General features: G+C 72.2%; 49 protein-coding genes, 3 tRNA genes and 1 pseudogene (1 of these 53 running past the window's edge). 29 read left to right on the forward strand and 24 right to left on the reverse strand.

From position 1 onward, the window contains the following. Positions 1 to 411 precede the first annotated feature (411 nt). Both AB0D04_RS22675 and AB0D04_RS22680 read left to right on the forward strand, forming a co-directional pair. Entirely contained in the window at positions 412 to 1,830 is a 1,419-nt protein-coding gene (locus tag AB0D04_RS22675) for a ferric reductase-like transmembrane domain-containing protein (RefSeq protein ID WP_362706144.1), read from the forward strand. 77 nt (positions 1,831 to 1,907) lie between these two features. Then, positions 1,908 to 2,102 carry a hypothetical protein gene (locus AB0D04_RS22680; RefSeq protein ID WP_362706146.1) on the forward strand — a complete coding sequence of 65 codons (195 nt, stop codon included), beginning with the start codon at positions 1,908 to 1,910 and terminating at the stop codon, positions 2,100 to 2,102. A gap of 573 nt (positions 2,103 to 2,675) precedes the next feature. Here the strand turns inward: AB0D04_RS22680 and AB0D04_RS22685 are convergent. Further along, positions 2,676 to 3,536 (reverse strand): immunity 49 family protein, encoded by an 861-nt coding sequence (locus tag AB0D04_RS22685; protein ID WP_362706148.1) that lies wholly within the window; start codon positions 3,534 to 3,536, stop codon positions 2,676 to 2,678. A 381-nt stretch (positions 3,537 to 3,917) separates the two neighbouring features. Then, positions 3,918 to 4,232: a hypothetical protein gene (locus AB0D04_RS22690; protein ID WP_362706151.1), complete on the reverse strand. Its 315-nt coding sequence runs from the start codon at positions 4,230 to 4,232 to the stop codon at positions 3,918 to 3,920. A gap of 416 nt (positions 4,233 to 4,648) precedes the next feature. On the opposite strand from AB0D04_RS22690, the gene AB0D04_RS22695 reads away from it, so the two are divergent. Next, positions 4,649 to 5,437, forward strand: a complete 789-nt coding sequence (locus AB0D04_RS22695) for a TSUP family transporter (protein WP_362706154.1) — start codon at positions 4,649 to 4,651, stop codon at positions 5,435 to 5,437. 45 nt (positions 5,438 to 5,482) lie between these two features. Here AB0D04_RS22695 and AB0D04_RS22700 read toward each other — a convergent pair whose 3' ends face one another. Both AB0D04_RS22700 and AB0D04_RS22705 read right to left on the reverse strand, forming a co-directional pair. Continuing rightward, the gene (locus AB0D04_RS22700) at positions 5,483 to 6,313 is read right to left on the reverse strand and encodes a class I SAM-dependent methyltransferase (RefSeq protein ID WP_362706156.1); all 831 of its coding nucleotides are present in this window, start codon (positions 6,311 to 6,313) and stop codon (positions 5,483 to 5,485) included. Between the two features lie 96 nt (positions 6,314 to 6,409). Further along, positions 6,410 to 6,775: a cupin gene (locus AB0D04_RS22705; protein WP_362706158.1), complete on the reverse strand. Its 366-nt coding sequence runs from the start codon at positions 6,773 to 6,775 to the stop codon at positions 6,410 to 6,412. A 326-nt stretch (positions 6,776 to 7,101) separates the two neighbouring features. Between AB0D04_RS22705 and cutA the strand changes: the two genes are divergently transcribed. Continuing rightward, on the forward strand, positions 7,102 to 7,398 hold the full coding sequence (gene cutA / locus AB0D04_RS22710) for a divalent-cation tolerance protein CutA (protein ID WP_362706266.1): 297 nt from the start codon (positions 7,102 to 7,104) through the stop codon (positions 7,396 to 7,398). Then, a complete protein-coding gene (locus tag AB0D04_RS22715; protein WP_362706160.1) occupies positions 7,398 to 8,429 on the forward strand; it encodes a hypothetical protein in 1,032 nt (343 codons plus the stop codon). Before cutA ends, AB0D04_RS22715 begins: the two co-directional genes overlap by 1 nt. Before the next feature lie 15 nt (positions 8,430 to 8,444). On the opposite strand, the gene AB0D04_RS22720 is transcribed toward AB0D04_RS22715, so the two are convergent. Further along, positions 8,445 to 9,152 carry an ElyC/SanA/YdcF family protein gene (locus AB0D04_RS22720; RefSeq protein ID WP_362706163.1) on the reverse strand — a complete coding sequence of 236 codons (708 nt, stop codon included), beginning with the start codon at positions 9,150 to 9,152 and terminating at the stop codon, positions 8,445 to 8,447. Positions 9,153 to 9,326: 174 nt separating this feature from the next. Here AB0D04_RS22720 and AB0D04_RS22725 point away from each other — a divergent pair. From AB0D04_RS22725 to AB0D04_RS22735, 3 genes and pseudogenes are all read left to right on the forward strand, one after another. After that, positions 9,327 to 9,743, forward strand: a pseudogene (locus AB0D04_RS22725) (gamma-glutamylcyclotransferase family protein); the annotation flags it as partial. 128 nt (positions 9,744 to 9,871) lie between these two features. After that, the gene (locus AB0D04_RS22730; protein WP_362706166.1) at positions 9,872 to 10,891 is read left to right on the forward strand and encodes an adenosine deaminase; all 1,020 of its coding nucleotides are present in this window, start codon (positions 9,872 to 9,874) and stop codon (positions 10,889 to 10,891) included. Between the two features lie 91 nt (positions 10,892 to 10,982). After that, complete coding sequence (locus AB0D04_RS22735; RefSeq protein ID WP_362706169.1) at positions 10,983 to 12,263, forward strand: MFS transporter; 1,281 nt, start codon at positions 10,983 to 10,985, stop codon at positions 12,261 to 12,263. A 15-nt stretch (positions 12,264 to 12,278) separates the two neighbouring features. Here the strand turns inward: AB0D04_RS22735 and AB0D04_RS22740 are convergent, their stop codons facing one another. After that, entirely contained in the window at positions 12,279 to 12,656 is a 378-nt protein-coding gene (locus AB0D04_RS22740) for an isomerase (RefSeq protein ID WP_362706172.1), read from the reverse strand. 83 nt (positions 12,657 to 12,739) lie between these two features. Beyond that, positions 12,740 to 14,881: a molybdopterin oxidoreductase family protein gene (locus AB0D04_RS22745; RefSeq protein WP_362706174.1), complete on the reverse strand. Its 2,142-nt coding sequence runs from the start codon at positions 14,879 to 14,881 to the stop codon at positions 12,740 to 12,742. A gap of 161 nt (positions 14,882 to 15,042) precedes the next feature. Between AB0D04_RS22745 and AB0D04_RS22750 the strand changes: the two genes are divergently transcribed. The 6 genes from AB0D04_RS22750 (at position 15,043) to AB0D04_RS22775 (ending at position 23,239) form a co-directional block, all read left to right on the forward strand. Beyond that, positions 15,043 to 15,957, forward strand: a complete 915-nt coding sequence (locus AB0D04_RS22750; RefSeq protein ID WP_362706177.1) for a sirohydrochlorin chelatase — start codon at positions 15,043 to 15,045, stop codon at positions 15,955 to 15,957. Then, positions 15,954 to 17,285 (forward strand): deoxyguanosinetriphosphate triphosphohydrolase, encoded by a 1,332-nt coding sequence (locus AB0D04_RS22755; RefSeq protein WP_362706179.1) that lies wholly within the window; start codon positions 15,954 to 15,956, stop codon positions 17,283 to 17,285. Before AB0D04_RS22750 ends, AB0D04_RS22755 begins: the two co-directional genes overlap by 4 nt. Positions 17,286 to 17,495: 210 nt before the next feature. Next, a complete protein-coding gene (locus tag AB0D04_RS22760) occupies positions 17,496 to 18,758 on the forward strand; it encodes an FAD-dependent oxidoreductase (protein ID WP_362706182.1) in 1,263 nt (420 codons plus the stop codon). A gap of 9 nt (positions 18,759 to 18,767) precedes the next feature. Then, positions 18,768 to 19,784, forward strand: coding sequence for a pyridoxal-phosphate dependent enzyme (locus AB0D04_RS22765; RefSeq protein WP_362706184.1), 1,017 nt, complete (start codon positions 18,768 to 18,770; stop codon positions 19,782 to 19,784). A gap of 73 nt (positions 19,785 to 19,857) precedes the next feature. Next, on the forward strand, positions 19,858 to 21,768 hold the full coding sequence (gene dnaG / locus AB0D04_RS22770) for a DNA primase (protein ID WP_362706186.1): 1,911 nt from the start codon (positions 19,858 to 19,860) through the stop codon (positions 21,766 to 21,768). Positions 21,769 to 22,009: 241 nt separating this feature from the next. Then, positions 22,010 to 23,239 (forward strand): RNA polymerase sigma factor, encoded by a 1,230-nt coding sequence (locus tag AB0D04_RS22775; protein WP_362706188.1) that lies wholly within the window; start codon positions 22,010 to 22,012, stop codon positions 23,237 to 23,239. Positions 23,240 to 23,392: 153 nt separating this feature from the next. Here AB0D04_RS22775 and AB0D04_RS22780 read toward each other — a convergent pair whose 3' ends face one another. From AB0D04_RS22780 to AB0D04_RS22790, 3 genes are all read right to left on the reverse strand, one after another. Then, positions 23,393 to 24,016 (reverse strand): hypothetical protein, encoded by a 624-nt coding sequence (locus AB0D04_RS22780; RefSeq protein WP_362706190.1) that lies wholly within the window; start codon positions 24,014 to 24,016, stop codon positions 23,393 to 23,395. A 73-nt stretch (positions 24,017 to 24,089) separates the two neighbouring features. After that, positions 24,090 to 25,571 (reverse strand): FGGY family carbohydrate kinase, encoded by a 1,482-nt coding sequence (locus tag AB0D04_RS22785; protein WP_362706193.1) that lies wholly within the window; start codon positions 25,569 to 25,571, stop codon positions 24,090 to 24,092. 50 nt (positions 25,572 to 25,621) lie between these two features. Continuing rightward, on the reverse strand, positions 25,622 to 25,921 hold the full coding sequence (locus AB0D04_RS22790) for a YtxH domain-containing protein (protein ID WP_362706195.1): 300 nt from the start codon (positions 25,919 to 25,921) through the stop codon (positions 25,622 to 25,624). A gap of 263 nt (positions 25,922 to 26,184) precedes the next feature. Here AB0D04_RS22790 and AB0D04_RS22795 point away from each other — a divergent pair. From AB0D04_RS22795 to AB0D04_RS22805, 3 genes are all read left to right on the forward strand, one after another. Next, a tRNA-Asn gene (locus AB0D04_RS22795) sits at positions 26,185 to 26,257 on the forward strand. A 5-nt stretch (positions 26,258 to 26,262) separates the two neighbouring features. Beyond that, positions 26,263 to 26,335, forward strand: a tRNA-Asn gene (locus AB0D04_RS22800). 222 nt (positions 26,336 to 26,557) lie between these two features. Then, positions 26,558 to 26,634 (forward strand) — tRNA-Ile (locus AB0D04_RS22805). Positions 26,635 to 26,904: 270 nt separating this feature from the next. Here AB0D04_RS22805 and AB0D04_RS22810 read toward each other — a convergent pair. Continuing rightward, positions 26,905 to 27,393, reverse strand: coding sequence for a MarR family transcriptional regulator (locus AB0D04_RS22810; protein ID WP_362706197.1), 489 nt, complete (start codon positions 27,391 to 27,393; stop codon positions 26,905 to 26,907). Between the two features lie 279 nt (positions 27,394 to 27,672). On the opposite strand from AB0D04_RS22810, the gene AB0D04_RS22815 reads away from it, so the two are divergent. The 5 genes from AB0D04_RS22815 (at position 27,673) to AB0D04_RS22835 (ending at position 33,104) form a co-directional block, all read left to right on the forward strand. After that, positions 27,673 to 28,620 carry an SDR family oxidoreductase gene (locus tag AB0D04_RS22815; RefSeq protein ID WP_362706269.1) on the forward strand — a complete coding sequence of 316 codons (948 nt, stop codon included), beginning with the start codon at positions 27,673 to 27,675 and terminating at the stop codon, positions 28,618 to 28,620. A 5-nt stretch (positions 28,621 to 28,625) separates the two neighbouring features. Further along, positions 28,626 to 29,495 (forward strand): amidohydrolase family protein, encoded by an 870-nt coding sequence (locus AB0D04_RS22820; protein WP_362706271.1) that lies wholly within the window; start codon positions 28,626 to 28,628, stop codon positions 29,493 to 29,495. Positions 29,496 to 29,513: 18 nt separating this feature from the next. Continuing rightward, entirely contained in the window at positions 29,514 to 31,037 is a 1,524-nt protein-coding gene (locus tag AB0D04_RS22825) for a long-chain fatty acid--CoA ligase (RefSeq protein WP_362706200.1), read from the forward strand. Between the two features lie 110 nt (positions 31,038 to 31,147). Then, positions 31,148 to 31,621 (forward strand): MaoC family dehydratase, encoded by a 474-nt coding sequence (locus AB0D04_RS22830; RefSeq protein WP_362706202.1) that lies wholly within the window; start codon positions 31,148 to 31,150, stop codon positions 31,619 to 31,621. Positions 31,622 to 31,649: 28 nt separating this feature from the next. Then, positions 31,650 to 33,104, forward strand: a complete 1,455-nt coding sequence (locus AB0D04_RS22835; RefSeq protein WP_362706205.1) for a hypothetical protein — start codon at positions 31,650 to 31,652, stop codon at positions 33,102 to 33,104. Positions 33,105 to 33,188: 84 nt separating this feature from the next. Here AB0D04_RS22835 and AB0D04_RS22840 read toward each other — a convergent pair whose 3' ends face one another. Next, the gene (locus tag AB0D04_RS22840; protein WP_362706208.1) at positions 33,189 to 33,914 is read right to left on the reverse strand and encodes an MBL fold metallo-hydrolase; all 726 of its coding nucleotides are present in this window, start codon (positions 33,912 to 33,914) and stop codon (positions 33,189 to 33,191) included. A 355-nt stretch (positions 33,915 to 34,269) separates the two neighbouring features. Between AB0D04_RS22840 and AB0D04_RS22845 the strand changes: the two genes are divergently transcribed. From AB0D04_RS22845 to AB0D04_RS22860, 4 genes are all read left to right on the forward strand, one after another. After that, complete coding sequence (locus AB0D04_RS22845) at positions 34,270 to 34,632, forward strand: cupin domain-containing protein (RefSeq protein WP_362706211.1); 363 nt, start codon at positions 34,270 to 34,272, stop codon at positions 34,630 to 34,632. Positions 34,633 to 34,817: 185 nt separating this feature from the next. Continuing rightward, complete coding sequence (locus tag AB0D04_RS22850; RefSeq protein ID WP_362706214.1) at positions 34,818 to 35,606, forward strand: maleylpyruvate isomerase family mycothiol-dependent enzyme; 789 nt, start codon at positions 34,818 to 34,820, stop codon at positions 35,604 to 35,606. Positions 35,607 to 35,873: 267 nt separating this feature from the next. Continuing rightward, positions 35,874 to 36,278, forward strand: coding sequence for a thioredoxin (trxA, locus tag AB0D04_RS22855; protein WP_362706217.1), 405 nt, complete (start codon positions 35,874 to 35,876; stop codon positions 36,276 to 36,278). An 11-nt stretch (positions 36,279 to 36,289) separates the two neighbouring features. After that, positions 36,290 to 36,886 carry a histidine phosphatase family protein gene (locus tag AB0D04_RS22860; protein ID WP_362706219.1) on the forward strand — a complete coding sequence of 199 codons (597 nt, stop codon included), beginning with the start codon at positions 36,290 to 36,292 and terminating at the stop codon, positions 36,884 to 36,886. Positions 36,887 to 36,971: 85 nt separating this feature from the next. On the opposite strand, the gene AB0D04_RS22865 is transcribed toward AB0D04_RS22860, so the two are convergent. The 11 genes from AB0D04_RS22865 to AB0D04_RS22915 all read right to left on the reverse strand — a co-directional run bounded on the left by AB0D04_RS22865 (position 36,972) and on the right by AB0D04_RS22915 (position 51,518). Continuing rightward, the gene (locus AB0D04_RS22865) at positions 36,972 to 38,000 is read right to left on the reverse strand and encodes a rod shape-determining protein (protein ID WP_362706222.1); all 1,029 of its coding nucleotides are present in this window, start codon (positions 37,998 to 38,000) and stop codon (positions 36,972 to 36,974) included. 292 nt (positions 38,001 to 38,292) lie between these two features. Further along, complete coding sequence (locus AB0D04_RS22870) at positions 38,293 to 38,910, reverse strand: hypothetical protein (RefSeq protein WP_362706224.1); 618 nt, start codon at positions 38,908 to 38,910, stop codon at positions 38,293 to 38,295. Next, positions 38,894 to 39,736, reverse strand: a complete 843-nt coding sequence (locus tag AB0D04_RS22875) for an FkbM family methyltransferase (protein WP_362706227.1) — start codon at positions 39,734 to 39,736, stop codon at positions 38,894 to 38,896. The genes AB0D04_RS22870 and AB0D04_RS22875 overlap by 17 nt, the downstream gene beginning before the upstream one ends. After that, positions 39,733 to 39,999 (reverse strand): Trm112 family protein, encoded by a 267-nt coding sequence (locus AB0D04_RS22880; RefSeq protein ID WP_362706229.1) that lies wholly within the window; start codon positions 39,997 to 39,999, stop codon positions 39,733 to 39,735. Before AB0D04_RS22880 ends, AB0D04_RS22875 begins: the two co-directional genes overlap by 4 nt. Then, positions 39,996 to 41,051: a DMT family transporter gene (locus tag AB0D04_RS22885; protein WP_362706232.1), complete on the reverse strand. Its 1,056-nt coding sequence runs from the start codon at positions 41,049 to 41,051 to the stop codon at positions 39,996 to 39,998. The genes AB0D04_RS22880 and AB0D04_RS22885 overlap by 4 nt, the downstream gene beginning before the upstream one ends. A 197-nt stretch (positions 41,052 to 41,248) precedes the next feature. Further along, on the reverse strand, positions 41,249 to 42,034 hold the full coding sequence (locus AB0D04_RS22890) for a class I SAM-dependent methyltransferase (protein ID WP_362706235.1): 786 nt from the start codon (positions 42,032 to 42,034) through the stop codon (positions 41,249 to 41,251). Then, complete coding sequence (locus AB0D04_RS22895) at positions 42,031 to 43,512, reverse strand: condensation protein (protein ID WP_362706237.1); 1,482 nt, start codon at positions 43,510 to 43,512, stop codon at positions 42,031 to 42,033. Before AB0D04_RS22895 ends, AB0D04_RS22890 begins: the two co-directional genes overlap by 4 nt. After that, on the reverse strand, positions 43,509 to 48,221 hold the full coding sequence (locus AB0D04_RS22900) for an alpha-(1->3)-arabinofuranosyltransferase family protein (RefSeq protein ID WP_362706273.1): 4,713 nt from the start codon (positions 48,219 to 48,221) through the stop codon (positions 43,509 to 43,511). The genes AB0D04_RS22895 and AB0D04_RS22900 overlap by 4 nt, the downstream gene beginning before the upstream one ends. 119 nt (positions 48,222 to 48,340) lie before the next feature. Next, positions 48,341 to 49,066, reverse strand: coding sequence for a class I SAM-dependent methyltransferase (locus tag AB0D04_RS22905; protein ID WP_362706240.1), 726 nt, complete (start codon positions 49,064 to 49,066; stop codon positions 48,341 to 48,343). A 7-nt stretch (positions 49,067 to 49,073) separates the two neighbouring features. Then, a complete protein-coding gene (locus tag AB0D04_RS22910; RefSeq protein ID WP_362706243.1) occupies positions 49,074 to 50,291 on the reverse strand; it encodes a glycosyltransferase family 4 protein in 1,218 nt (405 codons plus the stop codon). 237 nt (positions 50,292 to 50,528) lie between these two features. After that, positions 50,529 to 51,518: a DUF3068 domain-containing protein gene (locus tag AB0D04_RS22915; RefSeq protein WP_362706245.1), complete on the reverse strand. Its 990-nt coding sequence runs from the start codon at positions 51,516 to 51,518 to the stop codon at positions 50,529 to 50,531. Positions 51,519 to 51,846: 328 nt separating this feature from the next. Between AB0D04_RS22915 and AB0D04_RS22920 the strand changes: the two genes are divergently transcribed. Next, complete coding sequence (locus tag AB0D04_RS22920; RefSeq protein WP_362706247.1) at positions 51,847 to 51,993, forward strand: hypothetical protein; 147 nt, start codon at positions 51,847 to 51,849, stop codon at positions 51,991 to 51,993. A 31-nt stretch (positions 51,994 to 52,024) separates the two neighbouring features. Then, positions 52,025 to 53,296 carry a helix-turn-helix domain-containing protein gene (locus tag AB0D04_RS22925; protein ID WP_362706250.1) on the forward strand — a complete coding sequence of 424 codons (1,272 nt, stop codon included), beginning with the start codon at positions 52,025 to 52,027 and terminating at the stop codon, positions 53,294 to 53,296. Between the two features lie 290 nt (positions 53,297 to 53,586). On the opposite strand, the gene AB0D04_RS22930 is transcribed toward AB0D04_RS22925, so the two are convergent. Continuing rightward, positions 53,587 to 54,549 (reverse strand): GntR family transcriptional regulator, encoded by a 963-nt coding sequence (locus AB0D04_RS22930; RefSeq protein ID WP_362706253.1) that lies wholly within the window; start codon positions 54,547 to 54,549, stop codon positions 53,587 to 53,589. A 170-nt stretch (positions 54,550 to 54,719) separates the two neighbouring features. Between AB0D04_RS22930 and AB0D04_RS22935 the strand changes: the two genes are divergently transcribed. Beyond that, positions 54,720 to 56,051, forward strand: partial view of an MFS transporter gene (locus AB0D04_RS22935; protein WP_362706256.1) — the 5' portion only. Its footprint extends 321 nt past the window's final position; only the first 1,332 of its 1,653 coding nucleotides appear in the window; the start codon lies at positions 54,720 to 54,722; its stop codon lies off the right edge, out of view.

Consider the following 56,051-nt stretch of genomic DNA (forward strand, 5'->3'; position numbering starts at 1 on the left):
GGAGCGGAAGTGGACGTCCGGCGAACTCCAGCTCCTGGCAGTTGAGTTGACCGAGGCGCTCACCGCAACGCACCGGGTCGCGGAGAGCCGGGGCGCACGGCTCTGCCCAGCCCCCGTACTCGACGACGACCGCGACCCCGAAGGCCCCGGGTCACTGAGCGCTCAGTGACCCGGCGCGGCGCCTCCCGACGGGAATCCGCGCGACCACGGCAGACGTGCCGTGCCTCCCGCCCCGTCCGCCCTCGTATGCAGGGTGCCGCTCCGGCGGTGAGAGGCGCCGCATCCCCCCTCGCTCTCCCGCGTCCCGCCGTTCTTAACTCGCGTTCAGCCGTTCCTCAAGGCCGCCTTAAGGATCGGGAATTAGGCCCTGACCTGCTGTTTCGGCGCCCCGCGCGGCCGTAGTTTCGGCGCGTGACCAGCCAGCCCGACCGTGCGCACCCGATCCCCGTCCACCCCCTCTACTCGCGGCTCACCCCGCAGGCCGTACCGCCCCGCCCCACCCGGGCGCCCCGGACCGCGCCGCCCCTGCGCACCTCGCCGCGCGCCCTGCGCACCGGGCTGGCCGCCGGCGCCGGGACGGTCGTCGCCCTCTGGCTGGCGCAGGCCGCGCCCTCCCTCCGCCTCGACGCGCTCTTCGCCACCTTCGCGCACCTCAGCGGCCTGCTCGCCGCGTACGGCATCCTCGTCATGCTGCTGCTGATGGCCCGCGTACCCGCCCTCGAGCACGGCATCGGTGCCGATCGGCTGGCCCGTTGGCATGCCCTGGGCGGCCGCTATGTCCTCACCCTGTGCCTGGCCCACGCCGCCCTCGCGCTCTGCGCCTACACCGCCGCCACCGGCATCGATCTGCTCACCGCCGCCCTTGGCCTGCTGGGTTACCCGGCCCTGGGGGCGGCCGCCGCCGGTACGGCCGTGCTGGCCGCCGTCGGCGTCGCCTCCGCCCGCGCCGTACGCCGCCGCCTCCGCCACGAGACCTGGCGCGCCCTCCACCTGCTGACCTACCTCGGCGCCGCCCTCGCCTTCGGCCACCAGCTCTCCGGCCCCGACCTGGCCGGCGGGCCGCTCGCCGCCTGGCTGTGGACGATGCTGCACACCACCGTCGGCGTCCTGCTGATCTGGTACCGGCTGATCGTCCCCGTACGCCAGGCGCTCCGCCACAGCCTGCGCATCATTGAGGTCCGCAGCGAGGGGCCCGACGTCGTCTCGGTCGTCCTGCAGGGGCTGGCCCTGGACGCGCTGCGTGCCGAGCCGGGGCAGTTCTTCCGCTGGCGCTTCCTGGACCGGCGCCTGTGGTGTACGGCGCTGCCCTTCTCGCTCTCCGCCCCGCCCCGGAACGACACCCTCCGTATCACCGTCAAGGCATGCGGCGACCACACCCGCCGCATCCGCCGACTGCGCCCCGGCGTACGGGTGCTGGCCACCGGCCCGTTCGGCGCCCTGACCGCCCACCGGCGCATCCGCCGCAAGGTCCTGCTGCTCGCCGGCGGCGTCGGCATCACCCCGCTGCGCGCCCTCTTCGAAACCCTCCCCGGCGGCCCCGGCGACCTCACCCTCCTCTACCGGGCGGGCAGCACCGCCCAGTTGGTCCTCCGCGACGAACTGGAGGCCATCGCCCAGGCGCGCGGCGCCGCCCTCCACTACCTCCTCGGCCCGTCCGGCGACCCCTTCGACCCGCTGGTCCCGCGCGCCCTGTGCAACCTCGTCCCCGACCTGCCCGACCACGATGTGTACCTGTGCGGCCCGCCCGGCATGACCAGGGCCGCAACCACCGCACTGCAACAGGCGGGCGTCCCGGCCTCCCGCATCCACGCGGAGCGCTTCACCTTCTGAACTCCCCCTGCCGAACTCCCCCCTTCGGAACTCCCCCTCCTGAACTCGCTCTTAGCTCCCAGGACTTGGTGACTTGCATGGCCCGACACCGCAAACCGCAGACCCTCCCGGCCGTCACCCTCCGGGCCCGCCGTCAGCTCGGCGCCTGCCTGGCGGGCGCGAGCGCGCTCACCGCCACCCTGCTCTCCTTGACGGTGGCCCCGGCCGCCCCGCCCGCCCCGGACCGGGCCCCGACGGGCCACATGTCCCCCGAGCCGCAGGCCGCGCCGTAGGCGATGACGTCGGCCGGCTGCGCTGAGCAGCGCCATGTCGTCCTCCGTGAGCGCGATCCAAGCTGCGTAGAGGTTCGCGTCCGGGTGGGTGAGCAAACCCGTACCAGGGTGGGCAGCAGGACGGGGCAGCGATCCAGCAGCCAGGCCAGGGCGATCTGTCCGGTGGTCGCCCCGTTGCCGGGCCGCGACCGCCGCCAGTCCCCGGTGCGGGCTCTCCGCCAGTCAGCCGCCGCAGGCTCGCCCTGGCAAGACGCGCAGTTGCTCCGGCCGCCCGGCGGACATGCATGAGGGTGGGGCGCCGTCGACCAGCTTGGGCAGGGCGTATCGGCTGCGAACGAGGGCAAGCGCTTACACGGAGGCGGCGGGCGCGGTGGGGCTGTTGGGCGCCGTGGAGTCGCTCTCGCTGCTTGGTGGTTGGTGAGCTGGATTGGGGGTCGATTCCATGCGCCGAAGCCGTCCTCGGAACCGACGGGTGTCCCTTTGCGCGGAGCCTCTGGTCGGTCGGCCCTCTCCGCAAGGTGACGTGTCAACCTGGTGTGCTCGACAACCAGCCACCGCTGATGCAGCGGTGACTCACGTGTCGAACTCGCCCAGCCAGCCACGGTTCAGCAGGCTCTTGGGGAGGTATTCGGATTCGACCTCGATGGGGAAGCCATTGTCGTAGGCGAGGCTGGCGATGGCCAGCGGTCCGAGCGCGACGAGGCCTTCGGTTTCGGTTGTGCGTTCCTCGTCATCGGTCCAGTATTCCTTGTGCCACTGCAGTGCCTTGGCCAGTTCGGTGTTGAAGCCTTCGTGGTCTTGGCGGAGAAACCAGTAGAACAGATTGATCGGCGGGTAAAGGATATTCAGCACCAGTTCGCTGCTGGCGACCTGCAGTGCCTCGGTCGCCGTGCCGTCCATCGCGGCGATCAGTTTGTCGCCCAAATCTGGGCCTTCCAGCCAGAAGGTTTGCAGGGTATCTACCCACGCGTACACATATTCGTCGTAGACCGCGCCGGAGGCGCGTAGCAGTGAGATGGGGACATTGCACAGCTGAGTCATGCGATCTTGTTCGCGGCAGATGAGGGCGAGCCAGAAGGCGGTGATCCAGTTGCCGGCGTCTGCGTAATGCTGTGGGCCGGTGGCCGGGATCGTCCTCATCTCATCCGCGATGCGGCAATGAACCGTGCCCTGGGTTGCGGTCGCTGAGGTGAAGAGCGCCGACGCGACCTGCATTGCCGAGACGAATGCTTCCCACGTCTCGAGCTCGTTTCCTCTGGGATTCAGGGCGAGTCGCGCCCGGGCCGTCATCAGAGCCGTTCCCAATGTGATGTTGAACGTGTGCGGCGACTCTTCCAGATTTTCCATCGATTCTCTCACGTCATCGCTGAGAGCCTCGATGCCGCGCGCGATACTCGCGGTGGGGAACGCGTGCCGGGAAACGGCAAGAGGCACCTTGAATTGCTCCTCTGGTCGATGCGAGAGCGCTTATTTGGGGTTGTCGATATCGAAGTCCTTCTTCGGGAGTTCGAATCGCTCTATAGTGTATCCGGCATATTCATCTCGAGTCTCATGAAAGCCCGGGCCTAAGAGACCCCGACGGGCCCGGTGGCGAAGAGTTGGAACTCGCAAGAGATCTCGCAAGAGCTCTGGGCGAAGGAAAGGTGGAATACGTAATGGTTAAAGCCAAGGAGCCGAAGACGCCGGCCTATTCACTGACTCAAGGGAGTGCGCTGATCTCGGGCAACGCCACATCGTCGGCGAAACACCCATGCATCGGGGGTTCCTACCAGTCCAAAGGGCTGGACCGATGCTTGCGGACGGAGTCGATGGAGCCTAGGGATGGGGCTGGTGGCGCTCGCGGTACAGCTCTATCGCTGACTCGGGAGGATAGTTGGGCACGTAGGAGAGAGCGCCGTCCGCTTTGGAGATGACCAGATGACTGCCGCCGAAGGAGGGAAGGTCGTCGGGGGCGGCGGGCGGAGGGAATACGGCGTAGATGAGGTAGCCGATATCGAATTCCTGGACGTAAAGGGGAGCGGGGGTGCCGTCGTCACAGAGGGCCTCAAAGCGGGCACGGCCTATTGCCAGCGCTTCTTCTGCGTTGGTGGGAACCGGGCGTTCCGACTCGGGCTGGTTGGGCTGCGGCATACGGACCTTTCGTCTTCAGGCGGCCTTGAGCCGGGACATCCTCTCGCCCCCCCTTTGCGCCGCCCCGTAGGTATTTCACGGGGGCATCATGCCGCATGGCTCTCGCCCCGTGTTCTCGACCGCTCCACAACGCAATCCTGTCGCCAACTCTCGTGGAATTTCTACCTGTCCCCGACCGGCTCCTGGAAGTGGCTGTCCATCTGGGGCGTGCGAAATCTGCCATGTCATGTGCTTGGACACGCCACTTCGCCGAGAAGCCGGTGAAGTTATTCCGCTCCCCGTTGCCTTGGGCGGGGCAGACGGCCTCGCGCCGACCTCCTGTCCCCGCATGCACGCACGCAGCGCCTGTTGTCCGTTGACATCAGACCGCCGGAGCGAGGGAAAGGGGCTGCGCCGCCTGTTCGTAGGATCAACCGGTGCCCCATGACATATCACTCCTTACCCTGACCCTCCTCTGCCTCACCGCCCTCGCCGCCGGCTGGATCGACGCCGTGGTGGGCGGCGGCGGGCTCCTGCTTCTGCCCGCCCTGCTGGTCGGGCTGCCGCATACGCCCGCCGCCTACGTCCTCGGCACCAACAAGTCCACGGCCATCGTCGGCACCACCGCGGCCGCCGTCACCTACGTCCGCAAGACGCCGCTCGATGTACGGATGGCGCTGCGTATCGGTCTTGCCGCGCTTGCCGGATCGCTCGGCGGGGCGTTCTTCGCGGCGGGTATCAACAGTGCGGTCCTGCGGCCGCTGATCATGGCCGTACTCCTTGCGGTGCTCGCCTTCATCCTCTTCCGGCCCGCCTTCGGCACCGCCCCCGCGCCCTCCGAACCGGTCACCCGCCAGCGGGTGTTGGCGGCTCTTCTCGTCGCGGGGCTGGGCATCGGCTTCTACGACGGGCTGATCGGGCCCGGCACCGGTGCCTTCCTGATCGTCGCGCTCGCCGCGATCCTGCACATGGATCTGGTCACCTCGTCCGCCATGTCCAAGGTCGTCAATGTCTGCACCAATATCGGCGCGCTGACGATGTTCGCGATCCAGGGCACCGTGCTGTGGCAACTCGGCGCGCTGCTGGCGCTGTTCAATCTCACGGGCGGTCTGATCGGGGCCCGGATGGCCCTCAAGCGCGGTGCCGGCTTCGTCCGTGGGGTGCTGGTGGTCGTGGTCATCGGGCTGCTTGGCAAGCTGGCCTTCGACCAGTGGCTGGCCGGCTGAGGCGGGGAAGCGGCCGCCCGCCCGGCTGCCGACGGTCGCCGGCGCTCAGAAGCGGCAGTGGTACATCCGGGCCATGTCCCGCACTCCGGGTATGTGCGACGTCACCCGCGCCGCCGCCCAGTGGGCCGCCGGCAGCTTCTCCATGCCGGGTATCTCCAGAGCGCTGATGTTCTCGACGATCTCCAGCTTCGGGTTCAGCGCCGCTATGCCCGCGGCATCCGTGCCCCAGTGGAGCGTCGCGCCGGCGTCCACGACGATGCGGTTGATCCGTTGCGTGCGGATGGCGAACCTGCTGAAGGCGTCGAAGGCCAGCTCACCGCTCGGCGCGTGGCCCATCAGCCGCCGCAGCAGGGCCGTGCCGTCCTCCTCGGTCAGATACATCAGCAGGCCCTCGGCGACGATGATCGTCGGCAGGTCGGAGGGCAGCTGCGCCGTCCAGGCGGGGTCGGTGACGGAGGACGCGAGGGTGGTGTAGCCCTCGCGCTCCGGATACAGCTTCCGGCGCAGTGCGATGACTTCGGGGTAGTCGATGTCGTACCAGTGCACCCCGGCGGCGGGGTCGAGGCGGTGAACGCGGGTGTCGAGGCCACAGCCCAGATGCACCACCACGGCCTCCTTGTGCGCGGCGAGGAAGCGCGCCGTCCAGACGTCCAACTGCCGTGCCCGCAGGGCGACTCCGGCCGCATCGCCGGGGCCCATGCGCAGTTTGGTGAAGTCGTAGTCGAGCCGCCGTACGGTCTCGGCGGCCATGGTGTCGCCGAGTATCGGCTGCTTCGCGCGACTGTCGACCGCGCGGCCGTAGAGAGTGGCGAGGAGTGTTTCCGTCTCCCCGGTCAGCTGCACCTTGGTGTCCGGCGTGCCCGGCTTCTGGCTCATGCTGTCGATGATACGGAACATTCAGAAAAATGTGAAGAGTGGGAAAGTTGGAGAAGGGGCAAGGGGCAAGGGGTGGGGGGAGCGGCGCGTGGGCGGTCAGCCGCGTGCCGCCACCAGTGGCGGCGGGCCCAGCGGCCGCGGTGCCACCGTCATCACTGCCGTCAGCAGCACCGCCGAGTCCTCCAGGGCCAGCAGTCCGTGCCGCTCGTGCGAGATCGCGGCGACCTGACCGGCCTTCAGTTCCTGGTTCCCGCGCGCCCGGGTCAGCCGGACCCGCCCCTTCAGTACCTGCAGGCTCGCCGCCGGCGGAGTGTTGTGCTCGTCCAGCGAGGCCCCGGCGATCAGGGCGATCACGGTCTGCCGCAGCGGGCCGTCGTGCAGAAAGAGATGGGCGCTGCGGCCGTGCGCGGAGGCTCTGGCGTCGTCGATCTGATCACGGACGAGGGTATTCAGGTCATTCATGGTGCGGGCCTTTCCGTGCGGACCGGCGGCGGGATTCCCCTTCCATCCTTGCCGCTGCACGGGGTGCCGCAACCTGGGCGTTCCGGTATAAGGCGGGGTGTCTGCGGAGGAAAGGGGGCGTCCGGGTGTATGCGCGCCTGGGGTGGCCCGTCACGGCCAGGATGATGATCACGGTGCGTACGATGCGAGGCGATCGCCCCGTATGCCGACGGAGATCCGCCCGTGTTCCCCACCGCGAAGGATGCGCACCCGTGGCCGACCCCGAGCCGTACCCAGCAGCCGAACTGTCCGATCCGGGCGGGCAGTCGGCGCAGTACCTGACCGTGATGACGACCACCGACAGCGAGGACAAGGCCGAGCGGCTGGCGCACGGCGCGATCGAGGGCAGGATCGCGGCCTGTGCGCAGGTCAGCGCGCCGGTGACCTCGGTGTTCCGGTGGGAGAACGCCGTCGAGACCAGCCAGGAGTGGCAGGTGCTGTTCAAGACGGCGGCCGCGCGGTACGAGGCGCTGGAGGCCTATCTCCGCGACGCGCACGACTACGAGACACCCGAGATCATCGCCACCCCCATCACCCGGGGCGGCGCCGACTACCTGGCCTGGGTCGCGAAGGAGACGAGCTGATGCGGCAGCGATGGGGGAGGGCGGCGGCGGTGGCGCTCGGCGTCACGCTGGGCCTGGCGACGGCACCGGTCGGCGGCGTGGCCATGGCCGTCGGGAGGGCCGACGGCGATCAGGGCGGGACCCTCGGGGTGCTCGACGGCGACCAGGGCGGGACCACCGGTGCGCCCGACGGCGATCGCGACGAGACCCCCCGTACGACCTGGACCAGCAAGGACGCCGCCGCCTACTGGACGCCGAAACGGATGGCCGCGGCGATAGCACACGCACCCGGCTCGGCCCGGCCCCGCACCACGCCCCTACCGCCCGCCGGGGCCACCACCCGGCCTTCGGTCACGTCCGGGCGCGCGCCCGCCGCACGCCACTTCGGCGGCATCCCGTCGGTCGGCGTGCTGTTCTCCGTCGACGGTGACGCGAAGACGCACCACTGCACCGCCAGCGTGGTGCACAGCCCGCAGGGCAATCTGATTCTCACCGCCGGGCACTGCAACCCCGGCACGCGCGCCGCCTTCGTCCCGCAGTACCGTTCCGGCGCGACCACCCAGCCGTACGGCGTCTGGGCGATCGGCGAGGCCTTCGCCTACGACGACCGCGGCACCACCGGGGCCGGCGCCGACCTCGACTTCGCCTTTGCCACCGTCGCACCGGACAGCGAGGGCCGCACGCTCGAATCGGTCACCGGCGGAAACACCCTTGCCGCCACACCCGGTTACACCAACCAGGTCACCGTCATCGGCTACCCCAGCGTCCGCAACGACCCGCAGGACCGGGCCGTACGCTGCGACACCCGCACCAAGCGGCTGACCGGAACCCGCCAACTGCGCATGGAATGCGGCGGGTTCTACGGCGGCACCTCCGGCAGCCCCTGGCTGACGGACTACAACGAGCGCACCCGGACGGGCCGCGTCATCGGCCTGATCGGCGGCCTCAACGGCGGCGGCCCGACCGGCCCGCACAGCGACCGGATCTCCTACAGCCCGTACTTCGACGACGCCGTCTTCGACCTGTACGCCCGCGCCACCCAGGAGAGCTGAGGACCGGCGGAGGCCCTACCGCAGGGCCTCCGCCACCCCCTTCTCGCGTGGCCCGAGGAAGCGCGGATCCGGCCGCAATGCCGCGTCCGCCGCCGCCTTCCCCGCCGCGAAGATCTCCCGTACGCCGCCATAGGCCCAGGTCACATCGTGCTTGGCGGCGACCCCCACCCCGTAGGAATCGATCCCGGCCGCCTCGCACAGCGCCAGCGCCCGCCGGATGTGGAAGCCCTGGCTGACCAGCACCGCCCGGTTCACGCCGAAGATGCGGTGCGCGCGGCTGCACGAGTCCCAGGTGTCGAAGCCCGCGTAATCGCTGACGATCTTCCGGGCCGGGACGCCGTGCCGCACCAGATAGGTGCGCATCGCGTCCGGCTCGTCGTAGTCATGGCTGCTGTTGTCGCCGGTCACCAGGATGGCGCGGACCGTGCCGCGGTCGTAGAGCTCGGCCGCCGCGTCCAGGCGGTGGGCGAGGTACGGGGACGGTGCGCCGTTCCACAGGCCCGCGCCGAAGACCACGGCAACCGGCGCGACGGGCGCCTCGGCGACCGTACGGATACGGGGGCCGGCCGTGGCGTTCATCCAGGTCGCAGGCGCGAGGGCGAGCACTGTCACGGCGACCACGACCTGATACGTGCGGCGCCATCCGCGGCGGGTCCGCGGCAGCCGTATACGGCGCGCACCGTCGCGTATGCGCCACGCAAGCCCCGGCCCCTGTCTTCGCATCCCTGCCCCCGTCCCCGGTGGTGACCGGCTTCCATTTCCGGCTGGTGATCGTCGTCGCAAGCTGCGACGCCCGGTGGCCGGTGATGGTTGCACCGGCCGCCTGGCAAGGTTGCACTGGGGGACAACATCACAGCTCAGAAGGCACCCGGCACCTCTGGAGAGGACTCACCGCCCATGACCACCCACCCCGAGCGGCTGCCGTTCTTCGTCTACGGAACGCTGCGCCCCGGCGAGGCCAACCACACCTGGACCCTGCGCGGCCGGACCGTCACCGAGGAACCCGCCCGGATCGGCGGCGCGCTGCTCTACGACGGCCCCGGATACCCGTACGCGATAGCCGGGCCCGCGGACTCCGTCGTCCACGGCACCCTCGTCCGGCCCCGCGACGCCGACTACGACGAGGTCCGCGCGGTGCTGGACCGGCTCGAGGGCTACGCCCCCGGCGACCCGGAGAACGTCTACGAGCGGGTGGCCACCGAGGCCGTCCGCCCCGACGGCAGCACCGTACGGGCCTGGGTCTACCTGGCGGCCGAGCCTCTCGCCGCCCGGCTGCGCGCCACCGGGACCCTCATCGAGGGCGGGTGCTGGCTGAGCGCCACGGCCATCGAGCGGGCCCGCAACCCGGTCGGCCCGGGAGCCTCGGGCCGGGCCCCGGCCGACGATCAAGACCCCGCTAACCTGGACGATCCCTCCCGTACCGCAGAACAGGTGTAACCCGCGTGCCTCCCTCCCCGTCCCCCTCCGCCGCATCCGCTGCCAGGCCCCCGCTGCCCAAGGCGGAGCTGCATCTCCACATCGAAGGCACCCTGGAACCGGAGCTGGCCTTCGCCCTCGCCGAGCGCAACGGCGTCACCCTCCCGTACGCCACCCAGGACGAGCTGCGCCGCGCCTACTCCTTCACCGACCTGCAGTCCTTCCTCAACCTCTACTACGCGCTGATGGCCGTGCTGCGCACTGAGGACGACTTCGCGGACCTCACGAACGCCTATCTGGCGCGCGCCAGGGAGCAGGGCGTACGGCACGCCGAGATCTTCTTCGACCCGCAGGCGCACACCGCGCGCGGCGTCCCGATCGGCACGGTCATCCGCGGGCTGTCCCGCGCGCTGGACGGCGCCCGGGAGACGTACGGCATCAGCACCCGCCTGATCATGTGCTTCCTGCGCGACGAGAGCGCCGAATCGGCCCTGGCGACCTTCGAGGCGGCCCGCCCGTACCTCGACCGGATCACCGCCGTCGGCCTGGATTCGGCCGAGGTCGGGCACCCGCCGTCGAAGTTCAAGGAGGTCTACGCGCTGGCGCGGGAGGCCGGGCTCAAGTGCGTGGCGCACGCGGGGGAGGAGGGGCCCCCTTCCTACGTGTGGGAGGCCCTGGACATCCTCGGCGTCGACCGGATCGACCACGGCGTGCGCTCCCTGGAGGACGAGCGGCTGGTCGCCCGCCTGGTGGCGGACCAGATCCCGCTCACCGTCTGCCCCCTGTCCAACGTCCGGCTCCGCGTCATCGACGACCTCGCCGACCACCCGCTCCCCGCCATGCTGGACGCCGGTCTGCTGGTCACCGTCAACTCCGACGACCCGGCTTACTTCGGCGGCTACGCACACGACAACTTCACTGCGGTACGCGACGCCCTCGGCCTCGACGACGAGACGCTGCGGACCCTTGCGCGTAATTCGTTCCAGGCGTCGTTCCTGGACGAGGGGACGCGGGCGGCCTATTTGAAGGAGCTTGCGGCGTACTAGGGCGCCGCGCCCCAGGGGCGGCCGGTACGGGCGTTCAGGAATCGTGAACGCGGGAGGCGCCGCCCGGCCCCCGGTGCCGAGACTGGCCGCCATGAGCACCACAGTGAAGCATCACGCGAGCACCGGGCCGGCCGCCGGTGTCCGTGCCACCGCCCCCTCCCCGCCGAACCGCCGCTACGGGCTGCGCGTTGCCTGGACGATGCTGGCCTCCGGCTGGAGCGCCAACCAGTTCTCCGCCCTGCTGGGCACCTACCGCACCGAGGCGGGTCTGTCGGAGTCCTCGGCGACCGGGCTGATAGCGGTGTACGTCGTCGGGCTGATCCCCGGGCTGCTGGCCGGCGGCCCGCTGGCCGACCGGCACGGCCGCCGCCCGGTGGCGCTCATCGCCCTGGGCGTCAGCCTGCTGTCGACCTGTCTGCTGATGGCGGGCTCGGCCGCCACCTGGTGGCTGCTTCCAGGACGCCTGCTGACCGGCGTCGGCGCGGGTGCGCTGCTGGCCGCCGGCAGCGCCTGGGTGAAGGAACTGTCCTCCCCTCCGTACGACCCGGACACCTCGCCGGGCGCGGCCGCCAAACGGTCGGGGATGTTCGTCTCGGCGGGCTTCGCCTCGGGCGGACTGGCCGCCTCCCTGATCGCCCAGTGGGCGCCGTACCCGACGCTGACCGCCTATCTGCCGCACCTCGTACTGGCGGCCGGTGCGGGAGCCGCCGCGTTCGGTGCGCCGGAGTCCCGGCCGACGAGGTCCCGGCCGGCGGGGGAGGGCTCCGCGGCGGCGGACCGGCCCTTCCCGCGGGCCCGCTTCTGGCGGGCGCTGCTGCCGGTCGCCCCCTGGGTGTTCGCGGCCCCCACGATCGGGTTCGTCACCCTTCCCGGCCTGGTCGACGGCGGCCTGGCCGGATGGCGGACCGTCTACGCCGGAGTTGCCACCGCCGTTGTCCCCGGCGCCGGGCTGGCCGTCCAGCCGCTGGCCCGTCGCCTCGCCACCCGGCACCGGCCGGCCACCGGAGTCGCCGGGCTCCTGGTGATCGCGGCCGGGTTCGCCCTCGCCGCACCCGCCGCCGCCCAGAGCCGGCCCTGGCTCGCACTCGCCGCCGCCGCGGTCCTCGGCGCCGGCTACGGGCTGACCCTGAGCTTCGGCCTCACCGAGGTCGCCGCCCTGGCCCCCCGGGCCCAACTCGCCCGGATGACCTCACTGTTCTGGACACTGGCCTACACCGGCATGTTCACCCCGTACGTCGTCGCGGCCCTCGCCACCACCTACGGCGTGCCGGCGCTGCTGCGGGCGGGTGCGCTGCTGGCGGTGCTGGCCTGCGGCGTCTTCGCGCTGCTCAACCCGGTCCGACGCGGGGGCACTCGACGATCCCGCGGATGAGGATCCCGGCCGTCTTCACCGCTGCCCGGTCGCCGGCGCCTCCCGCTTGGTGTACGACCCGTCGAGGTCGCGGACATCGACGGAGGCGTGGACCGTCACGCCCGACGCCGCCGCCGTGTGGCTGCTCACCAGGTCGAGGACCGCCCGGCTCAGTACGGACTTGGTCTCCGTCGTACGGCCCGGCAGGATCGCGAAGTCCACGTGGATCAGGGCGTGTTGGGGCTCGTCGTGCGCGATGACGACCTCATCGACGCAGCGGAAGCGGGTCTTGCAGCTCTCGACGGTGATGCCGTCGACCGTCTTCGCGGCCAGCGCATGCAGTTCGTGTGCGAAGCGGCGACGATCGAGGAACTCCTGCAGCGTCGCGTCGTAATCGACGAGTATGTGCGGCATGTTCGGTTCTCCTCCCGGGTGGCGGGCGGTGCAGGTGCACCGAACCGAAGCCTACGGAACCGAAAGCCAACGGAACGGAAAGCTCAGCCCGCCCGCTCCGCCCGCTCCGCCCGCTCCACCCGCTCCACCCGCACCGCGCACACCTTGAACTCCGGCATCCGCGACGTCGGATCGAGCGCCGGATTGGTCAGGGTGTTGGCCCGGCCCGGCCCCGGCCAGTGGAACGGCATGAAGACCGTATCGGGGCGGATCGCGCCGCTCACTCGCGCCGGGGCGACCGCCCGGCCGCGCCGGGAGACCACCGCGACCGGCTCGCCGTCCGCGATGCCGAGCCGCTCCGCCAGCCGCGGGTGGAGCTGGACGAACGGCCCCGGCTCGGCGGCGTTCAGCTCGGCCACCCGGCGGGTCTGTGCGCCCGACTGGTACTGCGCCAGCACCCGGCCGGTCGTCAGCACCACCGGGTACGCGTCGTCCGGCTCCTCGGCCGCCGGACGGTGGGTGACGGGGACGAACCGGGCCCGGCCGTCGGGCGTCGCGAAGCGGTCCAGGAAGAGACGGGGGGTACCGGGATGGTCGCCCTCCTCCGGACGCACCGGGCACGGCCAGAACACCCCGTCCTCCGCCGCGATCCGCCGGTAGGTGATGCCGGAGTAGTCCGCCGGCCCGCCCGCCGAGGCCCGCCGCAACTCGTCGAAGACCTCCTCCGGGTCGGTGGGGAAGCCCTTCTCCCGGCCCAGCCGCGCCGCCAGCCCGCCGATCACCTCCAGGTCCGTACGGACGCCGGGCGGCGGGTCCAGGGCGCGGCGGCGCAGCAGGACCCTGCCCTCCAGGTTGGTCGTGGTCCCGGTCTCCTCCGCCCACTGGGCGACCGGCAGCACCACGTCCGCCAGGGCCGCCGTCTCCGACAGCACCACATCGGCGACGGCCAGGAAGTCCAGCGACCGGATCCGCTCCTCGATATGGGCGGCCCGCGGCGCCGAGACCACCGGGTTGGAGCCCATCAGCAGCAGCGCGCGGATATCGCCGCCCAGCGCGTCCAGCAGCTCGTAGGCACTGCGGCCGGGACCCGGCAGCGAGTCGGGGTCGACGTCCCACACCTCTGCCACATGCCGGCGGGCCGCCGGGTCGTCGAGTTTGCGGTAGCCGGGCAGCTGATCGGCCTTCTGGCCGTGCTCGCGGCCCCCTTGGCCGTTGCCCTGGCCGGTCAGGCACCCGTAGCCGGACCGTTCCCGGCCCGCCCGCCCGGTGGCCAGGCACAGATTGATCCAGGCGCCCACGGTGTCGGTGCCCTTCGCCTGCTGCTCGGGCCCGCGCGCCGTCAGCACCATCGAGGAGTCGGCATCGCAGAACAGCCGGACGGCCTCGCGGAGCTGGGGCACCGCGATGCCCGTGATGCGCTCGACCATTTCCGGCCAGTGCGCCATCGCCGCCGCCCGCGCCTCCTCCCAGCCGCTGGTGCGCTCCGCGATGAACTCCTCGTCCGTACGGCCCTCGGCCACCACCAGGTGCAGCAGCCCCAGCGCCAGCGCGAGGTCCGTGCCGGGGCGGGGCGCGAGATGCAGATCGGCCTGTTCGGCGGTGCGGGTGCGGCGCGGGTCGACGACGATCAGCCGACCGCCGTTCTCCTTCAGCTCGGTGAGATAGCGCAGCGCGGGCGGCATGGTTTCGGCCAGGTTGGAGCCGACCAGGATGACGCAGCCGGTCTTGGCCACATCGGCCAGCGGGAACGGCAGCCCGCGGTCCAGGCCGAACGCCCTGCCGTGCGCCGCCGCCGCCGATGACATGCAGAAACGGCCGTTGTAGTCGATCTGCGAGGTGCCGAGCGCGACGCGCGCGAACTTCCCCAGGGCGTAGGCCTTCTCATTGGTCAGCCCGCCGCCGCCGAACACCCCGACCGCGTCCCGGCCGTGCTCCGCCCCTGCGCTCCGCAGCCCGTCCGCAACCCGGTCCAGGGCCGCGTCCCAGGTGGCGGGGACGAGCTCCCCGGTGGCGGCGTCGCGCACCAGCGGGCCGGTCAGCCGCACCCCCGGGGCCAGCAGCTCGGGCGCCGTACGGCCCTTGCCGCACAGCGCGCCCCGGTTGACCGGGAAGCCGGTCCGCTCGACGATCTCCAGGCGGGAGGCTGCGGCCACCCCCGTGGGCCGCAGCCCCATACCGCATTGGAGAGCGCAGTACGGGCAGTGCGTGTCGACCGTCGGGGCATCTGGGGCAACCGGGGCGTTCATACGCGCCAGCGTGGTACGCGGGTGTTACGGGCGCGGTTCACAAGTGTTTCGGGTGCGCGGCGGGCACCTCCCACGGGGAGGACACCGTGCGGAGGCCGCACGGCACACGGATTTCCCCGCGGGGAAACGGAACCGCAACGACCGGCTGCCAGGCTCCCGCCATGACGGAGTCGATATCGCCCCAGCCCGCCCCGGCCCCGGTCGACCTCACCCCCGCCACGCCCGGACTCGCCACCGAGATCACCGCCCAGCTGAGCAGCCAGCTCAGCCGCGTCCGGCTGCACGGCTTCCGGCGCCCGAGGCCAGCCCCCGGCGACGCCGCCCCCACTTTGGTCGCCGTCGCCCACGGCAGCCGCGACCCGCGCGCCCTGCACACCGTCCACGCTCTCCTCGACCGGGTCCGCGCCCTCCGCCCCGGCCTGGACATACGGCTCGGCCATATCGAGCTGAACCGGCCGCTGCTCGCCGACACCCTCCGGGAGCTGCGCGGCGAGGCCGTCCTCGTACCGCTCCTCTTCGGCCACGGCTACCACGTCACCCACGACCTGCCCGCCGCCCTGGCGGCCGCGCCGCACCTCTCGGGGCGGACCGCCGCGCCACTGGGCCCGCACCCCCTCCTGGCGGAGGCGCTGCACGACCGTCTCCTGGAGGCCGGCTTCCCCCAGGCGCCCGCCCGCCACCGCACGGCCGTCGTCCTGGCCTCGGCCGGCTCCCGTTCGGCCCGGTCCGCCGCCGACACCGCCCGCATCGGCCGCCTTCTCTCGGCCCGCCTCGGCGGCGTCCCCGTACTCCCCGCGTATGCGTCGGCGGCCACACCCGGCGTCCCCGAGGCCGTCCGACTCCTCACCGCCCGCGGCCACGACCGGATCGCCATCGCCTCCTGCTTCACCGCCCCCGGCCGCTTCGCCGCCCAGTGCGCCGCCCACGCCCCCGACCTCGCCGCCGCGCCCCTCGGCGACCACCCCGCCCTCGCCCGCCTCGTACTCCACCGCTACGACCAGGCGCACGACCAGGCACCCCTGACGCGTACCGGATCCGGCCCCAACGGCATCCAGGCGGCTACCGTCGCTGTATGACGGGCACACCATCGACAACCGGCCAGGCCTCCGGCACCCTGGGCTACACCGAGGCGGACGCCGAACGCTGGGTCGCCGAGCCCGACAAACGCCCCGGCCGCACCGCCTTCCAACGCGACCGGGCCCGCGTCCTGCACTCCGCCGCGCTGCGCCGCCTGGCCGGCAAGACCCAGGTCGTCACCCCCGGCTCCCTCACCCACGTCTGGGACGCCAGCCCGCGCACCCGGCTGACCCACTCCCTGGAGTGCGCCCAGGTGGGCCGCGAACTGGGCGCCGCCCTGGGCTGCGACCCGGACCTCGTCGAGGCCGCCTGCCTGGCGCACGACCTCGGCCACCCGCCCTTCGGGCACAACGGCGAACAGGCGCTCAACCAAGTGGCCGCACCCTGCGGCGGCTTCGAGGGCAACGCCCAGTCGCTGCGGCTGCTGGCCCGCCTCGAACCCAAGCGGTTCGTGCCCGCCCCGGACGGCACGGCCCTCAGCGTCGGCCTCAACCTCACCCGCGCCGCCCTGGACGCCGCCACCAAATACCCCTGGCCGCGCGGCGCGCACCCCACCGACCCCGCCTCCCCGAAGTTCGGTGTCTACGCCGACGACCTGCCGGTCTTCGACTGGTTCCGCCAAGGCGCGCCCGCCGCCGCGCGCAGCTTCGAGGCGCAGGTCATGGACTGGTCCGACGACGTGGCGTACTCGGTGCACGACGTCGAGGACGGGCTGCACGCCGGCCATCTCGACCCCAACCTCCTGCTCGCCGACGCCGAACGCGCCGAGATCTTCACGGTCGCCGCCGCGCGCTACGCCCCCGGCGCCGAGCCCGCGGAGCTGGCCGCCGCCCTGGACCGCCTCCTGGAGCAGGAGTGGTGGCCGCACGGCTACGACGGATCCGCGCTGGCCCAGGCCCGTCTCAAGGACGCCACCAGCCAGCTGATCGGCCGCTTCTGCCTGGCCGCAGAGGCCGCCACCAGGACCGCATGGGGCACCGGACGGCTCACCCGCTACGGCGCGCACCTGGTGGTTCCGGCCGAAACACGGCTGGAATGCGCCGTTTTGAAGGCCGTCGCCGACCGGTACGTCATGCAGCGTCCCGACCAGGAAGCGGTACGCGCCGACCAGCGTGTCGTCATCGCCGAACTGGCCGAGGCGCTGCTCGCCCGCGCCCCCGACGGCCTTGATCCGCAGTTCCGTTCGCTGTTCGACACCGCCGAGGACGACACCGCCCGGATGCGCGCCGTCATCGACCAGATCGCGGCCCTCACCGACGCCTCCGCACGCTCTCTTCACGCCCGCCTCACGCGTCGTCCTGGTAACACTCAGGGCAACCCAGGGTGACCCTGGGGAGGAACTCCCCCTTCCCCCATCACCCTCCGTGCGGGACGCTCGAACACGACCGTTTCGCACGGGGACACCGGACGGGGAACCCCGACGGGGAACCCTGACCACGCCGGACACATCCATGGGGGACACCGGAAATCGGGGGCAGCACCGGGGCGTTCACGGACGCGGACGCGGCCGTACGGCACCGCAACGAGGAGGAAGCAAGTGGTCGACGCACACCAGACGTTCGTCATCGTCGGGGGTGGCCTGGCCGGGGCGAAGGCCGCCGAGACGCTCCGCTCGGAGGGCTTCACCGGCCGGGTGATCCTCATCTGTGACGAGCGCGACCACCCCTACGAACGCCCCCCGCTCTCCAAGGGGTATCTGCTCGGCAGGGAGGAACGGGACAGTGTCTTCGTCCACGAACCCGCCTGGTACGCCCGGGCCCACATCGAACTGCACCTCGGCCAGCCCGCCGTCCACCTGGACGCCGCGGCCAGGACCGTACGCCTCGGCGACGGCACCCTGATCGTCTACGACAAGCTCCTCCTGGCCACCGGTGCCGAACCCCGCCGCCTCAACATCCCCGGCACCGGACTCGCCGGCGTGCACCACCTGCGCCGCCTCGCCCACGCCGAACGGCTGCGCGGCGTGCTGGCCTCCCTGGGCCGCGACAACGGCCACCTGGTCATCGCGGGCGCCGGCTGGATCGGCCTGGAGGTCGCCGCCGCGGCCCGCTCCTACGGCGCCGAGGTGACCGTCGTGGAGCCCGCACCGACACCGCTGCACGGCGTCCTCGGCCCCGAACTCGGCGACCTGTTCACCGACCTCCACCGCGAACACGGCGTCCGCTTCCACTTCGGCGCCCGCTTCACCGAGATCGTCGGCCAGGACGGCATGGTGCTCGCGGTGCGCACCGACGACGGCGAGGAACACCCCGCCCACGACGTGCTCGCCGCGATCGGCGCCGCCCCGCGCACCGCCCTCGCCGAACAGTCGGGCCTGGCCCTGGTCGACCGCTACGACGGCGGCGGCATCGCGGTGGATGCCTCGCTGCGCACCTCCGACCCGCACATCTACGCCGCCGGCGACGTCGCGGCCGCCGACCACCCCCTCCTGGACAGCCGGATCCGCGTCGAACACTGGGCCAACGCCCTGGGCGGCGGCCCGGCCGCCGCCCGCGCCATGCTCGGCCAGGACGTCAGCTACGACCGCATCCCGTACTTCTTCTCCGACCAGTACGACCTCGGCATGGAGTACTCCGGCTACGCCCCGCCCGGCAGCTACGACCAGGTGGTGTGCCGGGGCGACCTCGCCAAGCGGGAGTTCATCGCCTTGTGGCTCGCCGAGGGCCGCCTCCTGGCGGGCATGAACGTCAACACCTGGGACGTCACCGAAACCCTCCAGCAACTCATCCGCTCCGGGCACCGGTTGGACCCCGACACCCTGGCGGATCCGGAGGTACCGCTGGAGTCGCTGCTCCCGTAGCGTGCCCGTATGACAGCCCGGAAGACCAACAGCCCCACCGGTCGCGCCCGTACCACCGGCACCGGCGTCCCGGCCGTCACCCTCGACGACGTCCGGGACGCCGCCGGGCGGCTGGCGGGCGTCGCCCACCGCACGCCCGTGCTGCGCTCCCGCACCCTCGACGCACTGGTCGGCGCCGAGGTCTTCCTCAAGTGCGAGAACTTCCAGCGGGCCGGGGCGTTCAAGTTCCGCGGCGCCTACCACGCCCTCTCGCGGCTGTCCCCGGAGCAGCTCGCCCGCGGGGTCGCCGCGTACTCCTCCGGCAACCACGCCCAGGCCGTCGCGCTCGCCGCCCGCGAGCTCGGCAGCCACGCCGTCATCGTCATGCCCGAGGACACGCCGCAGTCCAAGCTCGACGCCACCGCGGGCTACGGCGCCGAGATCGTCACCTACGACCGCTACACCGGCGACCGCGTCGCGATCGGCGGGCGGCTGGCCGAGGAGCGCGGCCTGGCCCTGATCCCCCCGTACGAGCATCCGCACATCATCGCCGGGCAGGGCACCGCCGCCCTCGAGCTGATCGAGGAGACCGGCCCGCTGGACGCGCTGCTGACGCCGGTCGGCGGGGGCGGCCTGATGGCGGGCTCCGCCACCGCCGCCACGGCCCTGGTACCCGGCATCCGCATGATCGGCGTCGAGCCGGAGGCGGGCGACGACACCCTGCGCTCCCTGGCGGCCGGGCACCGGGTCGCCATCCCCGTCCCGCGCACCATCGCCGACGGCCAGGCCGCCGAGACCCCCGGCGAGCTGACCTTCGCCATCAACCAGAAGCTCCTCGAGGCGATCGTCCTGGTCTCCGACGACGACATCCGCGCCGCCATGAAGCTGGCCTTCGAACGACTCAAGATCGTCACCGAGCCCAGCGGCGCCACCGCGCTCGCCGCCCTCCTCGCCCGGCGCATCGCCCCGCTCCCACCGCGTATCGGCGTGATCATCTCGGGCGGCAACATCGGCCTGGACCGCTTCATCGGGCTGATGTCGCACTGACGCCGGACCGCTGCCGCGCCGCCCGGACGGCCGCGCGGCGGGGACTGTCCGACCCCCACCGTAGACTTCACGCGTGGCAGGCAGGATCAACGATGACGATGTGAAGGCGGTACGGGACGCGGTCCCGATCGACGCCGTCGTGTCCGAGTACCTCCAGCTCCGCAACGCCGGCGGCGGCAACCTCAAGGGCCTGTGCCCCTTCCACGACGAGAAGTCCCCGTCCTTCCACGTCAGCACCGCCAAGGGCCTCTACCACTGCTTCGGCTGCCAGGAGGGCGGCGACACCGTCGACTTCATCATGAAGATCGACCACCTCTCCTTCGCCGAGACCATCGAACGGCTCGCCTCCCAGGCCGGCATCACCCTGCGCTACGAGGAGGGCGGCTACACCCCCGGCCGCCAGCAGGGCGAACGCACCCGCCTGGTCGAGGCCCACAAGGCCGCCGCCCAGTTCTACGTCGAGCAGCTCGACAGCCCCGAGGCCGAGATCGCCCGGAAATTCCTCGCCGAGCGCGGCTTCGACCAGGCCGCCGCCCAGCACTTCGCCGTCGGCTACAGCCCGGCCGGCTGGGACCACCTCACCCGCTTCCTGCGCGGCCGCGGCTTCAGCGACCAGGAACTGGTCCTCGCCGGCCTCTCCCAGGAGGGCCGCCGCGGCCCCATCGACCGCTTCCGCGGCCGCCTGATGTGGCCGATCCGCGATATCGCCGGCGAGGTCGTCGGATTCGGCGCCCGCAAGCTCCGCGACGACGACAACGGCCCCAAATACCTCAACACCCCCGAGACCCCCCTCTACCGCAAGTCCCAGGTCCTTTACGGCATCGACCTCGCCAAGAAAGAGATCGCCAAGACCAACCGCGCGGTCGTCGTCGAGGGCTACACCGACGTCATGGCCTGCCACCTGGCGGGCGTGACGACGGCCATCGCCACCTGCGGCACCTCCTTCGGCGAGGGCCACATCAAGATCCTGCGCCGCCTCCTGATGGACAACGCCAACGCGGAGGTCATCTTCACCTTCGACGGCGACGCCGCCGGCCAGAAGGCCGCCCTGCGCGCCTTCGAGGACGACCAGAAGTTCGCCGCCGAGACCTCCATCGCCATCACCCCCGGCGGCATGGACCCATGCGACCTGCGCCTGGCCAAGGGCGACCCGGCCGTCGCCGACCTCGTCGAGACCCGCACCCCGCTCTTCGAGTTCGCCCTGCGCCACGTCGTCTCGCGCCACAACCTCGACACCACCGTCGGCCGCGCCGCCGCCCTCGACGAAGCCGCCCCGATCGTCGCCCACATCAAGAACAGCTCCATCCAGCACGAATCCGCCGTCCAGCTGGCCGGCATGCTCGGCATCCTGGACACCCAGTTCGTCGTCCGCCGGGTCGGCCAGCTCGCCCGCTGGGCCCGTGAGCGCGGCCGCGACGGCGGCGACCAGGGCCGCGGGCAGCGACGCGGCGGTCCCGCCGCCGCCCCCGAGCCGGAGCGCCCCGCACCCGGCCCCCGCGGCCCCGCCCTCAACCTCCGCAGCCCCGCCCACCGCGTCGAACGCGAACTCCTCAAGCTCGCCCTCCAGCGCCCCGACCTGGTCTCCCCGGCCTTCGACGCCTACGGGACCGACGAGTTCACCGCCCCGCCCTACGCCACGGTCCGCCAGTGCATCGAGGACGCGGGCGGCGCCACGGCCGCCGACCACGACTACCTCACCCGCGTCATCGACGCCGCCGCCGACGACACGGTCCGCGCCATGGTCAGAGAACTGGCCGTGGAGCCCCTGCACACCCGCCGCGACCCCGACGACGCCTACGCCGGCGTCCAGTTGGTCGCCGTCCGCCTCGCCGCCGTCACCCACCGCGTCACCGAAATCCGCGGCACCCTCCAGCGCCTGGGCCCCCGCGCCGACCCCGAACACCTCACCGCCGTCCAGAACGAACTCTGGGTCCTCCAGCAATACGGCCAGTCCCTCCGCGAACGCGGCTACGCCGCCCTGTAGGCACCCCGCAGCCCCTGGGAACACCACCCGGCGAACACGGGGAATGCCACTTCGGGAACACCACCCGGTCACCCTGCGTTGTGGCCCCACAGGGGGCGCCCGCATCCCCTAGGGGATCTGTTCCCCCCGCCCCTAGGGCCCCCGTGACACCCCGCGGTAGCCGTCCGGTCACGGACCGGACTCAAAAAGTGGACGCACGCCCCTCGTGGCAGGAGTGTGTCGTACTCCACACTGAGGAGCGGTGCCTGAGTCCTCGGAGCGCGGCGGGTCCGGCTGTCCTGATCCGGAATCCCCCGCACATCCGCTCGTGACGTACGGGGCGGACGGCGGCTCGGCCGCATCCGTACCCGGCCCTTCTGCCGCCCTCGCAGCGATCACCCTGGAGGTCGCCCCCGTGCAGACCCAGACCCTCGCCGACGCGCCGGCCCCCGCGGAACCGGCCACGGAGCCGGTCACCGTGCCGCAGCAGTCCGGGGCGCCCGCCACAGAGTCGCTCGCCGGGCAGAGCGCCCCGGAGCCCCGGGAGTCCCCAAACCCCGCGCCCCGCCCCGATACGGGCGGCCCGTCCTCCGACCTCTTCCGCCAGTACCTCCGCGAGATCGGCCGGATCCCCCTGCTGACCGCCGCCGAGGAGGTCGACCTTGCCCGCCGCGTCGAGGCCGGACTCTTCGCCGAGGAAAAGCTCATCACCGCCCCCGACCTGGACTCCCAACTCGCCCATGACCTCGACCGGTTGGTCGTCCTGGGCCGGATCGCCAAACGCCGCCTGATCGAGGCCAACCTCCGCCTGGTCGTCTCCGTCGCCAAGCGCTACGTGGGCCGCGGCCTGACCATGCTCGACCTCGTCCAGGAGGGCAACCTCGGTCTCATCCGCGCCGTCGAGAAATTCGACTACGCCCGCGGCTACAAGTTCTCCACCTACGCCACCTGGTGGATCCGCCAGGCCATGTCCCGCGCCCTCGCCGACCAGGCCCGCACGATCCGCGTCCCCGTCCATGTCGTCGAGCTGATCAACCGCGTGGTCCGCGTCCAGCGCCGGATGCTCCAGGAGCGAGGCTACGAACCCACCCCCCAAGAGGTCGCCGCCCACCTCGACCTCACCGAGGAACGCGTCAGCGAGGTCCTGCGCCTGGCCCAGGAACCCATCTCCCTGCACGCCCCCGTCGGCGAGGAGGACGACGTCGCCCTGGGCGACCTCATCGAGGACGGCGACGCCGCCTCCCCCGTCGAATCCGCCGCCTTCCTCCTGCTCCGCGAACACCTCGACGCCGTCCTGTCCACCCTCGGCGAACGCGAACGCAAGGTCGTCCAGCTCCGCTACGGCCTCGCCGACGGCCGCCCCCGCACCCTCGAGGAAATCGGCCGCATCTTCGGCGTCACCCGCGAACGCATACGCCAGATCGAATCCAAAACCCTCAACAAGCTGCGCGACCACGCCTTCGCCGACCAGCTACGCGGCTACCTCGACTAGGGGCGCGGTCACCTTCGCGCCCCGTAACGACCCGGGTGTGCTCGACCACGACGGCACGCTGCCGCCCGGACAGGACCTGGAGGCCTACGTCCGCGGTTCCGCCTGCGGCCGTACGACGGGACCGCGGACCCACTCGTCCGGACCCCGGCGCCATCACGCCGGTGACCTGCCGTTCCCATGGGCTCGCGGGACGCCGTACCCGTCCGGTCTCGCGATGGGCAGCTCGGTGATGCCGAGATCCTTCCGCATGGTCTGCCGGACCTCGTAGAGACCCTCCGAAGCGCGTTCCAGTCCGTCCCTGGCCTCCTCCAGGAGGGTTTCCCGGGCACCCTGCTCGCGCCTCAGCGGGTCGAGCATCCGCTGGATCCTGGACAGCAGATGGACCACACCGCCGCCGGTCTTCAGGACCTCGTCGGAAGCCACCATCTGCGCCTCGGCGTAGACGTCGCGCAGTGCCTGACGTGCGTCGTCCACCTCGGGGGGCGGCTGTCCGCAGGCATCTCCGTCGGCCTGTCCGGCGGCGAGATCCTGGTACCGGCGGAACAGCGCCGCGTGGAAGTGCCGCAGGCTCTGGTTGAGGTTTGCGTACGAGGCACGCCGCGTCTCGGTCAGCTCACGGCGCTCCTGAGCCCGACGTTCGTCCCGCCGCTCCTGAGCCGCGTGCCGGAGCTCGAGGGTCTTGGAGCGGAGCGCGCCGCGGTGCGCGAGGAGTCCGGACACCAGGGTTCCAAGGACGCCGACCACCGCAACGATCAGAGAGCTCATTGACGCGTCCATGCCCCGACCCTAGCGGTGCCGTCCAGGAGCGTTTGCGCGCAACTGCCCTACGGCGAGGGCAGGATGGCCCCGCTCACGCCCCCCGCTGGAACGCCCCGGGATGGGCCTCGTCCCGTACCGCACCGTACTGCTGGCGCACCGCCTGGCCGACCGCCAGGCCGTCGCCCGGCTCGAAGACCTGGCTCGCGGCCGCCGGCCACTGAGGCGGGTCGACCCACGGGGATCCGCCGCCCGGTGCGGCCTCCGCGCCGGCGGCGGGGGCGAGGGTGCCGTGGGCGACGCCCCAGGCCCAGGCGGCCTGCCGCGCCGCGCCCAGTGCCGCGTACTCGGCCGGCTGCGGCACCACGACCTGCACCCCGAACAGTCCGGGCGCCGCCGCCTGCACCGCGCCCAGTTCCGCCGCCGCGCCCAGCAGAAACACCCGGCGCACCGCCATGCCCCGCCCGCGCAGCACGTCCAGTGCATCCGCGAGCCCGCACAGCATGCCCTCCACGGCCGCCCGCGCCAGATGCTCCGGCTTCATGCTCTCCCGCCGAATCCCGTGCAACGACCCGGCCGTGTGCGGCAGATGCGGCGTCCGCTCGCCCTCCAGATACGGCAGCATCACCAGGCCGTACGCGCCGGGCGACGACTTCAGCGCCAGCTCGGACAGCCCGTCCAGATCCGTCCCGAGCATCTCCGCCGCACCCCGCAGCACCCGCACCGCATTGGTCGTGTGCACGACGGGCAGATGCCGCCCGGTGGCGTCCGCGAACGAGGTGATCGTCCCGGTCGGGTCCACCAGCGCCTCGTGATGGATCCCGAACACGGACCCCGAGGCGCCCAGCGACACCACCGCGTCGCCCTCCCCGACCCCCAGCCCGAAGGCGGCCGCCATCGTCTCGCCCGTACCGGCCGAGATCAGCAGCCCCTCCGGCGTGAATCCCGCCGTGCCGGACGGCCCCAGCACCTCCGGCAGCCGCACCTGATGGCCCAACGCCAGCTCGATCAGATCCGGCCGGTACGACTCGGTCGCCGCCGACCAGAAGCCCGTCGTCGAGGCCCCGCCCCGGTCCGTCGTACGCCGCGCGGGCCGCCCCAGCAGCTGCCACGCCAGCCAGTCGTGCGGCTGCATGACCTCCACGGTCCGCGCCGCGTTCTCCGGCTCCGTACGGGCCAGCCAGCGCAGCTTGGTCACCGGATGCGCCGCCTGCGGCACCGCCCCGACGGCCTGCGCCCACGCACTGCGCCCGCCCAGGGCATCCACCAGATCCGCGGCCGCGCTCTGCGCCCGCCGGTCATTGCCGACCAGCGCGGGCCGGACGAGATTCCCCTCCGCATCCAGCGGCACCAGCCCGTGCTGCTGCGCCGAGACCCCGATCGCCTGGACGCCCTCCAGCAGCCCGTGGCCGGCGGCCTCGCCCAGCGACATCAGCCACGCCTGCGGATCGGCCTCGGGCCCTTTCTCGACAGGGTGTGGCGCATACCCCCGCCTGATGACGGCACCCGTATCCGCGTCGCAGACCACGATCTGTGTGCTTGCGGACGAACTGTCCAACCCGGCGACTATCCCCATGCCCCCAGATTTTGCCCCATGGGAGGCATATGGCGCGCGTCAGGGCGCGCTCACGTGTTGCTGGTGCCCCACTCGTCCTCGTTGTTGTTGCGCTGGTAGCGCAGTGAGCGGACCCGGTCGGTGACGGAGTGCGGCAGCCGGTCGCTCACCTTGGCCGAAACCGTACCGAAGGCCCGCGTCGCGGCCTGGCGCCCGCTCAGCGCCGCGGACTCGGCGGTGTTCCGGACGGCGGGGTTCTGCGCGATCCGCTGGGCGCCCTTGCGCAGCTGCTCGTACCGCTCCCGGCCGGCCCGCGTGCCGAACACATATCCGATGGCCAGTCCCGCGATGAACGTGAGCCGGTAGCGCATCGCTCCACCTTCCCTCTCGTCGGCCCCGCGCCGCTGCCGAAGCACGCCGCGCTCCGATGCCGCTCGATCCCGTCCGGTGCCGGTACGCACCGGACCGCCTGGCTGTGCCGCCCGCCTACCCTGCGGGGCCGGAGGTCACCCGGGGCCTCGCGAGGGGATACCGATTGGCGGAGCACCCCCCTGCTTGCGCTAATGTATGTGTCGCAGCGAGCGCACGCCGTCCGGCGACCCGGACGAGGGTGCATTCGAGGCACACAGAGCAATCCCCTGTAGCTCAATTGGCAGAGCAGCCGGCTGTTAACCGGCAGGTTACTGGTTCGAGTCCAGTCGGGGGAGCGCAGTCCCCTGTAGCTCAATTGGCAGAGCATTCGGCTGTTAACCGGAGGGTTACTGGTTCGAGTCCAGTCGGGGGAGCAGAAAGAACGAGGACCCCGGAAGGGGTCCTTTTTCTTGTCCGTAGAGCCGATTTCCCGTGCCGTGGAACCGAACCGCCCGTGATCGAAGTCCTCTTGGGCATGCAGGGCCGTACGACGGCAGCCCAAAGGCAGCCCAGCGGCAGCCCACACGGGCAGCAGATCGTATGAGCGGCTATGCTGCGGCAGACGGCGCGCACAAATGTGCGCGGCGCGCCGTGAGGGGGCGGTAGCTCAGCCGGTTAGAGCAGCGGACTCATAATCCGTCGGCCGTGGGTTCGAGTCCCACCCGCCCCACCACAGCCCGGTAACGCAGAAACGATCAGACCCGGGCGCAGTGCACGGACGAGGGCCGCCACGCACGGCGTGGCGGCCCTCGCGTCCGTCCCGGCCGGCCTGCGGCTGTCATCCGCCCTCCCCGCCCCTTTGCTGCACACAGCGCCCACGTGTCCGCGTCCGTCCCGATTGCTACGCATGGTCATCAAACGGCTACCCACTGCGAGCGACGGGTAACCGTCGCGGCGGCGGTAGGTGCTGGGGCCGGTGTGGTGGGTGGTCGGTGTGGGCCTGTCAGGTGCCCTCGGGGTGGGCGACGCGCGACAGCAGGGTGTGCAGCGTCTCGCGTTCGTCCGGGGTCAGGGGCTGGAGTAGCTCCTCGGTGACGTCCCGGCTTGTCTCGTCGGTGTCGCGGAGGAAGGTCCGGCCCCCCTCCGTCAGGGCGACGATGCGGCGGCGCCGGTCGCCGGGGGCGGGGCGGCGTGCGACGAAGGCGAGGCGTTCGAGGTCGTCGACGAGGCCGACGATGGCGCTGGGGTCGTAGGAGAGACGGTCGCTCAGTTCTCTTTGTGATGCGCCTTCCACGGTGGCCAGATAGCGCAGCAGCGCGTAGTGGCGCAGGCGCAGTCCCGATTCCTGGAGGGCGGCGTTGAAGAGCTGTCCGGAGCGCAGGCCGATCCGGTAGAGCAGGTATCCGGTGTCGGAGTGCAGGCCGCGCATCCACGGCTCGCGCGCGTCGACGGGCTCGGCCGGTGCGGCGGCGGGTGTTCTCCGGGCGGTCATGGTGGCGCTCTCCCTGGTCGGTGCCCCGTGAGCGGGGCCGCGTCGTGGCGTTGAACGGGCGTGCTCAGGATGCCGCAGCATCGATGTCGAGGACAACCATTGACGTCAACAATTGTTTGTCCTAGCTTCCTTTCCGTGGCGGCGGGCGACTGGAACCCCGGTTCTCCGTGACCCGCCGTGTCTGTGAACTCCCTTGTTGCTGAAGCCAGTCGAGGCAAGTCGAAGCCGGTTGAAGCCGGTCGAAGTCAGTTGATGTCCGTTGAAGGGATCTGTTCAGTGCTGGACTCCTCCGCCTCCGCCGTCGATCTGCACGGCAAGGTCGCCGTTGTGACCGGTTCCGGCCGCGGCCTGGGCCTTGCCTATGCCGCCGCACTCGCACAGGCCGGCGCGGCCGTCGTCGTCAACGACATCGACGAAGCCGCGGCCGCGCACGCCGTCGAGACCCTTACGAAGGCCGGCGGCCGGGCCGTGGCCGAAGTGGCCGCGGTCGGGACGGGCGAGGCCGCGGACCGGCTCGTCGCGCGTGCCGTCGAGACCTTCGGCCGCCTCGACGTGATGGTCACCAATGCCGGCATCCTGCGCGACCGGGTGCTGTGGAAGATGACCGACGAGGATTTCGACGCCGTAATCGCCACCCATCTGCGGGGCACGTTCACCTGCGCCCGCGCCGCCGCCGTACACCTGCGGGCGCAGGGCGAGGGAGGGCGGCTCATCCTGGTCGGCTCGCCGGCCGGTCAGCGCGGCAACTTCGGGCAGACCAACTATGCGGCGGCCAAGGCCGGTATCGCCGCAATGGCCCGTACCTGGTCCATGGAACTGGCGCGGGCGCGGATCACGGTCAATGCGATCGTGCCCGTCGCGGCGACCGCGATGACGGAGACCGTCCCCGCGTTCGCGCCGTATGTCGAGGCGATGCGGCAGGGGCGGCCGCTCCCCGAATTCCTGCGCAAGGGGGAGGGGTTCGGCACGGTGGAGGACTGCGCGGCGCTGGTGCCATTCCTCGCCTCGGATGCGGCCCGGGACGTTACGGGGCAGTGCATCGGGATCGGCGGGGACCGGCTGACGCTGTGGTCGCATCCGCAGGAGGTCAAGGCGGCGTACGCGGACGGGGGGTGGAGCCCGCGGAGCATTGCGGCCGCGTGGCCCGGGTCGGTCGGCGCCGAGCTGCAGAGCGTCGGCGTCCCCGCGCCCAAGGTGCCGGAGGCGGCGGGGGTGGCAGGGGCGTGAGCGCGATGAACGTCGCCGAGCTTGCCGCGATCGATGTGCATACGCACGCCGAGGTGTCCTCCCGCGGCCACGCCTCCCTCGACGACCGCCTGCACAAGGCATCCGGCGCCTACTTCAAGGTCGAGGGCAACCGCCGGCCGACCCTCGAGGAAATGGCGGCCTACTACCGGGAGCGGAAGATGGCCGCGGTCGTCTTCACCGTGGACGCCGAGTCGGCCACCGGCACCGCCCCCGTACCGAACGAGGAGGTCGCCGAGGCCGCCGCCGCCCACCCCGACGTGCTGATCCCGTTCGCCTCCATCGACCCCTTCCGGGGCAGGGCGGGGGTGCGGCAGGCCCGGCGCCTGGTGGCGGACCACGGGGTGCGCGGCTTCAAGTTCCACCCCAGCATCCAGGGCTTCTTCCCCCATGACCGGGACCTCGTCTACGGCCTCTACGAGGTGCTCGAGGAAACCGGCACCATCGCCCTGTTCCACACCGGACAGACCGGCATCGGCGCGGGCGTCCCCGGCGGGGGCGGCATCCGGCTGAAGTACTCCAATCCGCTGTACGTCGACGACGTCGCCGCCGACTTCCCCCAGCTCAAGATCATCCTCGCGCACCCCTCCTTCCCCTGGCAGGACGAGGCGCTGGCCGTCGCCACCCACAAGCCCGGTGTCCACATCGACCTCTCCGGCTGGTCGCCCAAGTACTTCCCGCCGCAGCTCGTCCGCTACGCCAACAGCCTGCTCCAGGACAAGGTGCTGTTCGGCTCCGACTTCCCCGTCCTGACCCCCGACCGCTGGCTCGCCGACTTCGACAGGCTGGAGATCAAGGACGAGGTCCGCCCCAAGATCCTCAAGGAGAACGCCGCCCGCCTGCTCGGGCTCGGCTGACCGGGAAGGGCACCGCCCATGCGCAACCAGGGAATCGGGTCCTGGCCCGCCCGCCGGGCCCGTAAGACACCGCACCGCACCGCCTTCCTCCACGACGGCACCGCGACCAGCTACGCGACACTCCACACCCGCACCACCCGCCTCGCCCGTGCACTGCGCGCAACGGGTGTCCGGCGCGGGGACCGCATCGCCTATCTCGGCCCCAACCACCCCGCCTTTCTGGAGACGTTCTTCGCGGCCGGAGCGCTGGGCGCGGTCTTCGTACCGCTCAACACCCGCCTCGCGGCGCCGGAAATCGGCCACCAGCTCACCGACTCGGGCGCGCGCACGCTCATATCCGCCCCCTCATGCGCCGCGCTCGCCACAGCGGCCACGACGGCCACGACGGCCGCGGTGCACACCTCCGTCGAAGTGATCGAAGTGGGGCCCGCCTACGAGGAGCTGATCGCCGGAGCCGACGGCGCCGCACCGCTCGACGAGCCGGTCACGGGCGAGGACCTCTGCCTCATCATGTACACCTCGGGCACGACCGGCCGCCCCAAGGGGGCGATGCTCAGCCACGCCAACATCACCTGGAACGCCGTCAACGTCCTCGTCGACACCGACCTGACGACGGACGCCACCGCACTGGTCAGCGCCCCCCTCTTCCACACCGCCGGGCTGAACATGCTCACCCTGCCGGTCCTGCTCAAGGGCGGCACCTGCGTCCTCACCGCATCCTTCGACCCCGACGCCACTCTTGACCTGATCGAGCGGCACGGCATCACCGTCATGTTCGGCGTCCCCACGATGTACGAGCAGATCGCACGCCGCCCGCGCTGGCCGCAGGCCGATCTCTCCTCGCTACGGGTCCTGATGTGCGGCGGCGCGCCCGTGCCCGCGCCGCTGATCGCCGCGTACGCGCAGCGCGGCCTCGCCTTCCAGCAGGGCTACGGCATGACCGAGTCCTCGCCCGGCGCGCTCTATCTCGACGCCGAACACGCGGTCAGCAAGGCGGGCTCGGCCGGCGTCCCGCACTTCTTCACCGACGTACGGGTCGTACGGCCCGATCTCACCCCGGCCGGCACCGGCGAGACGGGCGAGGTCCTGGTGAGCGGCCCCCATGTCATGTCCGGCTACTGGGGCCTGCCCGAGGAAGGCGCCGCCGCCTTCGCCGACGGCTGGTTCCGCACCGGCGACGCCGCACAGGTGGACGCCGACGGCTATGTCACCATCGCCGACCGCCTCAAGGACATGATCATCTCCGGTGGCGAGAACGTGTACCCCGCCGAGGTCGAGAACGCCCTGCTCGCCCACCCCGACATCGTGGAGTGCGCGGTGATCGGCGTACCGGACGAGAAGTGGGGCGAGGTGCCGCGCGCGGTGGTCGTCGCCCGGGAGGGCAGCGCGCTCGATCCGGACGAGGTGATCGCGGCGCTCCGCGGCCGCCTGGCCAAGTACAAGATCCCCAAGTCGGTTGTCATCGCGGGTGAAGCGCTGCCGCGGACCGCCTCCGGGAAGCTGCTCAAGCCGGAGCTGCGCCGCTTGCACGGCGCGAGGTGAACGTACGGCCTCACCTCTTGCCCTCCTTTCCTCCTGTGCTCCTCTCCTCCTGCCTTCTGTGCTCCTGTCCTCCTCCCCTCTTCACCTACGTCACGTACGGAGAACGCCACATGCCCCTCTCTCCCGCCGCCCCGCTCACCGTCAACGGCCTGGCCGAGCTGAAGAAGCTCGCCGGGAGCGAGCTGGGTGCCAGCGACTGGATCGCGGTCACCCAGGAGCGGATCAACACCTTCGCCGACGCCACCGGTGACCATCAGTGGATCCACACCGATCCGGCCCGCGCCGAGAACGGCCCGTTCGGCGCGCCGATCGCCCACGGCTATCTGACCCTCTCCCTCTTCATCCCGCTCTTCACCGGGCTGCTCGACGTCCGGGGCGTCACCACAAAGGTCAACTACGGCCTGGACAAGGTGCGTTTCCCCGCCCCGGTGACGGCCGGCTCCCGTATCCGGCTGCGCGCCGCGCTCGCCTCCGTCGACGACGTACCCGGCGGCGTGCAGATCGCGGTGGACGGCACTGTCGAGATCGAGGGCGGCGCCAAGCCCGCCTGCGTTCTGCGGAGTCTGTCCCGCTTCTACGGCTGACCGTCCTCCCCACGGAAGGAGCCCTCCGATGGGTGTCCCGATCAGAATCCCCGCCCGCGCAAGGCGCCGAGCCGGTACGGCAGCCGCCCTGGCCGCCCTGCTCCTCCCTGCATGCACCACGCCCGCGCTCGCCGCACCCCGCCTCCACCCCCGCCCTCAACACCTCGAAGGCACCCTGGCCTCGGGCGCCGCCTACGTCATCGACGTACCCGCCGACTGGAACGGCACCGTGCTGCTCTTCAGCCACGGCTACCGCCCGGCGGGCTCCGCCAACCCGGCGGCCGATGCCCCGGATGCCGCCACCCACGAGCTGCTCCTCGACGAGGGGTACGCGCTCGCCGGCTCGTCCTACGCCACGACGGGATGGGCCGCCGAACAGGCCGTACCCGACCAGCTCGGCACGCTCGACACCTTCGCCGCGAAGGTCGGTCGGGCCCGCCGCACCCTCGCCTGGGGAGAGTCCTACGGGGGTCTGGTCACCACCGCCCTCGCAGAGCGCCACCCCGGCCGCATCGACGGCTCCCTGGCCATGTGCGGCCTCGTCCAGGGCGGCGTCGCCAACTGGAACTCCACCCTCGACCCCGTCCACGCCCTCAAGACGCTCCTCGCACCCGGCTCCGGCATCCCCCTGACCGGCTTCGCGGACGCGACGCAGGCCACCACCGCCGCCGCGACCCTGGGCCGCGCCGTTACCCACGCCCAGCGCACCACGGCGGGCCGCGCCCGCATCGCCCTCGCCGCCGCCCTGCACAACATCCCCGGCTGGACCGACCCGAACCGGCCGCGCCCCGCCCCCACCGACCACGCCGGTCAGCAGGCCGCTCAGTACAAGGCCGTCACCGCCCTCGTACAACAGCCCGCCTTCGCCTGGCGGTACGAGGCCGAGGTACGGGCCGGCGGCAACATATCGGGGAACACCGGCGTCGACTACACCGCGATGCTCCGCCACTCGGCCGGCTACCCGGAGGTCAAGGCGCTCTACCGGGCCGCCGGCCGGTCGCTCACCGCGGACCTGCGCACCCTCGCACACGCACCCCGCATCACGGCCGACCCGGACGCCGTGCGCTACATGACACGGCACATCGCCTTCACCGGGCGACTCCGTACACCGCAGCTGGACATCCACACCACGGGCGACCCCCTGATCCCCGTCCAGGCGGAGAGCGCCTACCGCCGCGCCGTCACCGCCGCCGGACGCGCGCCCCTGCTGCGCCAGGCCTACGTCGACAACGCCGGGCACTGCACCTTCTCCGCCGGCGAACAGCTCGCCGCGCTGCACACGGTCGAGGCTCGCATCACCACCGGCCACTGGGGCAACACCTCCCCCTCCGCCCTCAACTCCGAGGCCCGGCGGTCCGCTCCCGCCACGCCCGCCCGCTACCTCCGCTTCCGGCCCGGACCGTATCCGCGGCCGTACGACCTCGCCCACTCGGGGCGGCCCGGCGTCGCACTCGCCCCGCATCCGTTCCGCAGGGCGCCGTGACGTGGGGCGCCGTGACACGGGGCGGTCAGGCTGATGGGGCGGCGCCCGCCCCGGCGGGGTGAACCGGCGCGGCGCTCCGGCGGGTCACTCCGGCGGGGCGTTCTCCCCGGCGAGCGTGCTCGGACGGCCGGCGAATTCCGTCTCCGGGCTGAACCGTGCCTCCATGCCGTCGGCCAGGGCGTGCAGCGCGGTGGCGCCGTCCCCCTGGAACGACGAACCGTGCATGACGGCCAGGGTCTTGGGCGCGAGCCCTGCGAGGGAGTGCAGGGTGTCCACCGCCGCCGTCAGACAGGACGTCTGCCGGAACACCGCCTCCGCGTCCAGGGCCGCCTCGACCAGGTCGTTCCCGGTGACCGCGGGGCCGTTGCCGACATGGGTGAACAGATCGCCGCACAGCAGCGTGCCGGTCGTCTCCTCGTACAGCACCCTGGCCTCCCAATTGTGCGGCACATGCGGGGTGTTGAGATGCCGTACGCGGCGCCGCACCTGCTTGCCGCCCAGGTCGAGCAGCTCGCCGTGGGCCATCGGGCGCGGCGGACGGTCGGCCAGATCATTGAGGGAGACCAGACATCCCTGCAGGCCGTGTGCCACCACCGCGTGCGGGGCCGCGGCGAGGAACTGGTTCATGGCACCGCACTCGTCCGCCTCGACATGCCCGAAGGTCAGCCAGCGCAGCCGCTCGAGCGGCACCACCCGGCCGACGGCTTCCGAGACCACGGGGAACAGCCGGCGCATGCCCGTAGGGAAAAGCAGCGGCTCTTCCGCATCGATCAGGAACTGGTTGACGGTGAAACCCGCGGGCGCGGCCACTTCGGGGACGAAGTGGAGATCCGGTAGATGCCGTCGGCTATTTCATCGAGGCGTGTCTCCATGGTGCAGCACGTCCTTTCGGCCGTCCGCCCGTCCGCCCGTCCGCCCTTTCGTGCTTCCGGCGGGGTGGGCTTCGGTGTCTCCAGGTTAGGGGCGGGGCGGGCTTTCTTCCTGGGACCGGTGAGAGCAGCGTTCCTGGGGCCGGCGAGGCAACGATCCATCCGCCCATTGGCGTCCCGTTGCTCGTGCTGCCGCTGCTGTGGTCCCGGCTGGGAGGGTCGGTCGGGCGCGGTGGTCGCCCGGTTTCCCCCGGCGCACCATGGAAGACAGGGGATCGGCTGGAGGAGGCGCCCTCATGATCGAAGTCAAGACGATCGACAAGCCGGACGAACGGCGGGACTTTCCGAGGGGTCACCTCGAAGCCCTGCACCTGACCGGACTGGACTTCGCGGTGGCCGTCTTCGAGCCCGGCTGGCGCTGGTCGGAGTCGGTGGGGCCGCTCACCGGGACCGAGAGCTGCGAGGTCCACCACAACGGCATCATGGTCCAGGGCCGGCTGCGGGTCAGGATGAACGACGGCTCGGAGGCCGAGATCGGGCCGGGCGATGTCTTCGTCTGTCCCCCCGGGCACGATGCCTGGGTGGTCGGGGACGAGCAGGCCATTGTGTACGACTTCGCGGGCGGCATGGCCACGGAGTACGGCAAGCCGAAGGGCTGACGCGGCGGCGGACCGACGGACCGACGGACCGACGGACCGACGTACCGACGTGCCGATGGACGCATCGATACATGGCCAGACGGCTGCCCTTACATGTTTCGTGATGCGACATCATGTTTCTGAGTGGTGGAATTCGGCGAGTCTCTCGCGGGTGGTTTCCCTACGTAAGGGAGAAGGGGGAGAGGGTGGACGCGTCGCAAAACGGGCTGCCGGGAATCGGGGTGCCGGGAATCGGGGTGCCGGAAAACGGGCGGCCGGCTTCGGCCGATGACGGGCTGCTGGTTGCGGAAGATGCCTCGATGAAGAGGTTTGTGGAGACCGTCGGCGGGCTCACGCAGCAACAGGCAGGCGGGGCGACGCTGATCCCGCCGTGGACGCGGGGCCATGTCATCACCCATGTGGCGCGGGCCTCGGACAGCCTGTGCCGGCTGCTGGAGGGGGCACGTACGGGGGTGGAGATCCCGCAGTACGCGAGCATGGCCGCGCGCGAGGAGGAGATCGAGGCCGGGGCGGGGCGGCCGGTCGCCGCGCTGCTCGAGGACGTCCTGGCCGGCGCGGTCCGCTTCGACGAGGCGGTGCGGACGCTTCCGGAGGAGGCCTGGCGGCGTCGCGTACGGCTGCGTACCGGGGAGCTGCGTACGCCCGCGAGCCTGGTGGCGACGCGGCTGCGGGAGCTGGAGGTGCACCATGCGGACCTGGCGGCCGGATACGCCTTCGGGGACGTGCCAAAGTCCGCGGCCCGGTACGTCATCGATGACGTCATCGGTGCGCTGGCGGGGCGGGACGGGGTGCCGGGAATGCGGATCGAGGCGACGGACGGGAATCTGGTCCGCGACATCGGCGGCGGTGGCGGACCCGTCATCAAGGGGTCGACCGGCGATCTGCTGGCCTGGATCACAGGGCGGGGCGAGGCGGTGGTGCAGCTGTCCGTATCAGGGGCCACGGACGTGCCGGAGGCGCCGTACTGGATCTGAGGGGGCGCGGTGGGTGCGGTCCTTTACAGGGCCGTTCCGTACAGGGCGGTGCCGTACGGGACGGGCCGGACCGTACCGGCCGCGCCCGGCCTCCGGCGTGGGGATTTCCACCCGCATCGGATGTCTAGGACGGCGTGCGGTGGGCAGGGGAGCGGGACGGTCCGGTGCTCGGATGCGGAATACGGCGCGGATGGTGACCGTTTCCGCAACGGGACACCGGCCGGACCGACCGGACAACGACCCCAGACCGGAAGCAGGGAAGCACGTATGAGCACCGTAGAGCTCACCAAGGACAACTTCGACGAGATCGTCTCCGGCAACGGTTTTGTCCTGATCGACTTCTGGGCCGAGTGGTGCGGCCCGTGCAAGCAGTTCGGCCCGGTCTTCGAGCGGTCGTCCGACAAGCACGACGACCTGGTGTTCGCCAAGGTCGACACGGAGGCTCAGCCCGAGCTGGCGGCGGCCTTCGAGATCCAGTCCATCCCGACCCTGATGATCGTCCGCGACAACATCGCGGTGTTCGCCCAGCCCGGGGCGCTGCCGGAGGCCGCCCTGGAGGACGTCATCGGCCAGGCCCGCGGTCTGGACATGGACGAGGTCCGCGCGTCGGTCGCCGAGGCCCAGCAGGCCCAGCAGGCCGAGCAGCCCCAGCAGGCCGAGCAGGGGCAGTAGGCGCAGGCGAAGTGAGCCGGCTGCTGCTGATCCGGCACGGCGAGACCGAGTGGAGCCGGAACGGCCGGCACACCGGCCGGACCGACCTGCCGCTCACCGCCGACGGCGAGGAACAGGCCCGCGCGCTGCGGCCGCTGCTGTCCGGCCGGAAGATCGGGCAGGTGTACGCCAGCCCGTTGCAGCGGGCCCTGCGCACCGCCGAACTGGCGGGCCTCGGGCAACCAGATATAGACCCTGACCTGCGGGAATGGGACTACGGCGGCTACGAGGGCATCACGACGGCCGAGATCCGCCGCAGCAGACCCGACTGGTATCTGTTCCGCGACGGCGTCACCCCCGGTCCTGCCGGACACCCGGGGGAGTCGCCCGAGCAGGTCGGCGCGCGCGCCGACCGCGTCCTGGCACGGATCAGGCCGCAGCTCGAGGCGGACGAGGGGGACGTGGCCCTGGTGGCGCACGCCCACTTCCTGCGCGTACTGACCGCCCGCAGGCTCGGACTGCCGCCCGCCGCGGGCGGGCTGTTCACGTTCGAGACCGGGGCGGTCGGCGTCCTGGGAACCGAACACGACCGGCCCGCGGTGGTCGCCTGGAACGCCCGGAGTCTGTGAGCGGACGGGCGGGCCGTTCCCGGGGCCGTACCGAGTGACGGGCCCGGCGGAGATACCGGTATTTCCCCAGGCAGCGATACCGGGATCACGGAGCCAACGGATCGAGGTGCAGGGGTTCCACCTTGCCCTCGATCATGGCGCCCAGCCCCTGCACGGCACAGGTGGCGGGTCGGTCCGCGATGTGCACCGGCATGCTGGTGGCCTGGTGGATCATCGGCTCCAGGCCGGGAGTCAGCGCGCTGCCGCCCGCCAGCATGATGCCGCGCTCCCCAAGGTCGGCCACCAGGTCCGGCGGGCAGTTGCGCAGCACGGCCCCGATGCCGTCGAGGATCGCGGTCAGCGGGGTGGTGATGGCCTTCAGCACCCGCTCGGTGTCGACTTGTACGGCGCGCGCCAGGCCGCTGACCACATCCCGCCCGTGCACCTCGGTCGAGGACGCGTGCGCGTCGTCGCCGGAAAGTGTCAGCTGCAGGGGGCGTACGGCCTGGCTCGGCATCATCAGCTCATGGTGCAGCCGCATGTGCTGGATGATCGCGTGGGCGATGGCGTTGCCGCCCACCGGAACGGTCTCCGCGGCCACGATCGAACCGACCGAGAGCACCGCGACCTGCGTGGTGCCCGCCCCGCACACCACGATCATGGTCGCCTCCGGCTGCTCCACCGGCAGACCGCAGCCGACCGCCGCCGCGAGCAGCGTGTCGATCAGCTCCACCCGCCGGGCCCCCAGCCCGGTCAGCGTCTCTACGGCGGCCCGCTGCGCCAGCGGCTCGCTGCCGTACGGCATACACACCGCGGCCCGCATCGAGGGCCGGCGCCGCCAGGTCTTGCGCAGCTTGCCGCCGACCAGGTTGCGCAGCAGCCGCTGGGCCATGTCGATGTCCACGACCGTGCCGCCGGAGACCGGATGCACGACGCGGATGTAGTCGGGCGTACGGCCGTCCATCACCTCTGCCTCGGCGCCGACGGCCAGCAGCGCTCCGGTACGGACATTGACGGCCGCGACCGACGGCTCGTCGACGATCAGACCCTGGTTCTTGACATACACCCGCGTACGGGCCGCGCCGAGGTCGACGGCAACGGAGCAGCGCCGCAGCTGGGCGAGGCTTATGGTCATGGCGGATTCCTCCCCTAGGGGCCGGTGGTGCCGGATGGGCCAGTGATGGGTGGAGCGTGCGCGAAGGTCACTCCTGGCCATCTTGTGGCGAACGGCAGTCAGCTGCCCGTTGGGGAGGTCCGGTTGGGGGATGGTGGGGGCGGTTTACCAGCGGTGGGTTGGTCCAGGGGTGGGTTGGTCCACGAGCGGTGGGTTGGTCCACCAGCGTTGCGCGCCCCCCGAGCGCTTCGGTCGGCCCACGGCCACCCGGCGCAGGCCCGACCACCCGGCGCAGGTCCGGCCAGCCGCTTGGTCAATCCACCACACGTTGGAACAGTCCCCAGGTGAATTCGGTGACCAACGTGTGCGGGGCCGCGTCCACGTCGGGGTCGGGGACCGTACAGGCCAGCGCCCAGCGGGTGGGAGCGCTGCCCTCCATCGGGCGGGCCGGGGGGAAGGCGCGGGCGACCTCGTCGACGGTGCAGGACCAGGGGGTGAGGTCCGCGGTCGTACGGAGCGTGGGGGCGGTGGCGCCTGGGGTGCGTACGAGCCAAGCGTTCCAGACGACGCCGCGGGCGGCGGTCAGGATCTCGAACCGCAGATCCGGCCAGAGCGGGACCGGCCAGGTCAGGGCCTCGCAGGTCAGATCGCCGAGGCGGCGGGCGTGCACCGTCTCGGGGGCGCCGAGCAGCGCTCTATAGGGCTGGAGGCCGCCGGGCGCCCGCGGGGCGTGCATCCGCGCCTGCCAGCGGCGGTTGGCTGCGCGCAGATCGGCGCGGGAGACACCCAGCGTGCGCAGCGCGTCCTCGACGAGACCGGGCTGGTGGTCGGCCATCCGGCGCAGCAGCACGAGCTGGAAGGCGAGAGGGCCGTGCAGGTCGGAGGGGGTGGCGGAGCCGGCCGGAGGGTCATTGTCAGTGGCGGGGTTCATGATGGACATGGTCGTGGAGGCCAGGGAGTTCGTGCACGGAGGTGGGGCGCGCCGGCGCGGGCGCGGGGCTTCCGGGACGGATGCCGGCAGGGAGGAAGAGCACGGAATTGACGTAGCGGCGGTGCGGGGCGAGGGAGCGGCGCAGCAGCCCGTGTTCGGCGACATGGGAGGTGCGGGCCTGATGAGCGGGCAGATCGAAGTCGGCCAGTGGCGTCCAGCGGCCGTGCGGCAGGACCCAGCCGCGATATCCGCGGGCCGCCGTCCAGTCCAGGACGGGCGCCAGCGGCTGGATGCGGGTCTCCAACTCGATGAAGAGCGCGGGGAGTTCCCGATCGATGGTGCGCGCGGCGCCGCGCAGCACTGCCAGCTCGCCACCGTCCACATCGATCTTGATGAGGGTGACGGAGGCCAGCTCCAGCGAATCCAGGGGCAGGCAGGGCACATCGAGGGTGCTGCCGTGCAGTTCGCGGCGCACCAGCGAGGAGACCCCGCGCTCGCCGCGGCCGTCCGGCGGCAGCCAGAGCGTGGCGCAGCCGGTGTGGTCGGTGGCCGCGGCGGAGACCACCTCGACATGCGGCGGGGTGACGGAGTCGATCAGCCGTGCCAGACGCGGGACGGGCTCGATGGTGACGACCCGTTCCGCGCGCCGGGCCAGCCGCCGGGTCCAGGGCCCCAGCCACCCGCCGACGTCCACGGCCGTACCGCCCGCCGGGCAGAAGTCGGCCAGCCGACCGAGCTCCGGCTCGAACCGCGGATAGATCCCGGCCGCCAACGCCGCCACCAGCCGCCCCGGCAACCACGGCTCCAGCCGCGCGGCGAGCGTCACGACCGCGCCTCCGGGCCGGGGCCGGCCGTGGGAGCCGCGCCGTCGGGCGGGGCGACATCCGTGAGCCGGCCGAGGATGCGCTCGTGCTCGGCGTCGGTGACCTGTTCCCCGGAGGAGGGAAGAAGTTGGGGGATGCCGTCGAGGATCGGATAGCGGCGCCGCAGCCGGGGGTTGTAGAGGACATCATCGGGGGCGAGAAGGTCCAGCGGCCCCTTGTCGAGCGGGCAGGCAAGGATCTTCAGCAGCGGGTCATCGGACTTCATGACTCAACTCCGGTGTGACGGTGGGCGGTTCCTGTCCGGGGGCTTTGGGTGCGGTTGCTGTCGGGAGCGAAGGGATCGCAGGCGCGGGGCGCGGGCGTGGCTGCGGGAGTGGGCGTGGGCGCCGGAGGTCCGCAGGCGGGAGGAGTAGGCCTGGGTGCGGGTGCGGGTGCAGGGGCGTCGTGACGGGGCAGGGCCAGCAGGACGGTCAGCGCCACCGCCGTGCCGCCGAGCCGCAGTGCCAGCCGTACGGGATCGGCCGGCAGCGGTTCGCCGAAGGCGACGGTCCCGCAGGCGACGGTGAAGACGCAGGTGATGGTGGAGCAGACGGGGACGATGACGGAGGCGCGGCAGCGTTGCAGAGCCGTCTGGGACAGCACCAGACCGGTGGCCCCGGTGAACAGCAGGAGATAGGGGTACGGCGAGCGGAACAGCTCTGCGGTGGCCGCCGGGATGTTGTGCGTGGTCAGCAGGCCGGAGACACCCTTGATGGCCAGTGAGCTGACGCCGTAGAGCAGGCCCACGGCCACCCCGTAGGGGACGCCCGCGGTAGGCAGGCGATGGCGGCGTTTGGCGCGCCGCTCCGCCGAGCCGTACAGCAGCAGCCCCGCGGCCAGCGAGGGCACGGCGATGGCGAGCAGCGTGCCGGGCGGTGCGGTGCGGGCGATGGTCCTGGCGTCGCTGCCCTGGAGGGAGGCGACGACCATCACCAGCGCGACAAGGATCGCCACCATGCTCTGCCGCTCCCGGCCGCTGGTCCGCTCGCCCAGCACCACCGAGGACAGCAGCAGCAGGAGGACCAGCCCCGAGACGAAGATGCCCTGGGCGGCGGCGATGGGGAGGGTGCGGTAGACGGCGAGTTGGGCGGCGAAACCGGCGGCCAGGGCGAGGGAGCCGCCGATCCAGAGCGGGCTGCCGAGGAGGTGCCGGATGACCCGGGCGGGCCGGCGGGTGCTGAGTGCGGGCAGCGCGGAGAGTGCGCGCTTCTCCAGCACGAAGCCCGTGCTGTACAGGATGTTGGCGAGCAGCGCGGACGCCACGCCCCACCAGAGCATCGCTGCACTCCCTTCTCCGCTTCTCCGCTTCTCCGTCTTGGGCCGTCCGGTCTCCGCCTTGGGTGGTCCGGCTGCCTCCTGACGCGCCTCGTGTCGTGCCTCTGCCTCTGCCTCGTTCTCGTGTCGTGCCTTTGCCTCGTGGGGTCTCCTTTCTTTTCCGGCAACAATTACGGAGAGTGATTGATTCCTGAGGTCTCTCACTCTCTGTAAAATTTTTGTGGTGGGGACGGGCCTTTCCGGCGGGCGTGGGCGAGCAGGATGGAGGCCAGGGGTGGGATATGGCAGGCGGCGCGGTCGAGGGGGCGGAGGGGGCGGGGGACGTCGTGGTACGGGGCGCCGGCGATGCGGAGGACTTCGAAGCCGGATGCGGTGAGGAAGCTGCGCAGGGCGCGGGCGGTGTAGAGGCGGAGATGGCCGACGACTTGGCTGCCGGGGCGGCCGTGAATGCGGCGCAGGCTCACCTCCGAGAAGACGGGCTGGACGCCGGCGAGCAGAAGTCCGCGGTTGTACCAGGCGGCGAGATTGGGGGTGGAGAGCATCAGATGACCGCCGGGGCGCAGTACCCGGTGCAGTTCGTCCAGGGCGGCGTCGGGGTCGACGAGATGCTCGATGACCTCGCTGAAGAGGACGGCGTCGGCGGAGCCGGCCGCGAACGGCAGCCCGCCGTCGGTCAGTTCACCGCGTACGGCATAGGGGATACGGGTCGTGGCACGGCGCAGCGCGTCCTGGGACCAGTCGACGCCGACCAGGCGGTGCCCGGCCAGGACGTCCGCCGCGGTGGCGGCCGCGGTGCCGTCGCCGCAGCCGATGTCCAGGATGGTCGCGGCCGGTGCCCCAGTGCGTACGGGCCCGAGGGCGCGGGCCAGGAGCTGGGCCTGGCGTCGGCTGCGCGCGGCGCCGGACGCCACCGGAACGGCCGGGTTTTCGTAGAAGTCCCGTAGTCCTGCCGGGGGTTGGGCGGTGCCGACGGCGGGCCGGGTCATCGGGCGTCTCCTTCGGTGGCCGCGAGGGATTCGGTGGCCGCGAGGGAGCTGGCGAAGAGGGCGCCGAGACGGGCGCCGGCCGCGTCGTCCAGGAGGGCGTGCGACCAGCGCAGCGCGAGCTGGATGCGGCCGCCGACGGACGCGGTGGTGACGGTCAGCCCGCGCGGCATCCGGGCCGGGGCGGAGAACCACACCGCGGTCGGCCGCCCGGCGTCGGCGAAGTCGAGGGGGTAGGGGATGCGGCCGATGTTGGAGAGGAGAGTGGTGGAGGTCCACGGCGCGGCGGCGGTGCGAAGGGCCCGGGTGGCGGCCCCGCGTACGCCGACGGGCAGGAGGGGTGCGGTCAACACCGTTCCACTCAGGCCGAGTGGGGAGCCGGGGGCGGATTTGAGGGCGCGGGTCCGGGTGGCGGTACGGCGCAGCAGCAGGGCGACGGCACCGGGGTCGGGCGGATCGGCGCTGAGCAGATCGGCGTCCCGGCGTTCCTCGAGGCCGAAGCCGACGGAGACCAGCCGGGTGCCGTTGCCGATGGGCATTTCGCTGTCGCGCGGGCGGTCGTCGACGGGCATGGTGACCAGGACCGGGGTGGTGGGCCGGTCGTGCAGCCGGTTCCAGCGGGCGACCGTGAGGCATGTGGCGACGAGGAGCTGGTCGTTGACGGTGTACGGCGCCCGGCCGTCGATGCGCGGCGGGCGGGCCGGGACAGGCAGGTCGGTGATCAGCATGCCGTTCGTGCCGTCCATGGAGTTCGCGCCGCTGGAGGTGGTGGGGGTGCCGGTGTCGGGGGCGATCCGGGACGGGCGGGTGAGGCCGTGGCCGACGGCCGGGGTGCTGTCGTCGGGGCGGGCTGTGCGGTGGGTACGGGGTTCGGGGGCCCGTACGGGCGGCGGGGCGGGGGAGTTGTCGGCGCCGCCGTACAGCTCGGCGGCGGTGGCCAGTACGCGCAGGCAGGCCGGGCCGTCCAGCGCGGTGTGGTTGACGGTGAGGAGCAGGACGGTGCCGTCCGCTGCGTCCGGGTGCTCGATCGCCTCCAGGCGGATGGGCGGGGAGGATTCCAGGGACGGGCAGTCGGTGAGGGCGCGTTGCCGGGCGCGTACGAGGGCGTCGGGGCCGGGGGGCGGGAAGGCGACGGGGTCCACGTCCGGGCCGGCGGTGAGCTGCCACTCGTAGCGGCGGTGCCACCAGCGGACCGGGGCCTGGCGCATCAGGATGCGGGGGTGGCGGGTGAGGGCCTGGTGGAAGGCGGTACGCAGGCGCTCGTGGTCGACCCGGCCGGGGAGGTGCACCTCGATATGGACGGTTTCCGGTTCGTCGCCCTGGAGGCAGTGCCGGGAGATTTCGTCGACGACGGGGAAGCGGACGCGGGCGATGGTCGATTCGCGGGGGAGGGTGGGCTTGTTGGTGGTGGTGGGTTCGCCGGTGGGGGTGGCGTCCCGGCCGTCCGGTTCCGGCCGGGCGGGTTGGTGCAGTGCGGTCATCGCTCGGTCTCCTCCCAGTTGTGCCGCGGCCCGTTCGGCCGCCGCCGGTCGGCCCAGTTCGGGCCGGCGCCCGGTGTCCGTCCCCTGGCCTGGATCGGCCGACCGGCGGCGGCCGTCCCGTCGGGCCCCGGCCGCGCCGCGTCCCGCGCACGCCGGGGTAGCGGCGGGGGCGCCGCCGGGTCGGGAGCCGGGCCAGGAGGCGGCCCGGAAGCGGCAGTGGGACCGGACGCCGGGGCAGGGGGCGCCCCCGGGTCGAAGACCGAACCGGAAGGTGCAGCCGGACCGGGAGAAGCAGCCGAACCGGAAGGAGCAGCCGAACCGGAAGGTGCAGCCGGACCGGAAGGTGCAGCCGGACCGGAAGGTGCAGCCGGACCGGGGGCCGGCCCCGGTGCCGGCCCAGGGCGTGCAGCCGGCCCGGCCCCCGGCCCGGCCCCCGGCCCAGGAACCGGCCCAGAAGCACCCCCCGGCCCACCGTCCGCACCCCACCACTGCGGGCCGCCGCCCCCGCCCGGATCCCGTTCCGCCCCCCGTTGTCCCGGCCCGGCAGCTCCGCCGCCACCCGGCACCGTCACCACCGCCGCTGCCAGCGCCACCAGGGCGAACCCCTGGGCCACGGCGCTGAACGGCCCCCGGTCCGCGGCGATCGGCTCGCCCGCGTTCAGGGCGGCGGTGATCCCCGCGGCCGCCATGGCCAGGAGCGCGATCGGCACCAGCAGGCCCCGCCGGAACCGGGCCGGCACCGCCAGCAGCGGCACGATCACGGCGAACGGGCCCGAGGCGAGGGCCACCACGGCCGTCAGGGCCACTACGCCCAGCACCCACGACGGGGCCGGCGGTGTCACCGGGGCGGGCGGCGGTGTGCGGGGGGTGCGCCGTATCAGGGCCGACGCGACGAGCAGCAGTACGCCCGCCGCGCCGCCGATCAGCCCCAGGTCATAGGTGGTGGCCGGGGCGTAGGACAGCTCGACGGTGCCGCCCGCGCCGGCCGGGACGAGGAATCCCTGCTGCCAGCCGTCCAGGCGGAGCGGGGTCAGCGCGCGGCCGTTGAGGGTGGCGTGCCAGCCGTCGTTGACGTTCTCGTACATCTGGAGATAGACGGCCCGGCCGGCTCCGACGGTGACCGTACGGCGGTCGCCCGCCCCGTCCCCGGCGGTGACCCTGCGCGCCGGGCCCCCGGCGGTGGCCGCCGCATCTCCCCTGGTCAGGGTCACATCCGTGAGAGCCAGCGGCCCCTGGTCCCCGGCCTCCACCCGGTGCCGCCCGGACGGCAGCTCCAGGCGTCCGTCGCGCGCCTCCCCGGCGCACAACTCGACGGTGACCGGGCGCCGTTCGGTGAGGTCGCGGACGTACCCCGAGGCCTTGGTGGCGTGCAGTACGCCGTCGACGGCGAGCATCGGGCCCTGGCCGCAGCCGACCGAGAACCGTCTGTCGGCGGCGGGCCGCGGGGTGCGGTACGCATCCAGTGCGGGGAGGTAGACCTCGCTGAGTCCGACCGGCAGTTGCAGGGCCTGGCCCGCGACCGGGTTGTGGATGGTCAGCGGCTTGACCTTGCTGATGGTGATGTCGAGGCGGTCGGTGGTGATCGGGTCGAAGCGGGCCTGGCCGTTCTCGTCGACGCCGGCGGTGGCCGCGCCGTCCGGCGAGTTGATGAGGATCTGTTCGGGCCGGGTGGAGATGCCGCCGGCCGCGGCCAGCACGATCTGGTCGATCTTCTTCTTGCCGGGCCAGCGGAGATGGAGGGTGGGGCGGTCGCCGGCGATCCAGGCGGTGGTCAGGTCGCCGTCGACGAGATTGCGGGGGCTGAGCGACTGGCCGAAGCCGAAGCTGGTGGAGTCCGCGGTGGCGGTGATCCGGTCCTTCTGCTCGGGGGCGATCTTGTCCAGCAGCCGGTCGAGTTCGGGGCCGGGGACGGCCAGCGCCTTGCCGGAGACGGCGTAGGGCGCGCTCGCGTCCGTACGGAACTGGCGGTGCAGGCCGGTCTCGGCGGAGACGGGGGAGAGGCCGCCGGGGTCGCTGCCCCGGTGGAGGGAGAAGGTCTCGGCGGAGCTCTCCGCGCGGGAGCTCTCGGCGCGGGAACTCTCCGTCCGGGGACTCGCTGCCCGGGAACCCTGTGCATCGGTGGGGAGTTGAAGAAGTCGAGTGACCTGGACGCCGGGGACGGAGATCTCGCGGAAGCCCGCACCTGAGAGCCCCGCGCGCGGCGTCTGGGAGCCGAGGAGGGTGAGCTTCAGCCATTTCGCGGTTCCGGCCGGTGCCTTGACCTGCTGCTGGGTGCCGTCCGGGCGGAGCGGACTGTCCACGCTGCCGCGGTCGGTCTGTACCCGTACGGAGGTCGGTGCGGCGCGCAGTCCGTCCCCGGGCAGTGGGGTGAGGGAGAAGGAGGAGGGCATGGAGAGCGGCTTGGTGAAGGCGATACGTATCCACTGACCTACGGGGTCGCCCGCGCTGCCCTCCGCCCAGGCGGTGTCCGGGTTGCCGTCGAAGGCGTTGACGGGGTCGTACTGCGGCAGATGGAAGAGCCAGTTGCCGCTGGTGGAGGCGGTGACCGCGGTGGCGCCGCGGAGCACGGCGGTGGTCTGGTGCCCGATGCCGTCGGTCGGCAGGATCTGCCGGGGTGGGCGGCCGGGGTCCTGGACGCTGTCGGGGTGGTTCGTCTCGTCGGCCGTGTACGTATACGACGTATTGCTGTTGACGAGGCCGAAGCGGGTGTCGGCGCGGCGCAGGCCGTCGGCGGTCAGCTGGAGCGGCACGGTGCCCAGGCCCGGGTGGTTGTCGCCGGTCAGGACGGTCGGCCGGTTGCGCAGCGTGGGGTCGGCGGAGAGCTGGAGGAGCGCTTCCGGGCCGCCGCTGAGCTGTGCGGTGTCCGCGACGGCCTTGGCGGTGACCGGGCCGGGCTTCGGGGTGTTCCGGGGCTCGTAGATCTCGACGGAGCGCTGGCGCGGGTAGAGGCCCTGGATCTGGAGGGGCGCCCCGGCGGGGATCCTGCCGCTGGTGGTCAGCGGCCCGAAGGCAGCCGCCTTGCGGTAGCCGGACGCCTCCAGGGTGCGTTTGACGGTCTGCGGGGGGACGTAGCCGATCTGGTCCGGGTCGAGGTCGTTGCGTACGACGACGTCGTGGATGCCGGCCCGGCCCAGGTGGTCCCGCAGGCCGGGGACCTGTGCGCCGGTCATCAGGGCCTGTTCGACGGCGTCCAGGGCGCGGCGGGCGCCGGGGGTGCCGAAGGGGACGAAGTCGCGCTGCGCCCAGGGGGATTCGGCGAGCACATCGAGGGGTTCGTCGATGGGGGAGCCCCAGGTGTAGATGCCGTGGGCGGTGGCGGGGACGACCAGGGCGCGGCTGTCGGGGGAGTGGGTCCGCAGCCAGCTCGCGGTCCGTTCCCAGGAGGAGGGCAGCTTGGTGAAGGCGCCGGGCTGGAGGACGGTGCCGGTCAGGAAGGGGAGGGCGAGGGCGGGCAGGACGACCGCGGCGGTCACGAGGGGGAGCCGGCGGCGGACGGGGATCCTGCGGGTGCCGCGGCGTTCGGTGGCGATGTGCAGCAGATGCGCCAGGCCCAGGGTGAGCGCCAGCGCGAGCCCCGGGGTGAATTTGTAGATGTTGCGGAACGGGCGGAGCGGGCCGTTGAGCCAGTCCTGCCACAGGCCGTGTACGGGGCCGCCGAGCGCACCGCCGTAGCCGGCCAGGGTGATCAGCGCGACGGTCAGTACGGTCAGCAGCAGCCAGCGGCGTTCGGGCAGATCGCGGCGGGCCAGCCCGGCCAGTCCGAGGGCCGCGGCCAGCGCCGAGCCGAGTACCGCGAACCAGTTGGCCGTCATGGTCCAGCCGGCCGGCAGCCAGGGTTCGCCGAAGTTGAGGTAGCCGACCCAGTTGCCGGCGCCGCGCAGCATCTCGGTGGCGGACATGGTGCCGGTGGTGGTGTCCGCCTGCTCGATGAACGGCATGAAGTTCTCGCCGTGGATGCCCAGCAGGAGGAGGGGGACCACCCACCAGGCGGTGGCCAGTACGACGCCCGGCAGCCACCAGGCGAGCAGTTTCCGGCGGAGGTCTCCCGTACGGGAGAGCAGGTAGAGGCCGACGGGTAACAGGGAGGCCAGCGTCGAGGCCGCGTTGACGCCGCCCATGAAGGGGATCAGCAGCGCCGAGCGGGTGGCCGCGATACGGGCTCCGGCCTGCGGGTTCGTCAGGGGCAGCAGGACCCAGGGGAGGAGCGCGCCGGGGAGCGCGGCGGCGGAGGTGGACCCGATGACGAGGGTGAACGTCGGCCAGAGCGCGTAACAGGCGGCGGCCAGGAGCCTGGTGGGCGGGGTGCCGAAGCGCAGTCGTTCGGCCAGTCGCAGTGCGCCCCAGAAGGCGGCGGTGACGATCAGCGACATCCACAGCCGCTCGGCCAGCCAGACGGGGAGGTGCGCCAGATCGGCCAGGCCGTAGTAGGGGAGGGTGGGGAAGGCGTAGCCGAAGTACTGGTCGGCGATGCCGCCGAAGCCCGCCCGGTCGTGCCACAACTGGCCCAGGTCGCCGAGGAACTTCCAGGGGTCGGTGGTGACACCCAGTTTGGTCTCGAAGGTCATCTTTCCCGGTGAGGGGGCCAGGAAGCCGGCCAGGGCAAGGGCCCAGAAGGCGAACAGCCAGCGCCTGCGGCGGGGTTCGCCCGGTGGCGGGGCGGCCGGGGACGGCGTCGGCCTGTCGCCGGTGTCCGGCGATCCCGGTGACATGGACATCTGAAGCGTCCGTGCCGTCGGGGAGGTCCGGGACATCGGGGACCCCTCTGGTGCCTGGGATCCCTCTGATGTCTGGGACGCCTTCGCTGTCTGGGACGCCTTGGGCGTCTGAGTCATGGCAACCGCCGGAGGATGAGGAGAAGGTTCCAGGTGGCGACTTCGCGGACGCCCGGGAGGCGGGGGATGGTCTCGGCGAGGAACGGCGCGTAGCGGGAGCGGGCCGAGACGATCGCGACATCGTCGCGGGCGCGGACCTGGCGCAGGGTGCGGCCGATGTGGACGGCGAAGAGGTTCTCGCCCAGGGTGTGTTTGGCGGGGCGGCCGGTGCGGCGCCGGTAGCGGGCGCGGGCCCGTTCGGCGCCCAGGTAGTGCCAGGGTGCGGTCTCGTGGCCGCCCCAGGGGGACAGCCAGTTGGTGAAGGAGACGTAGATCAGTCCGTCGGGGCGGGTGACCCGGGCCATTTCGCTCAGGAAGGTCTGTGGGTCGGCGACATGCTCCAGGACGTTGGAGGAGAAGCAGATGTCGGCGGCGCCGTCGGCGAGCGGCAGCAGATAGCCGTCGGCGACCACCGCCCCGTCGGGGATGCGGCCGCGCGCGGTCAGTTCGGCCGTATCGGGTTCGAAGAGCAGCCCCTGGGCGCCGCGCCGCCGGAACTCCTCGGTGAAGTGGCCGCTGCCACCGCCGACATCGGCGACCACCGCACCCTTGAGCGGGGTATGGCGCTCCACCTGGTCGGCGGCGTCCCTGGCGAGCAGCGTGTAACAGTGTTCCGGTTCGGTCTGCTCCCGCAGAAAGGCGCGGAAGAGGGCGTAGGACCTGCGCAGCGAGGGGTCTCGCACGGGGCCCTCACCGCCCGGGGAGTGCGCTGAGGAATGCCTCCGCGGCAACCGCCCGGAAGCTGCTGACCGTATGGCTCCATCTGAAGCGGGCCGCTCGCGCTTCGGCCGCGCGGCCCAGGGCGTCCCGGCGGCGGGCGCTGAGCGCGAGGGTGCACCAGTGGGCGGCGAATGCGCTCTCGCCGCGGGCCAGCAGTCCGGTGACGCCGTCCTCGACGGAATCCCGCAGTCCGGGGATGTCGAAGCCGAGGGCGGGCGTACCGCGGGCGGCGGCCTCCATGACCACCAGTCCCCAGCCCTCCACCAGCGACGGATGCAGCAACAGCCAGGCAGAGCACAGGAGTTGATGCTTGCGTTGTTCGGAGATACGGCCGGTGAAGGTGACGTCGGGGCCGGCCGCCGCCGCCAGTCGTGCCCGCTCCGGGCCGTCGCCGACGATCACCAGCCGGCCGCCGGTCACCGGACGGACCCGCTCCCACAGCCGCAGCAGCAGATCGATCCGCTTGTACTCGACGAGCCGGCCCATGGCCAGGAAGAGCGGTTCGGGCGCCTTGGGGACGAGCGGTCCCGGCTCCTCGACGCCGTTGTACACGAGCCGGATACGGTCCCGCTGCACGCCGAGGTCGCGCAGCGCGGACGCGGTCGAGCCGGAGACGGCGACCATCAGATTGCGGCGGTGGGTGCCGGCCAGCGCCCAGTGCTCCAGCCGGCGGCCGAGCCGGGCGGCGGGCCGCGGATAGCGCATCCCCCACAGGTCCGTATGCACGTGGTTGACCAGGCACAGGGTCGGGCCGCGGTGCCACAGCGGCGCCAGATACGGCATCCCGTTGCACACCTCGACCAGCAGATCGCAGTCGTCGGCCCGGCGGGCCAACTCGCGGGGTGCGCGCAGGAAGTGACCGGCGTCACCGCCCGCCGAGACCACCCGGTAGCTGCGGGCGGTGGGGGTACCTCCCTGCTCATGGGGGTCCCCCCGCTCGAGCGGAGCCGAGAGCTCGGGGGAGGGCCCGCCGCACACCAGGGTGACCTGGTGGCCGAGTGCGGTGAGCCCGTCGGCGATCTTGTCCACCAGCAGCTCGGAGCCGCCGGCGGCGGGGTTGCCCAGGTCGCGGCGGGCGAGGAAGACGATACGGCGGGGGAGCGGGGGCGGCCCGGAGGGGGACGGGCCGGGGGACGACGGGCCGGGGGAGGGCGCAAGGGGCGGGGACGGTTGTACGTGCTGGGGCATGGGCGCTCCAACTCGTCTCAGGGTGCGGTACCAGCGGTGGGGGACGTACTGCGGGCTGAGTCGTTCGGGGCGGTGCAAGGGCGGGGTGGTGCAGGGGCGGGGCGGTGCAAGGGCGGTGCGGGTGTTGCGAGGGTGTTGCCGGTGTGGGGTGGTTAGTTTTCGCCGCGCGGTGCGCCGCGGCTACTCACGGGAGTGACAAAATCCCGGCCCCGTTTGCCTGACGGTTCATCACTTCGCTCAGGATTGGCCGTCCCCCCGCCTCCCTCGCACCACCAGCACCACCCCGATCAGCGCCCCGGCCCCGCCCGCCATCGCGGCACCTACCGGCAGCGGCCCGCTCACCAGCGCCAGCCTGTCGCTGTCCGCCGTCGCCAGCCGCACCTGCGCCCGCTGCGTCGCGGGCGTGAACCGCAGATGCTCACCGCGCAACAGGGTCACCGCATCACGCCGGCCACCGGGCGCACGCAGCGTCTTCAGCGGCGAGATCGCCGCATACAGGATCCGCCCCGTACGCCGCTCCACGACCAGCTCGATCCCGGAATTCGCGTACCACTCCTCGGCCTGGATCTGGCCCTGCCGCGGACGGCCGACCAGCTTGCCCGGCACCTGCCGGCTGCCGGTCCTGGTGGCCGGCACGCTGCCGGTGAAGCGATAGCCCGGATACCCCTGGATCTTCTTCGTACCGGCGAACCGGAGCGGTACGGCGGCCCCCAGGGTGTTGTCCCACCAGCGATAACTCTTCTTCTCCACATCGAAGGGGAACTTGAGGTACGCATCGCCGTCGAACCGCGTCGGCGCCTCCCCACAGCAGTGCACGGGGGCGTTGCTGCGCCGGTCGGTGACCCAGCGCTCGGTCGTCCACTGGAACGCTTTACGGGGATCCTTCAGCGCCAGCGTCCTCGGGGTGTCGACCGCCGTGGAGACATCCCACACCGCCCGCCCGCTCTCCTCGCTCGCCGCGACATCGCCCAGCACATGCCGGGTGATGGTGATCTTCTGCCGCTTCCGGGTCCGCAGCGCCTCGGTGTCGAAGTAGCTGCCGGTGCCGGTGAAGACGGTGGTGACGTCGACATCGACCGGCGTGGCCTTGGCCCGCGGCGTGACGTACCAGGCCAGCAGCGGGGCCAGGACCAGCAGAAAGACGCCGGTCCCCAGCAGGATCAGCGAGAGGGGCGAGGCGGTGCGGGCCGCGGCGGCGGGGGTGGCGGGACTGCCGGAATCAGGCATACGAGCACTCCTGGAAGCGGTGAGGGGAACACGCTCTGGTGCACGTGCGGCGGCGCCGGTGGGACCCAGGGCACCATGGGCCGGGAACGTAAGCGAACTCTTGACAGCGCGTCAATGCCCTTCCACACTCGGCAGGCACCACGACTGCCGTGGTGCCGCGCTGTGGGACGCGGCACCGAGCAGGCCCCGACCTTGCGGCCCGTACGCCCCGATCCGAGCGCCCGATCCGAGCGCCCGGCCCGTACGTCCTGGGGCCGTGCCGTGTGCCGAACCAGCCTCGACGGGGACCGGCCCAGGTCCCCCGCATCGACGAAGGGCTCGCCGCGCCATGCACCGAACGCTCGCCGCCGCACTGACCGCCCTGGCCGCCGCCGCGCTCGCCGTCGGCGCCGCGCTGGGTATCGCCGCCGCCCTGGACGCCACCCCCGAGCAGCCCAATGTGCCCCTGGTGACCTTCGACCGGACCGGCGAATAGGTCGGCCGGGCATGCGCAGGAGGACCGCGCCGTGGTGACCGCCGTACGCTCCGCCTGGCGGGAGGTCCCGCCCTACCAGGTGCGCCGGTTCGCCGCCCTTGCCCTGGACGAGGTGCCCGCACTGGCCGAAGGGATCCTGCACGAGATCCGCCGCGAATACCCCCAACTGCAGCTCGTCCCGGATGAGTTCGGCGAACCGCGTGCCCTGGTGGGCATCCGGCAGTCGCTCGAGCACTTCGTCGAGCACATGACGGCGGGACTGGACCGGCCGCACGTCCACCCGCAGGTCTTCCAGGAATTCGGCCGCGGCGAGGGCATCCAGGGCCGCAGCCTGGACGCCCTCCAGGCCATCTACCGCCTCGGCGTCAAACTCGCCTGGCGGCGGCTCGCCGAGATCGGCCAGCAGGTCGCCATCCCGGCACCCGCGATGTACGAACTCGCCGAGTCGGGCTTCGAGTATCTCGACGGACTGGTCGCCGAATCCGTCCGCGGCTACGCCGAGGCCGCCGCCCGCCAGGCCGGGGAGCGGCTGCGGCTGCAACGCCGCCTGATGGAGCAGCTGTTCGCGAGCCGCGGCGGGCGTTCCCGGCCGGGGCGTACCGGGCCGGGCGCGGCCGGGCGGGTCGCCACCGGGCCGTTCTTCACGCTCGCCGAACGCGCCGCCCGCATCGGCTGGCCGCTGCCCGAACGCGTCGCCGTCGCCGTCCTGCTGCGCCCGGCCCGCGAGGCGGTGGCGCCCGCCGTCGCCTCCGACGTCCTGCTGGACATGGAGTGCGAACGGCCCCGGATGGTGGTGCCCGAGCCGGACGCCCCCGGGCGGCGCGAGCTGCTGGCCCGCGCGGCGGCCGGCTGGTCGGGCGCGATCGGGCCCGCCGTACCGCTCCTCGACGCCGCCAAGTCACTGCGCTGGGCCGGGTCCGCGGTCGACCTGATGGAGCGCGGACTGCTGCCCGCGGGCGAGCTGCTCCAGTGCACCGAGCACACCGAGGCGCTGGTCCTGCTGCCGCCCGAGGAGCTGATCGAGGACCTCACCCGCCGCCGCCTCGCCCCGCTGACCCGCTGCGGCCCCACCCACGCCCGCCGCCTCGCCGAAACCCTGCTGGCCTGGCTGGAGACCCGCGGCGGCGCCCCCGAGGTGGCCGCCCGGCTCGGCGTCCATCCGCAGACCGTGCGCTACCGGCTGCGCCAGATACGGGAGTTGTGGGGCACGGAGGTGGACGATCCGGACCGCCGCTTCGAGCTGGAGCTGGTGTTACGGGCCCGCAGATTACGGGGCGAGCTGGGCCAGGGCGGCGGGAGCTGAGCCAGGCCGGCGGGGAGTTGGGCGAGGCCGGCGGGGAGTTGGGTCAGACCGGTGAGGAGTTGGGCGGGCGGCGGGGACCTGGGCCAGGCCGGGCGGGAACTGGGCCGACCGGGCGGGAACTGGGCCGACCGGGCGGGACCTGGGCCGGCCGCGTCCGTCCGGCGCCGTTGCCGATCACGCGTCCGCGGTCCTGGCCGACGCGGTGCGCCACGGGAATACCACCCCGCCCCACCGCGTTGTGGCCCCGCAGGGGGCGCACCCATCCCCTACGGGAAGTGTTCGCCCACCCCCTAGGTGGTGTGCCGCCCGCCGCCCCCCGTTGCCCCCCGCCGCTCGACCAGCGCCTCCATCCCGTCCAGCAGGCGGGCCAGCCCGAACTCGAAGAGGGTCTCCAGGGTCAGCGCGTCCTCCTCGCTCCCGTCGACCCCCGAGTACATCGGATACGTACCGGACGTGAGGATGCCCTCGAACACCGGCTCCATGGCCGCCATCCACTGGTTCTGGTCCATCCCGGACTCCTGCTCCGCCTCCAGATCGTCCTCGAACCCGGCGGCGGTGGCCCGTACGTGGTTCAGCAGCGTCACCGCCATATGGATCAGCGTCACCGGATCCATCCCCGCCACCCGCGACATCGTCCATTCGATCAGCGCCATCGCCCGCGGCATCGGCTGCGGCCGGGTGATCGACAGATACTGCGCCAGCCACGGATGCCGCCGGTAGAGCTCCCACTGCAGCCGGGCACCCGCCTCCATCCGGTCCCGCCAGCCGTCCGGCGCGGGATCGGGCAGTTCGACGTCCGCGAACGCGGCATCCGCCATCAGCAGCACGAGCTCGTCCTTGCCGGCCACATGCCGGTAGAGCGCCATCGAGGACACCCCGAACTCGGCGGCCACCCGCCGCATCGACAGCGCCCGCAGCCCCTCGGCGTCCGCGACCTTGATCGCGGCCCGTACGACGCGGTCGCGGCTCAGCCCGCTCTCGGTCTCCCGCGTGCGGCGCTCGCGGGACGGTTCGCCGCGCGGCGCGCGCTGCGGCTCGGCCACGACGGTGCCCACGCCCGGCACGGCCCGTACGGCGCCCTCCTGGCGCAGCGTCGTCAGCACCTTGGTGGCGGTCGCCATCGCCACGCCCCACTCCTGGGTGATCCGCCGGGTCGAGGGCACCCGGTCGCCCGGCGCCAGCTCGCCGGAGTCGATACGGCGCCGGATCTCGTCGACGATCCGGCGGAAGGGCGGCGGTTCGGGCTGCGCCACGGGTAGTCCTCCGTACTAGTGCACCAGGGTCATTTGGCGGGCTGTGAGGGTAGCAGTGCGCGCCTTACCAGCGCCTTGCACTAGGCAGGTGCACTAGTGTGATGCATCTCCAACTCCCTTGTTGTGCCCGCTGTTTGCACCGTAAGCGCACCCTGCTTACCGTGTCACCCATGCCGTTTACCTCGTACACATCCTCGGGCGCGCCCCTGCCCGCACCCCGTCCGCCGGCCGGCCGCCGCGAGTGGACCGCGCTCGGCGTCCTCCTGCTGCCCTGCCTCCTCGTCTCCATGGACGTCTCGGTGCTCTACTTCGCGGTGCCGTTCCTGACCCAGGAGCTGGAGCCCAGCAGCGTCCAGCAGCTGTGGATCCTGGACGTCTACGGCTTCGTCCTGGCCGGCCTGCTGATCACCATGGGCGCGCTGGGCGACCGCATCGGCCGCCGCCGGCTGCTGCTGTCCGGCGCCCTCCTCTTCGGCCTCGCCTCCGGGGTCGCCGCATACGCTCAGACCGCCGAAATGCTCATCGCCGCACGGGCGTTGCTCGGCATCGGCGGCGCGACCCTGATGCCGTCCACGCTCGCCCTGATCCGCAATCTCTTCCACGACGCCAAGCAGCGCGGCAAGGCGGTCGCCATCTGGTCGGCGGCGATGATGGGCGGCATCGCGGTCGGCCCGGTGCTCAGCGGGGCGCTGCTGGAACACTTCTGGTGGGGCTCGGTCTTCCTGATCAACGCGCCCGCGATGGTGCTGCTGCTGGTCTGCGGGCCGCTGCTGCTGCCGGAGTTCAAGAACCCGGCGGCCGGCCGCTTCGATCTGCCCGGCTCGCTGCTGTCGCTGCTGGCCATGCTGCCGGTCGTCTACGGCATCAAGGAGATCGCCCGCAACGGCCTGTCCGCGCTGCCTGTCATCGCCCTGGCCGTCGGCCTGCTGGCCGCCGCGGCCTTCGTCCACCGCCAGCGCACCGCCCGCCACCCCATGCTCGACATGGAACTGTTCCGCCACCGCGGCTTCAGCGTGTCGGTGCTGATGAACCTGCTGGCGATGTTCGCGATCGTCGGCTGTGCGGTGTTCTTCACCCAGTACCTCCAGTCCGTACGGGGCATGAGCCCGATGGAGGCGGCGCTGTGGAATCTGCTGCCGACGCTGGCGGTGGGCGGAATGGCGCCGATGGCCACCGCGCTCGCCCAGCGCATGGACCGGGCATACGTCATCGCCCTGGGGTTCACCGTTGCGGCCGCGGGCTTCCTCTGGCTGTCCTGGCTGGATCCCGGCTCGGCCCTCTGGTACGTCCTGGTCGCCTCGTCGGTCTATGCCTCGGGCCTGGTGATGGTGGCGTCGCTGGGCAATGAACTGGCCCTCGGTGTCGCGCCGCCGGAGCGGGCCGGGTCCGCCTCGGCGGTGCTGGAGTCCGGTTCGGAGCTGGGCGGCGCGCTGGGGATGGCGATCCTGGGCAGCATCGGGGGCGCGGTCTACCGGGGTGGCATGGAGGGCGCGCTGCCCGCC

The sequence above is a fragment of the Streptomyces sp. NPDC048483 genome (assembly GCF_040651455.1).
Classification (GTDB): domain Bacteria; phylum Actinomycetota; class Actinomycetes; order Streptomycetales; family Streptomycetaceae; genus Streptomyces.

What these genes read in the sequence shown, in the direction of transcription:
- AB0D04_RS22900 (WP_362706273.1), bottom strand. Translation starts at nt 48,221, where the DNA reads ATGTCACCGGGATCGCCGGACACCGGCGACAGGCCGACGCCGTCCCCG.
- AB0D04_RS22890 (WP_362706235.1), bottom strand. Translation starts at nt 42,034, where the DNA reads ATGACCCGGCCCGCCGTCGGCACCGCCCAACCCCCGGCAGGACTACGG.
- cutA (WP_362706266.1), top strand. Translation starts at nt 7,102, where the DNA reads ATGACGACCACCGACAGCGAGGACAAGGCCGAGCGGCTGGCGCACGGC.
- AB0D04_RS22705 (WP_362706158.1), bottom strand. Translation starts at nt 6,775, where the DNA reads ATGAATGACCTGAATACCCTCGTCCGTGATCAGATCGACGACGCCAGA.
- AB0D04_RS22780 (WP_362706190.1), bottom strand. Translation starts at nt 24,016, where the DNA reads ATGGACGCGTCAATGAGCTCTCTGATCGTTGCGGTGGTCGGCGTCCTT.
- AB0D04_RS22745 (WP_362706174.1), bottom strand. Translation starts at nt 14,881, where the DNA reads ATGAACGCCCCGGTTGCCCCAGATGCCCCGACGGTCGACACGCACTGC.
- AB0D04_RS22740 (WP_362706172.1), bottom strand. Translation starts at nt 12,656, where the DNA reads ATGCCGCACATACTCGTCGATTACGACGCGACGCTGCAGGAGTTCCTC.
- AB0D04_RS22880 (WP_362706229.1), bottom strand. Translation starts at nt 39,999, where the DNA reads ATGAAGTCCGATGACCCGCTGCTGAAGATCCTTGCCTGCCCGCTCGAC.
- AB0D04_RS22790 (WP_362706195.1), bottom strand. Translation starts at nt 25,921, where the DNA reads ATGCGCTACCGGCTCACGTTCATCGCGGGACTGGCCATCGGATATGTG.
- AB0D04_RS22885 (WP_362706232.1), bottom strand. Translation starts at nt 41,051, where the DNA reads ATGCTCTGGTGGGGCGTGGCGTCCGCGCTGCTCGCCAACATCCTGTAC.
- AB0D04_RS22755 (WP_362706179.1), top strand. Translation starts at nt 15,954, where the DNA reads ATGACGGGCACACCATCGACAACCGGCCAGGCCTCCGGCACCCTGGGC.
- AB0D04_RS22680 (WP_362706146.1), top strand. Translation starts at nt 1,908, where the DNA reads ATGGCCCGACACCGCAAACCGCAGACCCTCCCGGCCGTCACCCTCCGG.
- AB0D04_RS22830 (WP_362706202.1), top strand. Translation starts at nt 31,148, where the DNA reads ATGCCCCTCTCTCCCGCCGCCCCGCTCACCGTCAACGGCCTGGCCGAG.
- AB0D04_RS22920 (WP_362706247.1), top strand. Translation starts at nt 51,847, where the DNA reads ATGCACCGAACGCTCGCCGCCGCACTGACCGCCCTGGCCGCCGCCGCG.
- AB0D04_RS22690 (WP_362706151.1), bottom strand. Translation starts at nt 4,232, where the DNA reads ATGCCGCAGCCCAACCAGCCCGAGTCGGAACGCCCGGTTCCCACCAAC.
- AB0D04_RS22845 (WP_362706211.1), top strand. Translation starts at nt 34,270, where the DNA reads ATGATCGAAGTCAAGACGATCGACAAGCCGGACGAACGGCGGGACTTT.
- AB0D04_RS22825 (WP_362706200.1), top strand. Translation starts at nt 29,514, where the DNA reads ATGCGCAACCAGGGAATCGGGTCCTGGCCCGCCCGCCGGGCCCGTAAG.
- AB0D04_RS22895 (WP_362706237.1), bottom strand. Translation starts at nt 43,512, where the DNA reads ATGACCGCACTGCACCAACCCGCCCGGCCGGAACCGGACGGCCGGGAC.
- AB0D04_RS22700 (WP_362706156.1), bottom strand. Translation starts at nt 6,313, where the DNA reads ATGAGCCAGAAGCCGGGCACGCCGGACACCAAGGTGCAGCTGACCGGG.
- AB0D04_RS22910 (WP_362706243.1), bottom strand. Translation starts at nt 50,291, where the DNA reads ATGCCCCAGCACGTACAACCGTCCCCGCCCCTTGCGCCCTCCCCCGGC.
- AB0D04_RS22735 (WP_362706169.1), top strand. Translation starts at nt 10,983, where the DNA reads ATGAGCACCACAGTGAAGCATCACGCGAGCACCGGGCCGGCCGCCGGT.
- AB0D04_RS22750 (WP_362706177.1), top strand. Translation starts at nt 15,043, where the DNA reads ATGACGGAGTCGATATCGCCCCAGCCCGCCCCGGCCCCGGTCGACCTC.
- AB0D04_RS22765 (WP_362706184.1), top strand. Translation starts at nt 18,768, where the DNA reads ATGACAGCCCGGAAGACCAACAGCCCCACCGGTCGCGCCCGTACCACC.
- trxA (WP_362706217.1), top strand. Translation starts at nt 35,874, where the DNA reads ATGAGCACCGTAGAGCTCACCAAGGACAACTTCGACGAGATCGTCTCC.
- AB0D04_RS22820 (WP_362706271.1), top strand. Translation starts at nt 28,626, where the DNA reads ATGAACGTCGCCGAGCTTGCCGCGATCGATGTGCATACGCACGCCGAG.
- AB0D04_RS22785 (WP_362706193.1), bottom strand. Translation starts at nt 25,571, where the DNA reads ATGGGGATAGTCGCCGGGTTGGACAGTTCGTCCGCAAGCACACAGATC.
- AB0D04_RS22870 (WP_362706224.1), bottom strand. Translation starts at nt 38,910, where the DNA reads ATGAACCCCGCCACTGACAATGACCCTCCGGCCGGCTCCGCCACCCCC.
- AB0D04_RS22720 (WP_362706163.1), bottom strand. Translation starts at nt 9,152, where the DNA reads ATGCGAAGACAGGGGCCGGGGCTTGCGTGGCGCATACGCGACGGTGCG.
- AB0D04_RS22810 (WP_362706197.1), bottom strand. Translation starts at nt 27,393, where the DNA reads ATGACCGCCCGGAGAACACCCGCCGCCGCACCGGCCGAGCCCGTCGAC.
- AB0D04_RS22915 (WP_362706245.1), bottom strand. Translation starts at nt 51,518, where the DNA reads ATGCCTGATTCCGGCAGTCCCGCCACCCCCGCCGCCGCGGCCCGCACC.
- AB0D04_RS22865 (WP_362706222.1), bottom strand. Translation starts at nt 38,000, where the DNA reads ATGACCATAAGCCTCGCCCAGCTGCGGCGCTGCTCCGTTGCCGTCGAC.
- AB0D04_RS22835 (WP_362706205.1), top strand. Translation starts at nt 31,650, where the DNA reads ATGGGTGTCCCGATCAGAATCCCCGCCCGCGCAAGGCGCCGAGCCGGT.
- AB0D04_RS22715 (WP_362706160.1), top strand. Translation starts at nt 7,398, where the DNA reads ATGCGGCAGCGATGGGGGAGGGCGGCGGCGGTGGCGCTCGGCGTCACG.